We start from the raw sequence: 57,671 nt of genomic DNA, 5'->3' as shown, positions 1-57,671 counted from the left end.
AAGGCGGTCACACCTGAGCCATCGTAATCCGTGTGATAGTTGTTATCCAATGGCAAGTTGCGTTGATCGATTCTGTCTATGCCCCAGGTCGGACTCGGTTGGTCCGCATTGGCTTCCATCATGGGCGTTACCGACATCACTTGATCTTGTTCTACGTACTTCACGTTTGGATCTTTAAGCAGTGCTTTAACTTGTTGGGCACTGGCATTGACGAGTACACCGTTGAGCACATTGCCAAAGTTTTTCATCACTCTGACATCATATTGATTGACTAAACTCTCGGCTTGTTGAACCGCGAATTCAGCTATGGTGTTGTTATTACTTAGATTAAGAACACTTGGGGTATTGAATACAACGATGTAAGTATCTTTGATGGCTTTAGATTGCGGCACATTGACCATAGTGGCTTGGTATTCATTAGCGTTAACAGGGAAGTAAGCAAGTCCAGTTGCGACTGCGACTGCTATTAAATGTTTCTTATGCATGTTGAACTCCATTTTCTTTTTATGTCTCCACGGACTTCGAGACATAATCCAATGTAGAAGGTATTTTCAACCTGCCCAGTTTAATGCTTAAGGCTTAGCTCATTCATAAAATTAAAATGTAACACTTGATTTACAATTGAGGCGTGAATGAGTTTGTACAGGAATGATGATTGAGTCGTACAAATAAGCGTCAAAATAATAACTCTCAATCCATTAAAGTGACACAGCTTGCAAAAATGGTGATTTATCAAGCGACATTATGTCTTGAACTATAAATTGTGAAGAAGGGATAAATACCGTCTGTTAGTTTTTTGACAGACAGAACTAAACCAGTGTCAGTCTAAAGTAGTGTTTTTATCAAGCTGTAATTAAATGCTCGGGTTTATGCGCTTAAATGGTTTTACATACTGTTTATATGCATGTCTGTTGCATTGTTTTAGGCGGGGATGAGGGCGGATTTGACCGAGAGGTTAGATTACCACTCGGTCTGGGATGTGATTAAGCTTTTTGCGTTAGCACGGCAAATTTCACTAACAGCTCGTCGTTGGATTCGACGCGGTTTGGATCTGGGTCGATGCAATCAATTGGGCAGACAGACACGCAAGTCGGTTTGTCGTAATGCCCCACGCATTCGGTGCAGCGGTCGGGATCGATTTCATAGATCTCTTCGCCCATAGTGATGGCCTGATTAGGACACTCAGGCTCACACATGTCGCAGTTGATGCAGCTATCGTCGATCAGTAATGCCATGACCTTAACCTAGTTCATGTGGGTTGCGCGTATCCTGACCTTGGGGCAGGTTACGCAGCAAAATACCGTGGCTCAAATCGACCTCTTTCGGCACGGGCAGATACACAGTGTGCCCAGAACCTAAGCCCGCTGCAACCGCTTCAGCCTTTCGATTTTCAAGTTGTTCAATCGTCAGACTGATATTGCCCTGCGGTGTCATCAGCTCGACACTGTCGCCAACGGAAAACTTGTTCTTCACTTCGATTTCAGCCAATCCCGCAAGGTTACGTTTACCCGTTAGTTCACCCACAAATTGTTGGGTGTCACTGACTGAGTAGCCATAGTCATAATTTTGATATTCATCATGCACATGGCGACGCAAAAAGCCTTCGGTATAACCACGGTGGGCTAGGCCTTCTAATTGATTCATTAGGCTGCGGTCGAAATCTTTACCCGATGAAGCATCTTCAATCGCGCGGCGATACAACTGTGCTGTGCGGGCGACGTAATAGAAAGACTTAGTGCGGCCTTCAATTTTAAGTGAGTCTATACCCATTTGGGTCAGGCGCTCAACGTGTTGAATCGCACGTAAGTCCTTAGAGTTCATGATATAAGTACCATGCTCATCTTCAAAGGCTGGCATGTATTCGCCGGGACGATTGGCTTCCTGCAGTAGGTAGATTTGATCCGTGGGCGCACCCGCACCTAAAGTCGTCGGAGTTTCGATTTGTACTGCATTAGGCATAGCAATGATGTCGCCGCTGTCGTTTTGCTGCGCTTCGTGTACATCGTATTTCCAGCGACAAGCATTAGTACAAGTGCCTTGGTTTGGATCGCGTTTGTTGATATAACCCGAGAGCAAACAACGGCCTGAATACGCCATGCAGAGGGCGCCATGCACAAAGACTTCGAGTTCAATATCTGGGCAGCGTTGACGAATTTCTTCGATTTCATCTAAGGACAGTTCGCGCGACAGGATCACACGTTTAATCCCTTGGGTTTGCCAAAACTTGACCGAGGCCCAGTTGATGGCATTGGCTTGTACCGATAAATGCACTACCTGATCGGGAAAGGCCTCACGCACCATCATGATTAAACCCGGATCGGACATGATCAGCGCGTCTGGCTTCATCGCCACTACGGGTTCCATGTCCTTGATATAGGTTTTTAGCTTGGCATTGTGAGGTGCTATGTTGCTCACAACATACAGTTTTTTACCCAACGCATGGGCTTCTTGTATGCCTGTGGCAAGGTTTTCCATTTTGAAGTCATTGTTACGTACCCTTAGGCTATATCTCGGCTGACCGGCATACACAGCATCTGCGCCATAGGCAAAGGCGTAGCGCATGTTTTTCAGCGTCCCTGCGGGAGATAATAGCTCTGGTTTAAACATAATCACTCTCAAATTGGTTAATTAATCGATGAATAAATGGCGCGGTGCGCGGGGGCGGGATTTTACACAATGAAAGTAGGGTTATGCAAATTGCCTTCACTAACTTTAGTGGTACTTCACATTTTGCGAATATAGGGCGTTTAGCGTGAGCGAGCAGCGAGGAACATTTCAGCTCTGGTGATAATTACTGTAGAAGATTAAAGCCGATAATTAAGGCAAAATTGATAACGCAATCATACAATTTATTAACGTCCGTTGCTTTTTTCTACGTATCTAATGACAGCCAGCTGATATACTCCAACTATCCAATGTTCATGTTTACAGATTGATGGGAGCTAAGATGTCTACCGAACATCTACTGTTAGTCAGTTTATTAAAAAAACTAAAAGATGATGCCTTAGTGCTACCGACGTTGCCGGAAGTGGCGATGCGGGTGCAAGAAGTGGTCGGACGCTCCGATGCTAGCCTTAAACAAGTGGCTGAAGTGATCGGCCAAGATGCGGCGATTTCTGCCCGTATCATTAAGGTGGCCAATAGCGCCTTATACAGTCGAGGCGTACCCGCTGAAAGTATTAACAGTGCGGTCTCACGCATTGGTTTAATCCAAATTAAAAGCATCGCAACTTCGGTGGCTATGGAGCAATTATTCATTTCCACCAATGAAATGGTGTGGGAAGTCATGGATGAAGTGTGGCGTACCTCAATCGATGTGACCGCAGCCGCCTGTGCCATGTTGCAGATGTATAATAAACGCCATTCAACCAGTCGATTAAATTTTGATACCTTAACCTTAGCCGGACTCGTACATAACATCGGCGCTTTACCTGTGTTGACCGAAGCTGAGGCGCAGCCGCATTTATTTACGAGCATTGATCAATTACGCGCGCTCGTTCGTAAAATGCAGGGGCCCTTAGGTCGTGCTGTGTTAAAGAGTTGGGATTTTTCTACCGAAGTGATGGAAGTGGTTGAGCGCTGGGCCGATTTACCTTATCTGCCTGATCACGTTACCTATCTCGACTTTATCCGTGCAGCGGCCTTCTATACCGGTGAGCTACGGGCAGGTACAGAGTTAGAACAACGTCTTGGTGTATTTGTTGCCCGTGGTTTACCCGTGACAACCGATGATTTAGCCAGTGATGAATTTATGGAAAAATTCCATTCAATTAGAGAAAGTTACCAATAATCGTTAGGCCTAAATGGAACTCAAATGGCGCTTAGGCACTCAACTGCAGTGCCATTTGATAATAAGCTTACGCGGTAAAGCAGAGGCCAAGGTATGTTCGAAATCGGGTTAGTCGTTGCTTCGCTCATTTTATTGATATTTTCATTGTATATATTGCAGGCAAAATATAGGTCGCTACGGTCACAGCAAAAGTTTTTAGCACAACTTTGTACCCAATTAGAGCAACAAAAGATTGAGCGCCAAGCTTTAGACATTGGCATTGTTCCCCAAGAGTTTGCACCTCTGTACCATACCTTAGATGAGTTATTAAAGGCCTTACCCGCAAGTGTGGGGAAGGATAAGCTAACAGGGCTGGTGAATCGCGTTGGCTTGAAACGTACGCTGGCCTCTATGATGCCGCTGACTCAAGGGACGCTAGTGCTGATTGATATTTATCGATTTCGCTATGTAAATGATCTTTTTGGGTTTGTATTTGGCGATATCCTATTAAAGCAATTTGCAGAACGGTTAAACAGCTTAAGTTTATCTCCAAGATTAATCGCACGGCTCAATGGCGATGAGTTCTGCCTATATTACGAGCAAGCGTTGACTGAGGAGCAACTCATTCATTTAAGAGGCCGTTTGCAGGTGCCTTTTAGCATTAAGAACACGCCTGTCAGCGTTAAACTTCAAATCGGTTGTGTGCATTTACATGAACACCACGCCGACACGAGCCAGATGTTACGTCGCGTCGATTTGGCGCTGAAGAAAGCCCGTCACTCTCGTAGCGCGATTGCTTACTATGCCGCGAATGATGATATTCAACAGTTAAGAGAACTGAGAATTATCGATAGCTTGCCCAAAGGCTTACAACGCAATCAAGTGTATATGGTGTATCAAGCGAAACAGGATATTGCGACGGGACGGTGTTTTCAGGTTGAAGCCTTGATGCGCTGGGAGCACGACGAGCTTGGGGTTATTTCTCCTGGCGAGTTTATCCCCTTAGCCGAATATGCTGGCATGATTGATTTAGTGAGCCAATGGGCACTCGACCAAGTGTTAGCGCAGCAGGCAAAATGGCGCGCTGCAGGGATACAATTGTGCGTTGCAGTCAACCTATCAACACGGGATCTTGACAGTGAAACCTTGCCCCAAGAAATTGCGGCGAGATTGGCGCATTACAAACTTCCGCCCGAATCCTTAATGATTGAAATTACCGAGAGTACCTTAATGGCGGATTTAACTAAGGCGGTCGAAACCTTAGATAAAATTCGTGCGTTAGGGGTTAGGCTCGCAATTGATGATTTTGGTACCGGTCATTCTTCACTGGCTTACTTGAAGCATCTACCCGTCAATGAAGTCAAAATCGATAAAGCCTTTTTAAAGGATCTCGAGCAGGATAAACCGTCGGAATATATCCTCGAAGCCAGTATTAATATTGCTAAAAAACTCGGTTATGAGGTGACTGTCGAAGGGATTGAAACCCCTGAAATCAGAGAGATACTCGTCGCTATGGGCGTCGATACCCTTCAAGGCATGTATTATGCTAAGCCCATGCGTGCCGCCGAACTTGAAATGAATTGGGCTAAGCTGCATCACATTTAAATCAGCCATTCATTAAACCAACTCTGAGTAATGTTAGACCCAGTAAATCCGACATCAATTAACGTTAGGGCAGCTTTAATGAGTCGTTGCTCGCCCCATTCCTACGGGGCTCTAACGATATTCATTATCACTTTAGTCAAATCGCCCGTATTAGTTTTGCACCTTTGAGGCAAAACCTTGGCTTAAAACGGCGATTAACTCCGCTGGCATAGGCGCTAATTGGCGAGCTTGATTCATACACACCATTTCAATGGTGGCGGTGACGGCAGGCTTTTTACCTTGTGGACGCCAAATCTCCTGCTGCCACACAGTGCGGTACTTACTTTCGAAGTAAAACTGAGTGCGCACATCGATAATATCGGCAAACTCCACCCCTTCATGGCACAGCATATCGCTACGATACACAGCAAAACCCAGCTGGTTTTGTTGCCACAAGGCACTTAAACGCTCCGCACCAATTACATGCTCACGGGCACGCTCGAAGTATTTCAAAAAGTTGGGGTGATACACCACGCCAGAAAAATCAGTATCTTCATAGTAGATTTGCACTGGAAAGGAAAAGGTCGGGCTAAATTGCGGCATGGGTTACGGCTATTTTAGATAGTTTTATTGCGCATTAGTTTAGCGGCTTATCTCTTTAAACAAAAGTAAGCCCGTGATCAATCTGTGATCAACTCATATTCAAGAAATATCACGCTAATCAGGCAGTAAAATCGCACTATCGTGCCTAACTCATTAATCCCTTCCTATACTGATAGCTGGAATACCTTTCTTATGTTGATTTGCTAGGTTGAGAGCTTCATATGAGCGAAATAAAAAAATCAGAAATATTGACCGAAAGTGGCACAAATGAACTCGAGATTATTGAGTTTCATCTGCATAAGATTCTCCCTAACGGCGGCCATAAAGTCTGTCATTACGGGATCAATGTCGCCAAAGTGCGGGAAGTGATTCGGGTGCCAGAAACCTCCGACTATCCCAATGCACAACCGCATATGGTGGGGGTGTTCTCTTTGCGAGAAAAGCTGATCCCTTTAGTCGATCTTGCTGGTTGGCTAGGCATATCGACACCGGAAGATTTAACCCATAAGGTCGTTATCGTCACTGATTTTAATAAGATGATTAATGGCTTCTTAATTGATAGTGTTCGTAGTATTCATCGGGTGTCGTGGGAGCAAGTTGAATCGCCGAGTCAGTTTTTAGAAGCGGGTGAAAATGATTGTGTCGTTGCCGTGGTTCGCCGTGATGGCATGCTGATTATGATATTGGATTTTGAGAAAATCATTGCCGATATCAATCCCGAGCTGAGTATGGATAAGTACGATGTCACCCTCGATAGGAGCGTGCTGATCAATGATAAAATGCTGGCGAAACGAGAAGCGAAAACCATTTTGGTCGTCGATGACTCCGCTTTTATTCGCAAAATGATTGAAAATACGCTCCGCAGTGCAGGTTATAACATTATTACAGCTAAAGATGGTGGTGATGCGCTTGAAATGCTAATGGAATTTGAGAGTCTGGCTGAACAAGATAATGCTTCTATTTCAGACTTTGTCAGTGCTGTAATCACGGACGTTGAAATGCCTCGCATGGATGGCATGCATCTGGTTAAACGCTTAAGAGAATCCAAGGCATATCAACACATGCCGATTGTGATGTTTTCTTCCCTAATGAGCGAGGATAACCGTATAAAGGCAATAGCATTGGGGGCGAATGACACTATTACTAAACCCGAAATTGGCCGTATGGTCGGTATGATAGATAAATACGTATTTGAAGAGTAATGCCATTTCATTACGCTGCGATCTTTGAGTATCAAATACTTAGTACTAGATATATCAATCCAGCTACCAGCGTCTTGAGAGATTCTTCAATGACAAACGATATAAAAGTAAAAAGCCATATTCACCGAAGCGAATATGGCTTTTTTGTAGGGTAAACTTCGCGACTAGCGGATGATCATTTGATCGCGCTCAGGCCCAACAGAAACCATGCTAACGCGCACACCCATTAGGGCTTCAATACGTTCAACATAGTGTTGCGCGGCCACTGGCAGGCTCTCAAAGGTGCGACAACCGGTAATATCTTCGCTCCAGCTTGGCATTTGCTCATACACTGGGCTCAACGCGGCAGTTTGTGGCCAAATTGGGTTCTCAGTGTGCTCACCTTCATAGGCAACACAGATTTTCAGATCTTTCATCCCTGAAAGGCAATCAATCTTAGTTAGGGCAATTTCAGTTGCCGCTTGCAGCTCAACACCATTACGGGTGGCAACAGCATCGAAGTAACCCATGTCACGTGGACGGCCTGTGGTTGCACCAAATTCATTGGCGTTTTCACGGAACGCGTCTTGCTCTTCCATTGCCGTCACTAACGTGCCTGTACCTACTGATGAGCTAAAGGCTTTCGCTACCGCAATTACGCGCTCTGGGCGTAGCGCAGGTAAACCACTACCGATACCTGCGTAAGCCGCAGTCACGTTTGATGAGGTGGTGTAAGGGTATTCGCCGTACACTAAGTCGCGGCCAGCACCTAATTGCGCTTCAAACAGTAAGCTTGCATCTTGTTTTTGTAATGCTTTTAATGGCTCAGTCACATTGCAAATAAATGGACGCCATGGCGCAGTCACTTCTAATAACCATGCAGTCATTTCAGCGGCAGTTTGATTAAAATCACAGCTTGGATAAAGTGCCTTTAATTGTGGCATTTTCCAGTCGAGCATAAATTGAATACGTTCTTGCAGCACTTCAGGTTGGTTTAACCAACCGACTAAAATGCCTTTTTTCATCACGCGATCACCATAGGCAGGTGCAATCCCTTGACGGGTTGAACCATAGGCTAAATCGCCAAGACGTTGTTCTTCTAAGGTATCTTCTAATGCATGCAAAGGTAAGCACAGGGTCGCACGGTCAGAAATGCATAATTTGACTTCAACACCTGTTGCTTGTACTTCAGCAATTTCAACGCTGAGCTTTTCTGGGCTGATCACCATGCCAGGGCCCAATACTGCAATGCAGTTAGGGTTGAAAATGCCACTCGGTAATTGGTGTAATTTAAAGGTGCCATAGTCGTTGACTACGGTATGTCCGGCGTTGTTACCGCCTTGAAAGCGAATACTGGCAGCGGCATCCGCGGCTAAATAATCTACGATGCGGCCTTTGCCTTCATCACCCCAATTTGCACCCACAACCACGATAGACGGCATAACATCATCTCCACATTGATTAAGACGCTATGCTAGACCCGTCATTTGAATAAGAGAAATTAATTATGGTTATCATCTCAATAAGGATTTCATATATCATTGGTGATAATTAACGCTAATACTCTGCAATAGGGGGTTTTATGCTCGATATAAATTGGTTAAAGACTTTTGTGACTTTGGCTGAACATAAGCATTTTGGCAAAGCGGCCACGGCGCTGCACATGACGCAGCCCAATGTTAGCTTGCATATTAAGCAGTTAGAGCAAAGCACTCGGGTCAAGTTGATTGATCGTAATCCCTTTCGATTAACGCAGGCAGGGTTTCGTCTGTTGGAGACGAGTCAAAAGACTTTGATGGAGCTACAAATCTGTCAGGCGGATCTCAATGCGATTAACGACCTTAGTCAGGGTACCTTGACCATCGCCGCCAGCGACATTATCTCGCGGTTATTGTTGATCCAGCCGTTTCAGCTCTTTAAGGCGGAGTTCCCTGGGATTGATTTCTCGCTGCTCAATACTACCTCATCCCAAGCTTCTGAGTTAGTGACCAATGCCGAGGCGGATTTAGGGTTTGTGATCGCGCAAAAGGAGAGTCAGCCACTGCATTTTACTGAACTACAACAGATTAAATGGTGTGCAATCGGGGACAATTTACAACAATGGCAACAGGCAACGCCTTCTGTGGATACGCCCTTAGCCGAGCAACCGACGTTAATTCTACTGGGTCACGATACGCGAACTCGCGAATTGCTCGATCCCGCACTGCCGTCGCTGAACTTATCGAATTACAGAATTATGGAGGTGGGCAGTGTTGACGCGCAAATCGATTGGGCCGAGGCGGGATTTGGGGTCGCTATCGTGCCGGAGTTTTCGGTTTATACTAAGGCGAATTTGACCACTAAAGTCACTCCGCTGCCACAATTTCCCACAACCAGTTTGGGCTATATTGTGCGCCAGAATCAGATCCTGTCTAAGGCCATCAAGCAGCTATTATATTGGGTGAATCAAGAGATTATTCGCTCGCAGCGATAGGGAATTAGTCAGCGACTAAGAGTAATTTTTCGTATTGGCCTGTGGCTTTTAGCAGTGATAAGCCCGCGTCGAGTTGGGTCGCTAAGGTCTGCGCCTGTGGGTTTTCCTTCGAGAATGCCAAAAAAATATCGCTGCTATGGTTAGCAAATACAGGAATGACGTCATCATCTACGCCCATTTTTTTCAGGTTTTCTTTCGCGACTAAATCGAACATTAAGGCGGCATCTATGCGTCCAATCAACAATAAATTAATTAATTGCTGCTGATTAGCGACGGTGACGATATTGAGCTGTTGCTGTTTGACTAATTTGGGAAACTCATCGCCATATTCATAGCTTTTAATTACTCCAATAACCGCGCCTTTTGGTAGTGCCCATTTGTTGTCAGCCAATATAGGTTTTTGTTTTTTTTGATAAAATGATGCGGTTGCAACAAGCAGTGGGGTTTTGCCAAAGATAAAACGTTGCTCGGTGCTGATCTCGCGGGTGACATTAAATACCCCGTCTACTGCGCCTTTTTCTGCCATCATCAAGGCACGAGAATAGGGCACGACTAAGCTATTTACTTCAATATGCGACTGCTTAAAGGCGGCTTGAATTAAACGGTGGGAAATACCTTGGCCAAACTGATTGGCAAAGGGCGGCCAACTGTCTTCTGCAGCTAAAGTTATCGTTTGAGGTTGGGATTCTGCGGGCACAGCATTGCTTTCTTGGGCGAGTGCCATGTTGTAAACCATAGATGCGAGTAATAAAACGACGCTAAGTATTAATGCTGAGGGCAAATTTAATGCCTGCTGCATCCTGAGCTTCACTCTGTTCCCTACACGCATTTTGCTTCCATCTCCCTGCTTAATATATGGCTTTTATAGCATAAAGAATTATATCTAGACTAATGATTTGAATATTAATTATTGATAGCGAGTACTTTTGTGATGTTCATAGGATATTTCAACAACCTCAGTTTGCTGTGTGCGGGTCTATTACTTTCGTTTACTGTGTTTACCATATTTAAGTGGGATTTTGCGCTGGGCAACGAATGAACAGGCTTAGCATTTTTGCTAAGTAGAAGAAATTGAAATGGATAGGTTTCAAAACGGCCATCAAACGAACCGCTAAAGTGCTTAGTGAGGTTCGTTTGATGGTGTGTTGTGTTGATGTTGATGTTGGCTGGGCTATTTGACCTTGGTGGCTTGCATCGTAAACCAAGTCTTATAGGGCTGATACTTGTCATAGCACCAATGGAATAGGGTGCTGTAGAAGAAGAAAAAGATCAAAAAAGCCGCTTCTAAGCCCATGGCTGCCAACCAGCCTATCTGTAAAAACCAAGCGATGGTCGGTATGCTAATGAAAATAAGTCCCCCTTCAAATCCAAAGGTATGCAGTATTCGGTTTTTTAAAGTGCGTCGCTCTCGATTTGCCCCAAATACCCTGTCGAATCCTAGGTTGTAGAAGTAGTTCCACACCACGGTATAAAGACTCAAAGCGATACCGACTATGACAAGCTCACTGGTTCCCTTGCCTGATATGAGGGCAGAAACCGGGATAATAATCGCGAGTGCAATCGCTTCAAAGAGTAAGGCGTTAAAGATACGTTCTGTCGTTTTCATGGCTATTTCCCATTCATTCAATGTGACTATGGCCATAATTTTATCTAGTATAGGGATAAGTAATAGTTAGATAGTATCGGTAAAAGCGATATGTTTAGTCTCGAACAGCTCGAAGCCTTTATAGAAACCGTAGAATCTGGTTCATTTTCGAATGCCGCAAGGCAATTGAAGAAAGCACAATCCGTGATTAGCCAGCATGTGATGAATCTTGAAATTGATTGTGGGGTTGAGTTATTTGACCGTTCGGGTCGTTATCCGGTATTAACGGCCGAAGGCAGTAAATTATTGCCCTACGCAAGAGCGACGATTCTTCAACATAGAAGGCTCAAACATACCGCCTTATCGCTTTTTAGTCGTCAATCTTCAGAAGTGTGCCTTGCGATGGATGAAGGCATTCCTATACAGAGAATATCTGAAATCATTCAGTTGTTAGAAAGTGATTTCCCTAATATCGAACTCGAGTTTCTCAGTGCCTCAAGCATAGATATTATCGACATGGTGCATTCGGGAAGAGCATCTACAGGACTAATTTTTAGCGAATTATCTATGCCAAGTAGTATCGATTTTGAGAGTATTGGTGTGATTCAATTTGATCTGTATGTGGCGAGTTCGCATCCCTTAGCGAAATCAGTTGCACCGAACATAGACTCATTGCGACTGTATCGACAATTATGCATCCGCTCACGTAATACTAAAACCAGCAGTTTTCAGCAGGCGTTCAGTCCTGATGTTTGGTATGCCGATAACTATTACGTGTTATTGGAGCTCGCATTACAGGGCCATGGTTGGTGTCTGTTGCCAGAGCATATGGCATCCAGCTCAGTTTTATCGGGTAACTTGACTCGCGTTCCCATAGAATTTGAGCAGATAGGCTGGTATGCAAACGTCGATGTGATCCAGCATCAAGATAAAAGCAACTTGCCATTATTGAAACGACTCAGGCAACAGTTTAGAGAACTCTTGGTTGTGCAGAAGTAAATGGTTGGACAGAAATAAAGCAAAGCATAAATTAAACCCCAGTTAAGTGAGAACTCAACTGGGGTTTATTGTTTGTGCGCATTAGGATTTGTGCATTAGAATTTATGGATCAGGACTCATCATTGCGCGGAAAGTTAGCGAGCACTAGCTCGGCGACTTTGCGTAATTCATTCGGGCAAATCCCACTGGTCGCTTGTACGGCCATGCCTTGCAATACTGTGCCGACATAACGGGCAAGCAGTAACGGCTCGGCATCTGCGGGCAAATCCCCTTCATCTTTAGCGCGTTGCAATCTTTCGCACAGGGCGATTTCACCGTCGCGGCGACGATTAATCAAAGTGTCTTTAATCGCTTGCCCTGCTTCACTGCAGGTTAATGCCCCTTGAACAATCAAACATCCCTGCGGATGGCTTTTATCCACCAAGGAGCTCGCGGCCCCGAGCAGCATTGACTCGACCACTAGATAGGCGGTTTTCTGCTCCAGCGCGGGATAGAAAAACGCACAGGGGCGTTGTTCATATAATTCTATCGCTTTGAGAAATAACTGTTCTTTATTGCCGAAGGCGGCATAAAGGCTTGGCTTATTAATGCCCATAGCTTGGGTTAAATCGGTTAACGACGTACCTTCAAAACCTTTGCGCCAAAAGACTTCTAAGGCTTTGGCTAATGCATCGTCAGTGTCGAAGGCACGTGGGCGACCTACACAGGGCGTCGGGGTGACGGTTGACATCATTAGGCTCCTCAATTCTCAATTGCCCCTAGGATAGACATGGGTTTAGTCCGTGTCCAGCCACACTTGCTGACTGATGACTGACTAAGGGGATCTGTCTACTTAGTCATTCAAGCTGTCACCTAAGTTCAGCATTCAATCCGTGTCAGTCAGCGTTCGCCTCAATATTCATAAAAATGCGTTGAAGATCAAACTTGTGGCTTACCGCCTAAGGGCGCATTGCAAAGTGAAGGTTAGTGCGCGCCTTTAATTTAATACCAATCGGTACATAAATTTGTTGACAGAGTCATTTTACGCTATATATTACCGTCCAGTACAGAATATTTTTTACCAGTCGGTATTTAAATGTGTGTGGTTCGAACAGCGTGACATGCCCGCCACTTTGAGGATAGTAATATGAAGAGCAATAAACCCTTACGAATAATGATGTTAACGGCTGTGGCCGCTTTCGTTCTTTCTGCTTGTGGTGAGCAAACAGCGCAGCAGGGGCCAGCATCTAGTGCGCCTATGGTGGATGTCGCTCAAGTATTGCATGAGCGAGTGACCGAATGGGACGAGTTTACCGGCCGTTTACAGGCGCCAGAAAGTGTCACCCTTATCCCACGTGTATCTGGATATATTGACTCAGTGAATTTTAAAGAAGGCGCCTTAGTGAAAAAAGGCGAGGTGTTATTCCGCATCGATCCCAGTGTTTTTGAAGCGGAAGTGGCCCGGTTAAAAGCAGATCTTGCTAGCGCACTCTCTGCTGAGCAACTGGCCACCAATGACTTCGAACGAGCCCATAAATTGTTTGACCAAAAAGCGGTATCCGCCGAGTTACTCGATACCCGTGAGTCGAACAAACGTCAGACCGCGGCAGCAGTGGCTTCGGTGAAAGCGGCGCTGATGCGCGCCGAGCTTGATTTAGCTTATACCCAAGTACAAGCGCCGATTGATGGCCGCGTGTCCTATGCCAACGTCACTGCGGGTAACTATGTCACCGCAGGGCAGAGTGTGCTGACCAGCTTAGTCTCTACCGCCAGCATGTATGCCTATTTTGATGTGGATGAGCAAACCTACCTTAAATACGTGAAATTAACGGCCGAGAAGAAACGCAACGATCCCCGCGCAGGCGACAATCCTGTGTACATGGCCTTAGCCAATGAGCGTGATTATCAGCATATCGGCATGGTGGACTTTGTGGATAATGCGATGGATAAGCAAACCGGCACCATTCGCGTGAGAGCCACCTTTGACAATGAAGACAATAGCTTATTGCCTGGCTTATTTGCCCGCCTTCGCACCGCAGGCAGCGGCGCTTATGAAGGTATCTTGATTGACGATAAAGCCGTTGGCACAGATCTGAACAATAAGTTTGTGTTGGTCGTCGGTGCCGATGGTTTAGTCGAATATCGCGGCGTGACCTTAGGCGAGAAAGTCCAAGGGCTGCGTATAGTCACTCAAGGTTTAGAAGCCGAAGACAAGATTGTCGTCAACGGTATGCAGCGTGTGCGGCCTAAGATGCAAATTGATCCGCATATGGTTGAAATGGTTGACAGCGACAAGCTTGAAGCATTACGCCAAGCCCAGTTATTGCTCGATAAAAACCAAGATACTTTGACGGCGCAAGCGGTCGAAACGGCTAGCCGCGGTTAAGGAATAGAACACCATGTTGTCGCAGTTTTTCATTAAAAGACCAATATTTGCAGCCGTACTCTCACTGCTGTTTTTTATCACAGGGGCGATTGCCGTTTGGCAGTTGCCGATCACTGAATACCCTGAAGTTGTGCCGCCCACAGTCGTGGTGACCGCTAACTACCCAGGCGCTAATCCTAAAGTGATTGCCGAAACCGTGGCCTCGCCGCTGGAGCAGGAAATTAACGGCGTCGAAGACATGCTGTATATGTCATCGCAGGCGACATCTGATGGGCGCATGACCTTGACCATCACCTTTGCGATTGGCACAGATGTAGACAGGGCGCAAAACCAAGTACAGAGCCGTGTCGATCGCGCTATGCCACGTTTGCCACAGGAGGTTCAACGCCTCGGGATTGTGACCGAGAAATCATCGCCAGACTTAACCATGGTGGTGCATTTGCTGTCGCCAGATAACCGTTATGACATGCTGTATTTGTCTAACTATGCGGCGCTCAACGTAAAAGATGAGTTAGCACGTATCAAGGGTGTGGGCGCGGTACGCTTGTTTGGCGCGGGGGAATACAGCCTGCGTATTTGGCTTGACCCGAATAAAGTCTCGGCGCTGGGTTTATCGCCAGCGGACATTATTGCCGCCGTGCGCGAGCAAAACCAACAGGCGGCAGCGGGCAGTTTAGGTGCTCAGCCCAGTGGTAGTGCTGACTTCCAACTCTTAATTAACGTGAAAGGCCGTTTAACTGAACTGTCTGAATTTGAAGATATTATTGTCAAAGTTGGCCAAAACGGTGAAGTGAATCGTTTGAAGGATGTGGCTCGTATCGAGCTGGGTGCGACAAGCTATGCGCTGCGCTCACTTCTGGATAACAAAGATGCAGTGGCGATTCCTGTGTTCCAAGCATCGGGTTCAAATGCGATTCAGATTTCCGATGACGTGCGCGCCAAAATGGCTGAATTGTCTAAAGGATTCCCCGAAGGATTAACGTACGAAATCGTTTACGACCCAACCGTGTTCGTGCGCGGCTCGATTGAGGCGGTGATGAAAACCTTGCTTGAAGCCGTGTTGCTGGTGGTGTTAGTGGTAGTGCTGTTCTTGCAAACGTGGCGCGCCTCAATTATTCCGCTGGTGGCTGTGCCTGTATCGTTAGTTGGTACCTTTGCCTTTATGCATTTGCTCGGCTTCTCACTTAACGCACTGTCGCTGTTTGGACTCGTGCTCGCCATCGGGATTGTGGTGGACGATGCAATTGTGGTGGTCGAAAACGTCGAGCGTAATATTGCCGCTGGTTTAAGCCCAGTTGCGGCAACGCAAAAGGCGATGAAAGAAGTGACCGGCCCGATTGTGGCAACCACCTTAGTGCTGGCGGCGGTGTTTATTCCTACGGCGTTTATGAGTGGTTTAACCGGGCAGTTTTATAAACAGTTTGCGTTGACTATCACTATTTCGACCTTTATCTCGGCGATTAACTCACTCACTTTGAGTCCAGCATTGTCCGCGTTATTGCTCAAGAGCCATGATGCGCCGAAGGATGGTTTAACCCGTCTAATGGACAAGTTGCTCGGTGGTTGGTTGTTCGCGCCTTTTAACCGCTTATTTAGCCGTGCATCCGATGGCTATGGTTGGTTAGTGCGTAAAGTGATCCGTTTTGGCGGCATTATCGGCCTAGTGTACTTAGGCATGGTAGCGCTAACAGGCGTGCAATTTGCTCATACACCAACGGGTTATGTACCGGGTCAAGATAAACAGTATTTAGTGGCGTTTGCTCAGTTGCCCGATGCGGCATCCCTTGAACGTACTGATACCGTTATCAAAAAGATGTCTGAGATTGCCCTTAATCACCCAGGTGTGGCGCACTCTATTGCCTTCCCAGGCCTTAGCATCAACGGTTTTACTAATAGTCCTAACTCAGGCGTTGTGTTTGTCGCGCTTGATGATTTTGAATTGCGTAAGAGTCCAGAGCTGTCGGCGAATGCCATTGCTGGGCAATTGAATAAAGAGTTTGCTGGTATTCAAGACGCATTTATTGCCATCTTCCCGCCGCCACCTGTGCAAGGCCTCGGTACTATAGGAGGGTTCCGTCTGCAAATTCAAGACAGAGCCAACCTTGGTTATGAGGCCTTGTATCAGGTGACCCAACAAGTGATGTACAAGGCGTGGGCCGATCCTCAATTAGCCGGAATTTTCTCTAGCTATCAGGTGAACGTGCCACAACTTGAACTGGATATTGATCGAACTAAAGCGAAACAGCAGGCAGTGTCGCTCGATCAAATCTTCCAGACATTACAAACCTATATGGGCTCGACCTATGTCAACGATTTCAATCGTTTCGGTCGAACCTATCAGGTGAATATGCAAGCCGATGAGGCATTCCGTCAAAGCCCGCAGCAGATAAGTCAGCTGAAGGTGCCGAATCTGAATGGTGATATGATCCCGCTAGGGTCGTTCATCAACGTCAGCCAAAGCTCAGGCCCAGACAGAGTGATGCACTATAACGGCTTTACGACCGCTGAAATCAACGGTGGCCCAGCAGCAGGTGTGAGTACCGGCCAAGCGCAGGCAGCGATTGAGAAAATCCTCGCCGAGACGCTGCCAAATGGTATGACCTACGAGTGGACTGAGTTGACCTATCAGCAAATCTTAGCAGGCAATACGGGCTTGTTAGTCTTCCCGCTGGTGATCTTACTGGTGTTCATGGTGCTCGCAGCCCAGTACGAGAGCTTAAGCTTGCCATTGGCGATTATCTTAATCATTCCAATGACCTTGCTCTCAGCCCTCAGTGGAGTGTTAATTTACGGTGGTGACAACAATATCTTCACCCAAATTGGCCTCATAGTGCTGGTAGGACTTGCGACTAAGAACGCTATCTTGATTGTCGAGTTCGCAAAAGAGAAACAAGATCACGGTATGGCACCTATGGATGCAATATTAGAGGCCGCAAGATTACGTTTACGTCCTATCTTGATGACATCTATCGCCTTTATTATGGGAGTAGTGCCTATGGTATTCTCCACTGGCGCTGGCGCCGAGATGCGTCAAGCCATGGGCGTAGCAGTATTCGCCGGCATGATTGGGGTGACTGTGTTTGGTCTAATCCTAACCCCATTGTTCTACTACGCACTGGCAAAGCGAGGCAGTAAAAAAGTCGAAGAGCATAAAGAGCTAACCGTCAGTTAAGCTTGTTTCTCTCGATGGATAAATGCGTAAAAAAGGCCTACATCAAGTAGGCCTTTTTTGTTTGTTCGCGGCGAAAAATATGAAACCTGACTATCTTTAGTTGGGATAAGTTGAGATTAGATTGCCGGCAAAGTTACAGTCAAAGATGGATAGATTGAGGCGTATATGGGCTTGCTTTAATTGCCTATGAACAACAAAAAGTCATTTGCCAGATCAGTGTGTTAGTTATATTGCTTATTGTTCATGGCAGGCCTATGTTGGCTAGATTCAACTGTTTTATTCAGCCAATGAGCTCGCAGTGATATTTGATCTCAGTTAAGCGCCATAGTCGATTTAAACGCTTGTGGTTATCCGTGCTTTAAATGTGTGTATGATGTTGTTTATCCATTATTTGTGGTCACTTTCATGCGTAATGGCAGTTGGACGATTAGAATGATTACTGTTTTGGCGCTCTTCTATAGGTTCCAATGGAATATTCGATATATTAGTGATGTACAATGCCAGACGAATAAAAATAGTTTGTTTTACGCCGTACTCAGCTAAGGTACTTGTTGACCTTGCATCATTATGCCCGAGGTAACTGATGATCTTAAATCGCGCTTTATTTGCTCTAGTTCTGAGTGTTTCTGCCTCTCTGACGCCTCAAGTCATGGCCGCTGAGCTCAATATTAAGCTGGTGGATTTACAGCAGCAGGCGATTGCCGATACTGTTGTGGAGTTGATCCCGGCAGTGATGCCCGATAAGGCTATGCCTGTTGTACATTATGAAATGCCACAAAAAAATCGAACCTTTATCCCTTTTGTGTTGGCGGTCCCTAAGGGCGCCAAGGTAGATTTTCCTAACCTAGATCGCACTCGTCACCATGTGTATTCCTTTTCCGAGGCGAAACCTTTCGAACTTAAATTGTATGTGGGTCAAGCCGAAGCGCCGATCCTGTTCGATAAACCCGGCTTAGTCGCACTTGGCTGCAATATTCACGATTATATGCAGGCATTTATCTATGTGGCGGATAGCCCCATTGTCGCGGTGACGGACGAAAAAGGTGAGATCCAGTTTAAGGAGCTTGCGGCCGGTCGATATAAAGTCAAACTCTGGCATCCATGGCAGAAGGCGGCCTCCGAGCCGACTGAGCTAATGTTAACCACTGGCGCGAATCAACTCAGTTTGTCCTTAGACATTGAGCGCCAAGCTAAACCGTCAGCCCCGCCATCGGGATTTGGCCACTACGATGCTCAAGGCAAGCCATTACATGCTAAATAGTTTTCGCGCACGGCTGATTTTAGTTTTCTTTATTGTGCTGACTCTAGTGCAGTTTGCCACGGCATTTTCTGTATTGACGGCGACCGAAAGGGACAACTTTTTACAGCAACAAAAAAGTTTAGATATTGGTGCCAATGTGTTTCTCGAAGTCCTTTCGAATCGCGGTATTCAGCTCAGCCAAAGTTTGTCCGTGCTCAGTGCCGATTTTGGTTTTAAGCGCGCGATTGCCACCGGCGAGCAAGAAACCATTGAGTCAGTGTTATCCAATCACGGCTCTCGTATCGGCGCCGACGCTGCAGTATTGTTGTCTCCAAAAGGAGAGCTCTTGACCTCGAGTCTACCCGGACTCACTCAGGATGACATTCAATCCTTATTCGATATGACCACCAGCAATAACAATGCTTTAGCTATCCTCAATTTTGATCATGCCAGCTATCAGTTTGTGTTGCAGCCCGTGAAGGCGCCGACTTTGATAGCTTGGGTCGGAATGGGATTCCTATTGGATGAGAAAGTCGCTCAACAAGCTAAAGCCATTACCGGTATCGATGTGAGCTTTGTCAATCAAGCCACGGGTCGTACCGAAATCGCGTCAACCTTATCCGACGATGAAAAACGCAGTGTGGTAGAGCAAGCGAGCCTATTCCCCAGCCTACTGAAAATGCCCAGTGAGAACATTCCCGTAGACTATCTGTCCATGGCGATCAAACTTTATGATCATAACGGCAGCCAATTAGCCCTACTGCATCAGTCAAACCTTAAGTGGCAGCAAAGTTATCAGCATCTACGCAATAATATGTTGCTGATTTTTGCCTTGACCTTAGCGCTGGCGATTGTGATTGCGATTTGGTTGTCGGGCAGTTTGACTGAGCCCGTGCATCAATTGGTAACCTATGCCCGTAAAATTGGTCAAGGTAAGCAGCCTGGCAGTATTCAAGGTGCGCCAGCAGAACTGCGGGTGTTGGCCAAAAGTTTGTCCTTGATGCGCGACGATATTGAGGCGCGGGAAAAGGATTTAGTCTATCAATCCCGCCACGACAGTTTGACGGGATTGCTCAATCGTTTTGCGGCAAAACAGCATTTAGCGGATCTTAAACATGAGCTAGCCGGCGCTATGGTATTGCTGGATATTAAACATTTTCGCCATATCAACGACATTATCGGTTTTGCCAACGCAGATACCTTGTTGGTGCTTTTTGCCCGCCGTTTAGAGCAATTAGCCCCCACACCGGATTTACTCGCGCGATTAGATGGCGACTCTTTTTTACTCCTATATAGCCAAGGTATTCGTCCCGAGCACTTGTTGAAATCATTGGATATGTTGGAGTCGCCATTTCCAATCCAAGGCTCAAATATCTCTCTTACCGTGCGGGCGGGATTACTGGAAATCGATGGCAATGGTGCCGATATCGATGTGTTAGTGCGCCGCGCCGAAATTGCCCTCAATCAAGCCTGTCTCGAGGAGCAACGCATCGTCAGTTATCGTCAGGGTGCCGATGAGAAATACCAGCGTGAGCTGACTATTATCCGCGATTTACCCATAGGTTTGGCGCAAAACCAACTCTATCTCGTGTTTCAACCTAAGGTGGATTTACACTTAAATCAGTGTACTGGCGCCGAGGCACTGATCCGCTGGCAGCATCCAACCTTAGGGTTTATTCCGCCCGATGAGTTTATTCAACTCGCTGAAAATTCAGGCAACATTGATATCGTCAGCCAATGGGTGTTGAAGCAGGCGATTAAACAATTAGTCGCATGGCAGCAGCGAGGTATGCAGCTAAAACTGGCCATTAACCTGTCGGCCCATGATTTAGTCGATACCCGTTTGCCGAATCAAATTGCTAGTTTATTAAAAGATAATAATCTGCCAAGCGGCGCACTCTGCATCGAAGTTACCGAAGGCGCTGTGATGAAAGATGCACAAACTGTGGTGAGCGTATTGCAGCGATTCCGTGACATGGGTGTATCCGTCGCCATCGATGACTTTGGCACGGGGCATTCATCCTTAGCTTATTTGAAAATTTTGCCCGTCAATGAAGTGAAGATTGATCGTAGTTTTATCAAAGACATGCTCACGAATAGCCAAGATGTGATGATAGTAAACACGAGCATTCAGTTGATCCACGGTCTAGGTTTTACCGTCGTGGCCGAAGGGGTTGAGGAACCAGAAGGCGTTGAAATCCTGCGTAACCTCAATTGCGACATCATCCAAGGCTATGTGTTTTCAAAACCCTTAAAAGCGGCTGAATTTGATCTGTGGTTTGAAGCGTTTAACCATAAAAATCCCTCTGACACATAAGTTAATTTGCCTAAGAAAGCGCACAAAAGGCGTTAAAATTAGACGTCTTCGAAAGAATAAAGCGGAGTAGCGAGTGAACATTGCCATGAATGCATTGAAGTTGAATTCATTAGCTTGGAATTATGTGAAGGCTTTGCCTTGCCTGTGTTTACTGTTGGGCACAGTTCCTGCTCCTGCGTTTGCCGAAGGTAGCCGCGTGGTTGCGACTGGCGGCGGGACGACGATTGAGGGCAGTGCTGGCGGTGGCATAGTGCCGTGGGCGGTGATCAACGGTTATGGCAGTAGCGATGAATGGTCCGCTACGGCGATGGCGACAGGCGTTTATGTCGATGACTTTACGCTGAAAGTGATTGGCGCTTCATTGAGTTTTGATAATCGATTCGAGCTCAGCGTTGCACGGCAAACCTTTGATTTAGATACTATGGGCGGCGAGTTAGGCCAAGATATCTTTGGGGTAAAATACAAGCTTGCCGGCGAGTTACTTTATACGGCTATGCCGCAAATTACCTTAGGTGCCCAGTATAAAAGAGTCGATGACTTTGCGATTCCTCAGGCGGTTGGGGCGCGGGATGATTGGGGGTTAGATGTGTATATTGCGGCCAGCAAAGTATTTTTCGATGCGGTGGCGGGGCGCAATTTATTACTTAATGGTACCGTGCGCGCGACCAAGGCGAATCAAACGGGTTTATTGGGTTTTGGTACCCAAGCCAGTAATGATTACCAGTTTGTGCTCGAAGCGTCTGCGGCGGTATTGCTGACGGATAATGTGGCGCTGGGTATTGAATATCGCCAGAAACCCAATGAGTTAGCTTTTGCCCGTGAAGATGATTGGCAAGATGTGTTTTTAGCTTGGTTTATCAATAAGCATCTTTCCGTGGTCACGGCTTATGCGAATTTAGGCAGTATTGCGGGTTTTGCCGATCAGCAAGGTTGGTATGTGTCGGTGGAGGGAACACTATGAGTCGTTTATTGCTGAAGTTATTACCTGTCGCCGCTTTGCTTTTTTTCACTGGCTGTGCAGTGCAAACGGCTGAAACATCGGCGCCACAGGTTAACTCAAATAATGACACCTCAAGCCCGCAAACCTTATACCAAGAGCTAGGTGGTGAAGCCGGTTTATCGGCGATTGTCGATGGCTTACTTGCCCGCATAGCAACCGATCCACGCATAGTGCATCACTTCCAAGAGACGGATATCGTGTTATTTCGTGAGCGCGCCATTGAGCATTTTTGTCTGATTGCTGATGGCGGTTGCGTGTATCACGGTGAAAATATGGCACTGAGTCATCAAGGGTTGAATATTACTCAGGCGGATTTTGATGCCTTAGTGGGCCATTTAATTGAATCGATGAAGGAGCAACACATACCATTATCGACCCGCAATGCCCTCCTAAAACGTCTCGCACCTATGTATTCGGACATTACCTATCATTAGATGTGTTGTAACTTTGATGGCTAAAATAGTGAACTTCAGATGCTGCTGTCGTGATGGATAGCAGCATTTTTTATTTGCGCTAGAGCAAGAGCACTTCATCGATGGGGTGAAATTGAGACGCAGCATCCCTTAAGGATTTAGCCGTCAGGGTAGGGACGCCATAGACTTGGGTTTCAACGCCATATTTTTGATGGATTTTTTGCAGCAATAAATCGAAATCGCCATCACCAGACAATAAGATAACAGTATCGACTTCACTCGCCGCTTCCATAATATCGATAGTGATCCCCACATCCCAGTCGCCTTTGGCCGAGCCATCGCTGCGCTGAATGAAAGGTTTTAACTTCACTTCAAAGCCTATGTGCTTTAACGCGTCCTGGAATTTTAACTGCCCATCGTCCCCCTTGTGGATGGCATAAGCCACGGCCAACGCTATGTCGCCTTCGTAACCTAAGTGTTGCCATAATTTACGGTAATTAAATTGGCGGCCATAGGCTTCACGGCAGGTGTAATAGATGTTTTGTACATCCACAAATAAAGCGATTTTTTTCAAGGGATTCGTATATTGCGATCTGGGAAAAGACTTCCGCACTATAACACAGCAAGTCGCCAACGGGCGCTAAATGGAAAGTACCGCTTTCGGTTGAGCGGGGAAATTGCCTCACCTGAGTTGTACTCGAAGGATTGGATATTTGGCTAAATGCTAGGGGATTTAAAATATTGCGCCGGAGTGGTACCGGTATATTGCTTAAAAAAGCTGATAAAGGCACTGTCACTGGAAAATTTTAAATTAAAGCCCACCTGCGCTACCGATACCCCCGCCGCCAACTGTTCAATGGCTGAGAGTAAACGCCATTGCTGGCGCCATGCTTGATAAGCCATTCCCGTCTGTGCGCTAAAAATGCGGCTAATTGTGCGTTCACTGGCTCCGATTTCTACTGCCATATCCTTAAGATTAGCTGGCGGTTTTTGGTGTTGCTGCTGTTGCGCAAGCCAGATTTTTAAACGTTTATCCTGTGGGAGGGGTAAAGCCAGATTTTCTTCCGCGGCATGGCCCAATTCTTCGCAGAGCAGCAAAAAGGCATTGTGCTGAGTGCTTCTTGGTTTGTCCCAAGGCCAAAACGACATAGTGTCGATTAACGCTTTGAGTAGCGGGTTTACATGGAAAATAGTGACTTTATCGGGCAATGAAGTGACGGTTTCTGGTTCAAAGTAGAGTGAGCGATAGGCAACCACATTACGCATGGTAACGCTGTGCTTAACGCCAGCTGGCAACCAAGCCGCACGCGTTGGCGGTAACACCATTTGAGTATCGGCTAGGGTGAATCTCATCACGCCTGTGGGAGCGTACAGCAGTTGTGCTTTTCTGTGGTAATGCACTCCCGAGTCGTGTTCGCCCATATCTGCGGCAATGCCAATGACCAGATTATCCAGCTGGTCTGGATTAAATTGCTGTTCAGGTAGAATAAAGGCCATTTTGTCCTATTTTTGATGTTTTTTGTCTAAGTGTTGCTAATGGACACATTTGGATTTTATCTATACTGCGCCATCTTTGACAAGTATGGAGCGACATTTCGGTAAACCAACTCATTTGGATGACTGAAATGGACTAAAAATCATGAATATAAAACCACCATTAGGGCTCGTTGTGCTGCTAATGATGTTTCCGCAAATTATGGAAACCATCTATAGCCCAGCTTTGCCTAATATTGCAGAAAACTTTGCGGTGTCGGTTGCTGGCGCATCGCAAACCTTATCTGTGTACTTTATGGCCTTTGCTATCGGCGTATTTTGCTGGGGCCGCTTAGCCGACATTATTGGTCGCCGTAAAGCTATGCTCGCAGGATTAGTCTGTTATGCCATTGGCTCAGCATTAGCCTTGATGGTTAGCGACTTTAGCCTGTTGTTGATGGTCCGCGTATTGTCGGCCTTTGGCGCGGCAGTGGGGTCTGTGATTACCCAAACTATGATGCGTGACAGTTATAGCGGAGAGGAATTAGCGAAAGTATTTTCTGTAATGGGTATGTCACTTGGAATAAGCCCAGTTATCGGATTGCTATTGGGCAGTGTTCTCAGTGCGTATTGGGGATATCAAGGTGTGTTTGTCGCACTCATGGTCTCTGCAATCGTGTTGTTATTTTTGTCGGTAAAATCTTTACCTGAAACCAAACCCGCACACACCCAGAAAATCGCGATAGGCGAGTTAGCGATTAAGATGCTTAGTGACAGCGGGATTATTAAGAACACCTTGTTGGTGGTGGCGTTTAATCTGATGTGGTTTAGCTACTTTTCACTGGCGCCATTTATGTTTGAGGCGCAAGGGTTATCGACGCTTGCCTTTGGTACCAGTGGCTTACTGTTAGGCTTTGGTACATTCCTTGGCAGTTATGTTAATAAAATAATGCTGGGTCGAGGCCACACTGGTGCACGACTGGTTCGCTTAGCCAGTGCTATCGCACTTGTTGGTGGTCTGGGTATTTGGCTATTCCAATCGACTGTTTTAGGGCTGAATAATGTTTACTTTTTAGCGCCTATGCTCTTGATTGTGATTGCTTACGGTATCGCGATTCCGAACATACTCAGCTCGGCTCTGGCAAACTACCGCACCTATGCGGGATCTGCTGGTGCACTTTTCGGACTGTTTTATTACATTCTGTTGGGACTGGGTTTAGGCTGCGCGGGAATCATTCACCATTTAGGTATGGTGATTACGTTAAGTGCACTGCTTTGTGTTGGCTTAGGTTTACATTTTGGCTTAGCCAATAAAGTAAAAAATGCTTAAGACGTAAATGAGAAAAAGCCAAGGCACTGAGTGCCTTGGCTTTTTTATATGATTATTTACATTGATGAGTAGGCGTGAAGCACTAGGCTTTAGGCGCAAGCTCCTGCTGCTTTGCCGCCTCTTGTGCCGCTAACTCTTGTGCTTTAATTGCCGCTTCGAGCTTAGCTTCAACATATCCCGGTGAATGGGTCGCTGCCGAGATTAATCGATACATGGCGGGGATGACGAGTAGTGTCACAAAGGTGGCGAATGCCATACCGAAGAACACTACAGTACCCACAGCGATACGACTTTCTGAGCCTGCGCCCGTCGAGAAAATTAACGGTACAGCGCCAACTAAAGTGGTGAAGGCTGTCATTAGGATTGGCCGCAAACGACGGGATGAAGCGTCGATAATGGCTTTATCGAGTTCAAAGCCGCGGTCACGCAATTGGTTAGCAAACTCAACGATAAGGATACCGTTTTTGGTCACCATACCAATCAACATGATCATGCCTATCTGGCTGTAGATGTTGATCCCTTGACTGGTGAGCAATAGACCTAAGAAACCACCAAACACGCCCATAGGCACAGTAAACATAACCACTAACGGGTTGATAAAACTTTCGAACTGCGCGGCTAAGACTAAGTAAGCGACCAGTAAGGCCAAACCAAATACGATGAAGATACTGCTTTGGTTTTCCTTAAAGTCTTTGGATTCGCCGGTGTAACCAATGGAAATATCTTTAGGTAATAATTCAATGGCTTTAGCATCAAGAAACTTTAAGCCTTCACCTAAGGTGTAACCTTCACTGACGTTAGCCTTGAGGGTGATCGATTTTTGCTTATTGGTGTGACTTAATCTTTGTGCCGAGGCAATTTCTTCGATATGGGTAACAGTATCAAGCGTCACTAATTCGCCTTTACCGGAACGCATGTAGATTTGGCTAAGATCGCCAACGTTGTTAAAACTGTTTTCATCACCGCGCAAGTACACATCGTACTCTTCGCCGCGATCCACATAGGTGGTTTCGGTTCGACCGCCGAGCATCACTTCTAAGGTTTGCGAGACGTCATCGACACTGATCCCAAGCTCCGCTGCGCGTTCTTTATCAACAGTCACGATAAGCTCAGGCGTGGTTTCGGCGTAATCTAAGTCGGCGCCTTCCATCATAGGGCTGGCGTTGGCTTCTTCTTTGAGCACCTGCGCCCACTTAAACAGTTCGGCATAGTCCGAACCACCAAGCACAAATTGCACCGGTTCGCTCGATTGACCCCTAAAGCCTGGCATCATAGGGCGAACCATCACATCGGGAATGTCTTTCAATGCTTTGCTAATAATCCCAAGCGCTTGCTGTGCGGATTCGGTGCGTGTGCCCCAATCTTCAAGCTGCATGATCACAAAGCCCGTTTGATCGCCCGCACGGCCACCAAACGCGGGGGCTTGCACGCTGAAGGAGCGCAGCACACCTTGACCCAGCAAGGGCATGAGTCTGTCTTCGACTATGTCCATGTTAGCTGTCATACGGTTATAACTGGTGCCTTCGGCGCCTTTAATAAAGGCGAACAATACACCGCGATCTTCCTGCGGCGCGAGCTGTGACGGCACTAGTTGCATTAACCAAGCGCTGCCGCCGATACAGGCGATGATAACTAAGGGCGCGAGTAGACGAAGTTTAATCGCCCGAGTAACGGCGACGCGATAGACACTTTCCATGCGGGCAAAACCGCGATCGACCCAACGATTAAAGCGATTCGGTTTGACGTTGGCTTTAAGTAATTTGCTGCTCAGCACGGGCGTAAGTGTCAGTGCCACTAAGGAGGAAAACAGTACCGACACCGCCAACATCACGGAGAACTCGGTAAACAAGAGTCCAACCATGCCCTCCATAAAGGAAATAGGCAGGAATACCATGACTAATACCGCCGTGGTGGCGACAACGGCAAAGCCGACTTCGCGGGTGCCTTTATAGGCGGCGAGTAAGGGCTCTTCGCCTTTTTCGATATGGTGGAAAATGTTCTCGACCACCACAATCGCATCATCGACCACTAGACCGATGGAGAGGATTAACGCCATTAATGTCAGTAGGTTAATCGAATAACCTAGCATGTTAGCGGCGATAAATGCCGAGATTAACGATACCGGAACCGTTACCGCAGGGATGAGTGTCGCCCGCGCTTGTCCGATAAAGATATACAGCACGAGTACCACTAAGGCGCCGGTGACATAAAGGGTGCTATACACCTCGTTAATAGAGCGGTCTATAAATACGGTTGAGTCGAAGTCGACCACTAGGCTAGTGCCTTCGGGCAGGAAGTCTTGTACGCGATCGACTTCTTTGTGCACTTCTTTGGCAACGAGCAATGGGTTAGCATCGGACTGGGCAATAATGCCTAAACTGATGTTAACGATACCGTCGCTTTTGAAGGTCGAGTTTTCGTTTTGTGCGCCGACAGCCACATCGGCCACATCTTTTAAGTAGATAGGCGTGCCATCGCTGGCGGTACGCACCACAAGGTAGTCAAAATCCTTTGGCGTGTAGTACAAGCGTTTGGTACGCACCGACATCACTGTGGTGTCGTTTCGCACTTGGCCGCCGGGTGTTTCGATGTTTTCTTTACGCAGCGCGTTAGTTATGTCGGTGACTGTGACATTGCGGCCCGCCATTTGCTCGGGTCTGAGCTTGACGTACATGACCTTGTACAAACCGCCGGAAATACTGATGGAGCTCACGCCACTGATAAGGCTAAATCTGTCCTCTAACACGCGCTGGGCGTAATCCGTTAACTGAGTGCGGTCCATCACACTCGAGCTTAAATTCACATAGACGGAGGGCTCGCCCGAACCGTTGTCTTTGGAGACGACAGGATCTTTCGCATCTTCAGGCAGCCTGCGCTGGGCGCGGGCCACAGCGTCACGCACATCACTTACGCCTTCGGTTAAGTTCCACCCGAGGAGGAATTTCACTGTGATACGCGAGCTACCATTACGGGTGGTCGACGTGATTTCGTCGATACCACTGATCCCCGTCAGTTCATCTTCTAGGGTCTTAGTGATCTGGCTTTCCATAATGGCCGCCGACGCACCCGAGTAACTGGTGCTAATGGTGACCACAGGGCTTTCGACGTCGGGCATTTCTCGTATCGACAATTTAGAGAAGGAGACTATGCCGAATACGCACAGCAGTAAGCTTAAAACGATGGCAACGACGGGGCGTTTAACCGAAACATCGGACAACCACATTATTTAGTCTCCGTAGCTTTTGGGCTTGAAAGCTCAGCCGCACGGGTAGATACCTTGGCATCGAGCGTCACTTCATTGATTTGCAGGCCATCGCGCATATTCACTAAGCCCTGCACCACGACTTTGTCACCTATGCTCAAACCGTTTTCAATCAAGACTTGGTTATCGATACGGGCACCTAACTGCACTTCGGTGCGGTTGGCGATGTGATCGGCGTTAACTACGTATACGTAACGTTTAGTGCCTGAATATTCAAGGGCTTGTACTGGCACCATAGGTGCTGAAATAGCAGGGAAAGTGATAGTGGATGACATCATCATGCCGGGTTTTAAGCGATTTTTTGGGTTGTCAAATTGCACCCGCACTTTAAGGTTTAAGGTCTCTTCGTTGACGCGCGGATCGATAGCGACAACTTTGCCAGTAAAGGTTTCATCTGGCCAAGCGCGGCTGGTAGCCGCCACTTTCATGCCTATGCTTAATTGCGACAGGAAATGCTCTGGCACTTGTAAGTCGAGGCGCATGCTAGATAAGTCATCCAGCGACATTAACTCTGTGCCTATGCTGACCATTTTGCCTTCGCTGAAATTAATCAGGCCAGTATTACCCGCAAACGGCGCAATCAGCGAGTGGTAATGTAAATCCGCTTGTGCTGAAGCTAAGCGTGCTTGGGCGATATCCACACTGGCTTTTTGTGCGTCAATTTCGGTTTGGGTGATGGCGTTGCGGCTGATCAGCTTTTCAAACTCTTTGAGTTTACGTTTTTCATCGTTGAGAAAGGCATTAGCCTCAGCGACGGCGGCTTGGGCTTTCATATCATCGAGTTCGATAAGCAACTGACCTTTTTTCACCGCTTGGTTTGAGGTCACGGCGACTTGTTTAATCTTACCTGTGACTTGCGGCGCGATCACCACAGCGCGTTCGGCAGCGAGCTTGCCGATAAGTGAAATAGATTGTGCTAATGGATATTCAACGACTTCCCCCGTGACCACTGGAACGGTTCGCATAAGATGAGGTGCGCTTTCGGGTTTAGCCGCTTGAAGGACATCACTAAAACTTACCGCTGTGGCGATAACCGCAAGCAGGGCAATGGCAATAATGGTTTTTTTCATTGTAATTATTATCTCGCGCAAAGGCAGTTGAAAAAGGTAATCGCTCTAATGGCGCTATTCTAGTGAATAACCTACCTGAGTTGGGTAAAAGTTTGTAAAGGTAAGCAAACGAAAATGAAAGAAATTGTGTTTTTTTAGCCTTGAACACAATTCAACACGGCTTTTGCGGTTTTTTTGTGCAAAGGGCCAGTGCGAGAAGACCCAAGTGCGCTAGGGATGGACCTCAGTACGCGTTTTTTCGACTGCGGCTTGAGTCGTTTCAACCTGAGGATATTGGCTCAAAATGGAAGCCAATCGACCATCGCTGCGCATACTTTCTAAGCCTTGATTAAAATCCGTTACTAACTGCTGATGATCCGTCATGGCCAAAGACACCCCTAAGTGAAATACCTCAGTCGCTATGGGTTGACCGACTTGTTCAAAGGCATCGTCATATTCAGCGGGGCCTTTTTTAATTAAATACCTCGCTAAGTTATGGCCAATCAAGACTAAATCGATACGCTTTAAAAATAGCTTCTTGAGGTTCATTTCATCCGAATTACCTTCTTCGGTGGTGAGCCCTGCGGCGAAGATTTCGGGCGGATTAGCGTAACCGCGACCTATGCCAATCGTGTAGGGCTTGAGCTCAGAGAGCTGACTAAAGCTCAGCGGCGCATCTTTACGTTTATAAAACACGATTTGTACGGGTTGGATTGGCGCAGAATATTGGGCCCATTGCTCACGCTCTTTACGATACCAGAGTCCAATAATGCCATCGGCTTGGCCTGTTTTAACGAGTAGGGCTGCGCGAGCGAAGGGATAAAACTTGAGGCTGGCATTGTAGCCTTGGCGTTTAAAGGCTTCTTTGACGACTTGGGCGACGCCGCCCTGTTCGGGTAAAGCATCGGCATAAAAAGGAGGATAGTTTGTGGCGACTAAATGGAGTTCTCGACCCGCAAATGCGGGGTGGATAAAGCCGAGCATAAACAAGCAAAAGCCAGATAATGTGAGTAATTGCTTCCCCATTTCTACTCCAGCACTTAGGTGAGTCGCACTTGGCTTGAGTATAGTCAGAGTTAATAAAAACTGGCGAACTTATGAATACTAAGATGCGTGCATGTTTGCCCTTACTCATTTATACATTCGCGCCCTAGCTTATTCATGCATTAGGGCGCTAGGGCATTCACATATTATGCTGAAGAGATTAGCGAGGTGTCTTATGTCTTATAGCGAAACCTGCTCACCCTGATACAGACCGCGGCTGAGTTTGCCTGCGTCGATAAGCAAGAGTTCACCGGATTGACCATTCTTAATACTGCTGTCTATCGCAATGATTTTATTGTGATAGAGGCCAAGCACTTGCTCCTGCGATGTGTGTCCAACGACAATATGCTCTACCTTGAAATAGTTCAGTATGCTATCGATATCCGACTCTTTCAGTTCATCTTTAAAGTATCCGCGATACCAAGTCGGGCCATTGGTAAAAAACAGAAAGTTGAGTAAATCATCCTTTTTCAAATCGGCTTTTTTATCATCTAAATGCTGACGAAAGAGTTGGTTAGCCTCGCCGATATGTAATTTACGCTCGATCCATTCAGGGCTGATGCCGCCGTGCATAAACAAGATATTATTGATTTTGACTAAGGTATGTTTGCTGCGAAGCCATTGGCCGATTTCGGTGTCTTTGTTGTAGAGCGCATCGTAGCTGCGTTTGAGTAAATCGGCCGCGACTTGATAGCGTTCGTTGACATAGCGTAAGTCGCCGCGAAACACCATTTGCTCGTGGTTGCCCATGAGTAGATGTAAGCGCCCGCCCGCAGCTTGAGCTTCTTGATCTAAGGCATATAAAAACCACAATACTTCATTGACTTGATGGCCACGGTCAAACATGTCGCCCGTCATCACCATATGACCGTCATCAAAGGCCCAGTGGTTATCTTTGTCGATAATCCTATGGGCTTTTAGTAAGTTAATCATCACATCAAATTGGCCGTGCACATCGCTAAGGGCGACAATTTTGCTGACATGAGTAAAGGTATCGGGCTCAACGGTGGCAGCTAGTGTGTGAAGATGGGGCTCTGGTAATTCACCGCAACTGGCAGGGCGAGTTAACTGCGCCTTCGCAATCGGCGTTTGTTTAAGCTCACTCTGGCAAATCCAATAGGCAGTGTCTTTTTGAGCATTGTCCAAAAACACATAAGGGCCATCTGTGACGCTGCTTTCTTGAATCTTTAGCTCTGGCTCGGCCTCACTGGTATTGGCCGCGAATGAGTTAACGGAGAGTGAGACAAAGGGAAGCGCGGTAACAAACCATAACAGGGGCGTGAATTTTCTATGTTGCTTCATTATCCATTGGCTGGTTTGGCTCAGTCGGGTATTAGAGAGTGTGATGGGGTGGGCCCCGACTGGCATCGAATTGATTCGCATTAGACCGCATCCTTGTTCTTGTTTTAGTTATTCATTCTGTCATTTTAGACACTTGAGTTGATGAGTCTTCGAATGTGTAGTTTTACGAAGTTAATCTCAAATGCTCAATTTCAAACGTTCAGTCCCAAGGGCTTAATCTTAAGCGCTCAAGATATTCAAAACACTAAATCATACGGATAAGGCTTAACATCGGCAAGTCGTGAGACGGGCTAAAGTAATCTTGCCCGCCTCATTATTCAGTTATTGCATCATGGCATTTCTATCGTGCATAACTGTTGTTATGGGTATTGGCAATTACATGGCATTGACTACGGAATGACTATCGACAAACTGCTCAAAACTGACGATTTTACCGCTGTGTATCTTCCATAAGTGGGCGACTCTGGCGCTAAAATGCTTGCCTGTTTTGACATAGGTTCCTGAATAAGTGCCGAAGGCAAAAACCTTATCGCTTTGGGCGACATAGTCTTCGATATCGACCCGATAGTTATCCCATTCAATTTCGAGGCGGGCGAACACTTTGGCGGCTATCGCGCTAAAGCCTACGTAAGTGCCCGCATAGGGAAAACCTGCCGCCTCTGTCCAGCGTGCGTCACTCGCTAAGGCATGCTGAAGATTTTTGGCGTTCTCGGCTGAGCTACTTCCCTCATAGGTGCTTTTAACCAGAGCAAGATTCGCATCAGCCTGCCTTGCTGTTTCGATAAGACTTAACTGAGCAGGCTCTCTCACTAATGAAGCTGTTGAAACACCATTAAGCGTTGGCATGATTATGACTCAAACTGTGCTTCAAGATGGCTTAACCACTGGGCGGGTTGGCCGTAGAAGCGATTGATATTAATGGCGGTGATGTTGCCATCATTATCCTCTATAGCCATCGAAGGGAAACCTTGGGCGCCTATCAAATTCAATAATGCTCTGGATTCAACAATATGCTCATACAGCTTGTCGTCACCTTGGGCATAATGCTGTGCAAAGCTTATAGGGTCGAGCCCAAGTTCAGCGGCTAAGCTTGCGAGATTACCTTCATCACTGGCGCTGTGACCATCGCGGTAATGGGCCAGTTGTAATGAGTGTAGATAAGCCAAACTGTCGCCGCCCATGGCCTCGACTGCGAGCATGGCTTTAATGGGGGGCGCTGAGTCGAGTACGACTGTGGTATCGCGCAGCAGACCATCAAAGTAGTTTTCACCAAAAGGCTGTCCGGTTAAATCGGCAATGCGCAGATCGTGGGGCATAACATAGTCGCGCCAGTTGGCATCGATTTGTTTGCGTCTTGGGCCTGTGAGCATACCGCCGCCGTGGAGCTTAATGGTAAAGCCAGCTTTGGCTGCAGCATCGAGTAACGGCGCTGCGGCATAACACCAACCACATAAAGGGTCGATAATCGCGTGCAGAGTACGCACTTTGGCCGCTGGTATGCTGTTGGCCGTGCTAGCAGAATGAGTTGTTGGGGTAGTCATAGTGTTAAACCTTTTGGCTTAAGTTCGTCGTTACATTAGCGACTTAAGCCCTTTGAAATCATCGATTAAAATAGTTAATTGGGTACCGTTATTTAGGTGCAGTCATTTAGCTAAAAAATGGCACGCAATCGCTCACGTGCCTGTCTTTAACTATTTGCACTTAAATGCCTGTACCAAATCACCTGTATATTAAGTGCCGAGATGTGAGTGCCGGGCTTACATAGGCCAGGTCATTTCGCCCATGTAAACTTTGGCGCTGATTTCAAGCCCTGCATCGGCTGGCATTTGTGGGTATAGCGCCAGCATCTTTTGGATTAATTCGGCTGAATCTTTCGAGGCTTTTGCTGCGATTTCAAAGGCCTTTACATACTCACGGGTAAAACCGATGGCGCGGGTATCAAATCGCGCTTCGCTTAAATAGTGTCCTGGAATCACTGTGGTCGGCAGCAGTTTTTCCATCGCATCTAAATGAGTTAACCATTCCTGACGCTCTGCGGCAGTTTGAGTGTCTGCCATCCAAACATGCGTGTTATCAAATACTTCTACGCCACCTGTAATGGTTTTTGCCGATGGTACCCACAGGAAAGTGTGTTTAGGATGTTTATCATTAAAACCTTCGATAATCACTTGCTCACCGTCGATGGTGAAAGTGTCGCTATGAATCGCCTTAGGTAACACTAATTCACTTGGTGCATTGTCCTTTAAAATCGGACCCCAGTAGGCGAGCTTGCCTTCCATTGAGGCTTTAATAGCATCGACAGTGGTTTGAGTCGCGACAATTTGTGCATCGGGGAAATTCTTTTTAATCACGGCTAAGCCGAAATAAAAGTCAGGGTCACTATGGCTGATATATACCTGAGTCAGCTTTTTACCGCTGGCCTTAATCGTATCAACCAAGGTTTGGGCATCGTTATTTTGAAATTGCGCATCGACTAGCATCATTTCGTGTTCGCCGCTGATAAAGCTCGATGACACGGCAAAGATGCTGTTTTCGCCCGGATTAAAATGGCTCACTTGCAATGGTGCGGCCTTGACCGCGCCGAGTCCCGCTAGCAGTAAGGTAGCGGCTAGGCTGATTTTAGACGAGGCCTTCAATGTGGCGTTAACTGTGTTGCGTATAGCATAGGTCGATGTGTTCATTTTTGGCTCACTTATAGTCACAGGATGAAAGAGTAAAAAGGTTCGATTTAGCATTCATTGATTTGCAGCTGCTGCAAAAAGTGAGTTAAGTATAGGTTGCAATAATCAATAGATAAATGCGAGTATCTGCCCATATTTGTTGCATTAATCGGACGAATGGCCGGATGTACTCTTAGTTATTATTCATGTGGGGCGCGAGTATGTGAGTGAGCCTTCGAGTGATTGAAAGTGAGTGATTAAACGTTATTGATTGAACGTGAGTGGAGATAAATCATGGATAGACTCGAAGCGGCTAAAGTGTTTGTCACTATTGTCGAGCGCGGCAGCATGATCAGCGCAGCTAATGCTTTAGATATGTCGCGTTCTATGGTGACCCGTTACTTGAGCGAAATGGAAGAATGGTCCGGTGCTAGATTGTTGCATCGTTCGACGCGTAGCCTCAGCTTAACGCCAGCGGGTGAGCAAGTGCTGGATTATTGCCATCGACTGCTCGAACTGGCGAACGAAGTGCCAGCGGTGAGTCATGCTTCGGTGGCGATTCCGCGCGGATTATTGCGCATTAGCTGCTCCCAGTTTTTGGCGCATCAGATTTTAGCGCCCGTGGTGCACCAATACTTAGCCAGTTATCCGCAGGCGAGTGTGAATATCCACGTGAGTAGCCAAACCGTCGATCTGGTCGCCGAGCGGATTGATCTGGCGATTCGCATCACCAATGAACTCGATCCCAATCTTATCGCAAGGCGCTTGGGGGAATGTGAATCTGTGGTGTGCGCTGCACCGAGTTATCTTGCCGCGCGTGCCGCCGTGCTGCATCCCGAAGATTTGACCCAGCATAATTGCTTAACCTATTCCTACTTTGGCGATGTGATGTGGCGGTTTTATCAAGCCGATGTGGCTGCGAAACAGGCTCAGGCGCTGAACTCCGATCCTAAGTTAAACCAAGGGCAGGCGTTTAATGTGCCTGTGAATGGTAATTTTAGCGCCAATGATTCTATGGTGGTACTTAATGCCACGCTGGCAGGTGAGGGGATTGCAATGCAGCCACTATGGGCGGCGAAACCCTATTTAGATTCGGGTCAGTTAGTGCCTTTGTTAACTGAGTTCATGCCGCAGTCACTGGGAGTGTATGGCGTGTATCAATCCCGCAAACATATGCAGCCTGCACTCAGGGTGATGATGGACATGCTGGTGGCTTATTTTGCCAGTTTGAAAAGCTGAGTCGTTTTATCGGAACTATTCGACAGCATCCAATAAAAACGAGTCGATAAAGCGAGTACAGAAAACTATTCATAAAAACTATTCATAAAAACTTCCCCATAAAAAGCATCCAATAAAAAGGAGCGCAGATCCTTCGACCTGAGCTCCTTTTTGGCTTAATTAATTATGCGTTTGACTACTTAATCATGCGCTTGTATTTCAAGCGGTGTGGCTCAACCACATCGGCGCCATAGGTGTTTTTCAACCATGCCGAGTATTCTGTGTAGTTACCTTCGTAGAAGTTCACTTGGCCTTCGTCACGGTAATCCAGAATGTGGGTCGCGATACGGTCGAGGAACCAACGGTCATGCGAAATCACCATAGCGCAACCTGGGAATTCCAGAATCGCTTCTTCCAGTGCGCGCAGGGTTTCAACGTCTAAGTCGTTGGTGGGTTCGTCGAGGAGTAAGACGTTACCGCCTGCTTGCAGCAGTTTGGCTAAATGCACTCGGTTACGTTCACCACCAGATAAAGTACCGATGACTTTTTGCTGATCGCCACCACGGAAGTTAAAGCGGCCCACATAGGCGCGGCTCGGGATTTCCATGTTGTTGATACGCATGATGTCTTGACCACCGGAGATTTCTTCCCAAATGGTGTTCTTATCATTCATCGAATCGCGGAACTGCTCAACCGATGCCAGTTGCACAGTTTCACCCAGCTCAATACTGCCGCTGTCTGGTTTTTCTGCGCCGGATAACATGCGGAACAGGGTCGATTTACCCGCGCCGTTGGCACCGATAATACCGACGATCGCGCCCTTAGGCACAGAGAACGACAGGTTGTCGATGAGTACGCGGTCACCGTAAGACTTGGTCAGGTTATTCACTTCAATAACCTTGTCACCTAAACGTGGTCCGGGCGGAATAAATAGCTCGTTAGTTTCGTTACGTTTTTGGTAATCGTTAGTGTTCAGCTCTTCAAAGCGCGCCATACGGGCCTTGCCCTTAGATTGACGGCCTTTCGCACCTTGGCGTACCCATTCCAATTCCTTGGCAATGGTCTTTTGGCGAGCACTTTCGGTGGCAGATTCTTGCTTCAGACGGGCGTCTTTCTGTTCAAGCCATGAAGAATAGTTACCTTCCCACGGAATACCTTCACCGCGGTCGAGTTCTAAAATCCAGCCAGCGGCATTGTCGAGGAAGTATCTGTCATGGGTAATCGCGACCACAGTACCGGCATATTCCTGCAAGAAGTGCTCAAGCCACGCCACAGATTCAGCATCCAAGTGGTTGGTTGGTTCGTCCAGTAACAGCATTTCTGGCTTTTCAAGCAGCAATCGGCATATCGCTACGCGGCGACGTTCACCACCGGATAACACTTCGATTTTTTCATCCCAATCCGGCAGACGTAGGGCGTTGGCGGCGCGCTCAAGGACGTACTCTAAGTTATGGGCATCTTGGGCTTGGATAATCGCTTCGAGTTCGCCTTGCTCTTTCGCAAGGGCGTCGAAATCGGCATCCGGCTCGGCGTAGGCAGCATAAACGGCATCGAGGCGAGTCAGGGCATTTTTTGCCTCTGCAACCGCTTCTTCAATCGCTTCACGCACGGTTTGATTCGGATCGAGTTTAGGTTCCTGCGGCAGGTAACCGATTTTCAATCCCGGCATTGGGCGCGCTTCACCTTCAATTTCGGTGTCGATACCCGCCATAATGCGCAGTAGTGTCGACTTACCTGAACCGTTGAGGCCGAGTACGCCAATTTTGGCGCCGGGGAAAAAGCTTAAAGAAATATCTTTAAGGATCTGCTTCTTAGGCGGAACAATTTTACCCACCCGCAGCATGCTGTAAACAAACTGAGCCATTTTTCTCTATCTTAAGTGACTAATGATGCGGCTAATTCTACTCGATTGCGCGCCGAACTCAACTCGACAATGAGCCAAGTTCAAGCACTATCCACAGGAATTTCATGTTTCAAATACTGGGATTGTGGTCGCGTTCCGAGTAGAATACCGCGCAACCCTACCTATAAGAATTGGCAGCTGGAGTAAGCAATGCTGAAAAAAGATATGAATATCGCAGATTATGATCCGGAACTGTTTAAGGCAATTCAGAATGAAACTCTGCGTCAAGAAGAGCATATTGAGCTGATTGCTTCTGAAAACTACACCAGTCCACGCGTGATGGAAGCGCAAGGTTCACAGTTAACCAATAAGTACGCTGAAGGCTATCCAGGCAAGCGTTACTACGGTGGTTGTGAGTATGTGGACGTAGTTGAAACCTTAGCGATTGAACGTGCTAAAGAATTGTTTGGCGCAACTTACGCTAACGTACAACCTCATTCAGGTTCACAGGCAAACAGCGCTGTTTACATGGCATTGTTAAAACCTGGCGATACCGTACTGGGCATGAACTTAGCCCACGGTGGTCACTTGACCCACGGTTCACCCGTTAACTTCTCTGGCAAACTGTACAATATCATTCCTTACGGTATCGACGAGTCAGGTAAAATTGACTACGACGAAATGGAACGTCTGGCCGTAGAACATAAGCCTAAGATGATGATCGGCGGTTTCTCTGCCTATTCAGGTATCGTTGACTGGGCAAAAATGCGTGAAATCGCAGACAAAATAGGTGCTTACCTATTTGTCGATATGGCGCACGTTGCCGGTCTTATCGCTGCGGGTGTTTATCCAAACCCAGTACCACACGCACACGTTGTGACGTCAACGACCCACAAAACTTTAGCCGGTCCTCGTGGTGGCGTGATCCTGTCTGCTGCTGACGATGAAGACTTGTACAAGAAGTTGAATTCAGCGGTATTCCCAGGCGGTCAAGGTGGCCCATTAATGCACGTTATCGCTGGTAAAGCGGTTGCGTTCAAAGAAGCACTAGAGCCAGAATTTAAAGTGTACCAACAGCAAGTGGTTAACAACGCTAAAGCTATGGTTGAAGTGTTCCTTGAGCGCGGTTACAAAATCGTCTCTGGCGGAACCAGCAACCACTTGATGCTAGTTGATCTGATTGGTCGTGACTTAACCGGTAAAGAAGCCGATGCCGCCTTAGGTAGCGCTAACATTACCGTGAACAAAAACTCAGTACCAAACGATCCACGTTCACCTTTTGTGACTTCAGGTGTGCGTATCGGTACGCCAGCGATTACGCGTCGCGGCTTTAAAGAAGCGGAATCGAAAGAGCTGACTGGCTGGATCTGTGACATCCTTGATGATGCTAACAATCCTGCAGTGATTGAGCGTGTTAAAGGCCAAGTATTGGCACTGTGCGCACGTTTCCCTGTTTACGGTTAATCTGTAAATAGTCTCCTTTTTGTGGTGCTGAGCCTAACAAGCATCAGGTGGTTAACCTCAGCCCATAAATAGGATAAAATCCCATGGCCGCATTAAGCGGCCATTTTTATTGCTAAAATCTTAGACTTAAACCAAACAGGCTAACCTTAGATAACATAGTAAAGCCAACGGCTTTACGTCATTCACTGGCAGGAGGCTCAATGCATTGTCCATTTTGCAGCGCGACAGATACTAAAGTCATCGATTCTCGATTAGTGGCGGAAGGCCACCAAGTGCGCCGTCGCCGAGAATGCACCGAATGCCATGAAAGATTTACCACCTTCGAAGGCGCCGAGTTAGTCATGCCTAGGGTGATTAAACGCGATGGTTCACGCCAACCCTTCGATGAAGAAAAACTCCAAGGTGGCATGCTGCGCGCCGTTGAAAAACGCCCCGTGTCTATGGATGAAATTGAGCAAGCGCTTAGCAAAATCAAATCGACCCTGCGCGCCACTGGCGAGCGGGAAGTGCCGTCAGAAATGGTCGGTAACTTGATGATGGAGCAATTGATGAGTCTAGATAAAGTCGCCTACATACGTTTTGCTTCTGTGTACCGCGCCTTTGAAGACGTGTCTGAATTTGGTGAGGCCATCGCTAAACTGCAAAAGTAGTTATTCAATTTTTGTGGCCTGTCGTTCAGGCTTCTGGTTGCGCTAGCTTTAAAAGAGGCTTTTGATTAATTGCTTCTGTAAGACAGGTTTTAAACACAGATTTACAAGACTGGTGAAAGCCGAAACCTTTAACAACAGGGTTGAACATGAGCTTGAACATAAGTTGGTCCGTACTCGATACCCAAATGATGAGCCGCGCGATTCAATTGGCGCGCAAAGGCTTTTACACCACGAGGCCCAATCCCAGTGTGGGCTGCGTTATCGTTAAAGATAATCAGATTGTCGGCGAAGGTTATCATCAAAAAGCGGGTGAGCCCCACGCCGAAGTGCATGCGTTACGTATGGCTGGCGAACACGCCCGCGGCGCAACGGCCTATGTCACCTTAGAGCCCTGTAGCCATTATGGCCGCACGCCACCCTGTGCCTTGGCGCTGATCAATATTGGCGTTAAACGCGTGGTGGTGGCGGTTGAAGATCCTAATCCGCAAGTAGGTGGTCGTGGCATTCAAATGCTGCGCGATGCCGGTATTGAAGTGGATGTGGGATTACATCGCGATGAAGCCTATGCCTTGAATTTAGGCTTTATGAAGCGCATGGAATCGGGTTTACCCAGAGTTACAGTCAAATTGGCTGCGAGTCTCGATGGTAAAACTGCGCTGTCTAACGGTGTGTCTAAATGGATAACTGGTCCAGAATCTCGCCGCGACGTGCAGCGATTACGCTTACGTTCCTGCGCGCTAGTTACGGGGATCGAAACCATACTGGCAGACGCTCCTTTACTTAATGTGCGTTATCAGGAACTTGGCAGCTTAAAAGACAGTGTAACCGAGGCGCAATTACTGCAGCCATTAAGAGTGATACTCGACAGTCGCGCCCGTTTGCCGTTATCGGCCACCTGCTTGGCTATCGTATCGCCCATACTCTTGGTCTCGACCGTGGCTTATCCCACAGAGTTTCAAGCACAATTGCCCTCCCATGTGAGTTGCCTCGTGTTACCTGCAATTGCAGGTCGCGTCTCATTGCCTGAACTATTAAGCTATTTAGGCCAAAGCTGTAATCACGTGCTGGTGGAAGCGGGTGCAACCTTAGCGGGCGCATTTTTAGCAGAGGGGCTGGCCGATGAGTTAGTGCTATACCAAGCGATGAAAATCCTCGGTGGGCATGGGCGTAATTTGCTGCAATTGCCCGATTATCAAACCATGGCACACATTCCTGCACTCACTTTGGTCGATGAGCGCAAATTAGGGCCAGATACCCGTTTAACCTTGAGCGTTAAGCTTGATACCTCTTTATTTAAATCGAATTGGAGCAAGATAACCGTTTAACCTTGAGTCTTATGCCTTATTACTTCTTTATTTAATTAAGTGAGTTAACCATGTTTACTGGGATTATTGAAGCTGTTGGCACCCTGCGCAAACTGGAGCGTAAAGGCGATGATATTCGTCTTACCGTGGCGAGCGGCAAACTGGATTTAAACGATGTGCGTTTAGGCGACAGCATTGCCACTAACGGTGTGTGCTTAACGGTTGTGCAGCAATTAGCCGACGGTTATGTGGCTGATGTCTCTGCCGAAACTGTGAGTCTAACTGGCTTTGCAAACTACAAAGTGGGCACTAAGGTGAATCTTGAAAAAGCCGTCACCCCAACTACACGCTTAGGCGGCCATATGGTCAGCGGCCATGTTGACGGTATTGCAACGGTTGAGCAACGCTTAGTGCGTGGTCAAGCCATTGAATTTTGGTTAGCCGCACCCGCAGAGCTTGGGCGTTACATTGCCCATAAAGGTTCCATCACCATTGATGGCGTGAGTCTGACAGTTAACGAGGTGGACGGTAGTCGATTCCGCTTGACCATAGTGCCGCATACTGCAGGTGAAACCACGTTAATCGACCTGCAAGCAGGCGATAAGGTGAATATCGAAGTGGATTTAATCGCCCGTTATCTTGAACGCTTGATGAATTATGATGGCAAAGACAGCAAGAGCGGTGGCGTCACCATGGAAATGTTAGCCCGTGCCGGCTTTGTGCGTTAGTGCACAGGAGCAGATTATTTAACTTAAGCTTATCGGCAGCTTAGGTTATTTAGGTATAGAATTTCATAATAACAGCAAAATCATAAGGTCCTACAATGGCGCTGCACAGTATAGAAGAGATCATCGAAGATATTCGTCAAGGCAAAATGGTTATTTTGATGGATGACGAAGACAGAGAAAACGAAGGTGATTTGATCATGGCGGCCGAAATGGTAACGCCAGAAGCGATTAACTTTATGGCGAAATATGGCCGTGGACTCATTTGCCAGACCATGACCAAAGCCCGTTGCCAGCAGTTAAATCTGCCCTTAATGGTCACGAATAACAACGCCCAGTTCTCGACTAACTTTACGGTTTCTATTGAAGCAGCCGAAGGCGTGACTACCGGTATTTCGGCCCACGACCGCGCGGTAACGGTAAAAGCGGCCGTGGCTAAAGAGGCTAAAGCGTCTGATTTAGTGCAACCTGGGCATATCTTCCCGTTAATGGCACAGGACGGCGGCGTATTAACCCGCGCAGGCCACACTGAAGCCGGTTGTGATTTAGCCCGTCTTGCGGGACTTGAGCCATCGGGCGTTATCGTTGAGATTTTGAACGAAGACGGCACTATGGCACGCCGCCCAGATTTAGAGGTTTTCTCTGAGTTGCACGGTATTAAAATCGGCACCATCGCGGCATTAATCGAGTATCGCAACACTAAAGAAACCACGGTTGTGCGTGAAGCTAAATGCAAACTACCGACCCGTTTCGGCGAGTTCGATATGGTGACCTTTAGAGACACTATCGACAATCAACTGCATTTTGCCTTAGTCAAAGGTGAGGTGAAGAGCGATTGTTTGGTGCGCGTGCATCTGCAAAACACCTTCAACGATTTACTCCATTCAGAGCGCGATCAGCAACGTAGCTGGCCACTCGAAAAGGCGATGGAGCGTATTTCTGCAGAAGGTGGCGTATTGGTTTTATTAGGGAATCAAGAACATCCCTGTGAAATCCTCTCTAAGGTGAAAGCCTTTGAAGCCGAAGATCAAGGCCAAGCGCCTGCTTCTGCAAAATGGCAGGGGACGTCGCGCCGTGTGGGTGTGGGTTCGCAAATCCTCGCCAGCCTTGGCGTGACTAAGATGCGTCTGCTCAGTTCGCCTAAACGTTACCATTCACTTTCGGGCTTTGGCCTTGAAGTGACTGAGTATGTGGCGGACTAAAACCCAAAGTTACACTGAAGTAAAATTAACAATTTCTGATAATTTGCATAGGGCTCTGGGCAATTGGCTGTGATATCATGTCGCCACTTTTCGCCCCGAGCTGGGTGCTTTAGCTAAATTAGGTAAGATAATGAACGTAGTTCAAGGTAATATCGAAGCGAAAAATGCCAAAGTTGCGATTGTAATTTCGCGTTTCAACAGCTTTTTAGTTGAGAGCTTGCTTGAAGGTGCACTTGACACGCTGAAACGTTTTGGCCAAGTCAGCGACGACAATATCACTGTTGTCCGTGTACCAGGTGCGGTTGAGTTGCCGCTAGCTGCGCGTCGCGTAGCTGCCAGTGGTAAATTCGACGGTATTATCGCATTAGGTGCGGTGATCCGTGGTGGTACTCCTCATTTTGATTTTGTTGCAGGCGAATGTAATAAAGGTCTAGCTCAAGTTGCTTTAGAATTTGATCTGCCTGTTGCTTTCGGTGTTTTGACCACAGATACCATTGAACAAGCTATTGAACGTTCAGGTACCAAAGCGGGTAACAAAGGCGGCGAAGCTGCTTTAAGTCTGCTTGAAATGGTCAATGTTCTGCAAGAACTTGAACAACAGTTGTTATAGTAGGAAAAATAATGAAGCCTTCTGAGCGCCGCAAGGCCCGCCGTTTAGCCGTTCAAGCCATCTATTCATGGCAACTAAGCGGGAATAATATTGCCGATGTCGAGCATGAGTTTTTAACTGAACAAAGTCTCGACGGTGTTGATGTAGCTTATTTTCGTGAGCTATTTTCAGGCGTTGCAACGAAGAAAACCCAATTGGATGAGCTGATCATCCCGCATCTGGAACGCCCGATTGATGAGGTGTCTCCAGTTGAGAAAGCCATAGTTCGTTTAGCGACCTATGAGCTGACTTTCCGTAAAGATGTGCCCTACAAGGTCGCGATTAACGAAGCGATTGAGTTGGCAAAAGCTTTCGGTGCGGACGAGAGTCATAAGTTTGTTAACGGACTGCTCGACAAACTGGTTGCACGCAAGTAATAAAGACAAACGGTATCTTAGGATACCGTTTTTCATTGCTAACAAAGGTGGCCGATGTAAGTCGTGCCAAACTGTACAGTGAAAGAATTCCAATTAATTGAATGTTATTTTAGCAACCGCGGCCCCACTCGCCGTGATGTGAAGCTTGGCATTGGTGACGATTGCGCTTTAGTGCAACCCGCAGAAAACAAGTCGATTGCTATCTCCTGTGACACCTTAGTCGAAAATGTCCACTTCTTCCCCGATATGCCTCCCGCTGCCTTAGGTTACAAAGCCTTAGCGGTAAATTTATCTGATCTGGCTGCCATGGGTGCTGAACCTGCGTGGATGACGCTTGCCTTGACGTTACCCGCAGTCGATGAAACTTGGCTCAGTGGTTTTAGCGAAGGTTTATTTGAAGCGGCCGATTACTATGGCATTGCCTTAATTGGTGGCGATACGACCCGTGGCCCACGGGCGATTAATATCACTGTGCACGGCCAAGTCCCACAGGGGAAGGCCCTCACGCGTCATGGGGCTAAAGCCGGTGATTGGATTTATGTCACGGGCACGCTCGGAGATTCGGCCTTAGGTCTGGATATCATTCGCGGTGCGCAGCAAGCCAGAGCCGAACATAAAGAATTCCTGATTAATCGCCATTATCGTCCAACACCAAGAGTCTTAGCCGGCCAAGCTTTGCGCTCGCTTGCCTCCAGTGCAATCGATCTTTCCGACGGGTTTATCTCGGATATCGGTCATGTGCTTAAGGCTTCGGCAGTCGGTGCGGTTGTCGATGTTAATTGCATCCCGCTGTCACGCGCGATGAAAGATACCGTCAGCGAGGAAAGTGCTTTAGGTTATGCGCTGACGGGCGGCGAAGATTACGAACTGCTGTTCACCGTTCCTGAGGCGCAAAAAGGCGCACTGGAAACTGCCTTGAGCCATGCGGGAGCAAAGTTTGTTCGTGTTGGACAAATTTGTGCGGGCAGTAAGCTCAAGTTGCAACTCAATGGCGAGCCGTTTACACCGCCTTATCACGGTTTCGAGCACTTTTAAGCGAAGAGCATGTTAATGAAATGGTTGTCAAAGGATCAGGTGCTAACGCGCCTGTCATTAAAAAATCCTGTCCACTTTTTGGCACTTGGATTTGGTAGCGGACTCGCCGCTAAAGCGCCCGGAACCTTTGGTACCTTAGCTGCTATTCCCCTCTATTTATTGATGGCGCCCTTACCACTTACTTGGTATATCGGCTTAACCTTAGTGGGTGTATTCGCAGGATTTTATATCTGTGGTAAAGCGGCGCAAGACATGGGGGTTCACGATCACGGTGCTATTGTGTGGGATGAAGTGGTTGGGCTACTGATCACTATGCTAGCGGCACCAAGTGGTTGGGGTTGGTTGTTAGTGGGCTTTGGTTTATTTCGCTTTTTCGACATCATCAAACCTTGGCCTATTCGATGGCTTGATGCCAAAGTTCATGGTGGCTTTGGCATTATGATTGACGATGTGTTAGCGGGCGTGTTTTCGTTTATTTGTCTGCAAGGGCTAGTCTGGTGTGTTAGCTAACATTTTCGCTAGTCTGACATGATAGCTAATCTAACTTGTTAGTTAACATGGGCAACAACTAACCCTTACTCTTGATTTTGCATTTTTCTGATTGAAGCTTGATTGAAGGGATTCGCTGCTTATCCCTTTTCTGTTTGATTCTACTATTGCAGCAGTTCCCTTGCGTTCGCTAGGGTATTGCTAGTGATAGTATCGCCACCTAACAGCCTTGCCAGCTCTTGAATACGTTGTTCACGATCGAGCGACTTCATCGTGGTTTCAGTACTGCCCGCCTTATTAAATTTATCGACGAACATGTGTTGATGACCATTGCCTGCAACTTGCGGCAAGTGAGTCACGCACAGTACTTGGGTCGATTCCCCTAAGCTGCGTAACATGCGGCCCACCACTGCGGCGGTGGGGCCGGAAATCCCGACATCCACCTCATCGAAAATTAATGTCGGCGTGGCAACTTTCTTCGCGGTAATCACTTGGATACCTAGCCCTATCCGTGAAAGTTCACCGCCAGATGCGACTTTCGAAATCGGTTGCAAGGGTTGTCCAGGGTTAGTGGTGACCATAAATTCGATATTATCACTGCCGTTGGCTGACATTTGCTCTGGGTGGAAATTGACTTCGATAGTAAATTTCCCCTTAGGCATATTCAGCTCGTGGATTGACTGAGTAACCAGTTTGTCGAGTTCTTTGGCATATCGAGCGCGGCTTTGACTGAGCTTTTGTGCGTTGCTAAGGTAAGCGGCTCTGCTGGCATCGACCTGCAATTGAATTTCTTCGAGCTTGCTTTCGTCACTGTCTAAGGTGCTCAGTTCTGCCTTTAATGCTAAATGATGTTCGGCCAGTTTATTCGGGCTAACATGGTGTTTACGGGCCAGTTGCATGGCTTTTGATAGCCGCTCTTCTAAATAGGCAAAATGAGCTGGATCGAGTTCAAGCTTACTCAAATAGTGCTGTAATTCGCCTGCGCTTTCTTGCACTTGGATTAATGCATCATTGAGCATAGTGTTGATATTGCTTAATGCAGGATCGTAGCTTTGCAGGTCTTCGGCGAGGGAAACCACTCGGTTGAGCAGTGACTCTATGTTGTTTTCTTCGCCCTCAGTGAGTATATCTAGACTCGCTTGACAGGTATCAATCAACTCAGTGCCATTGGCCAAACGTTTGTGCTCTTGCTCAATTTCATCGAACTCATCAACTTTAAGATCAAACTCATCGAGTTCTTCTACTTGATACTGCACTAATTGCTTACGGGCAATACGTTCATGCTGGGAGGCTTCAAGCTGTTTTAGATCGGCCTCAATTTGTTTGCAGCGTTGAAAACTGGCGGCAACCGTATCGATAAGCAATCTGTGGTTGGCATAACTGTCGAGCAAGGTGAGTTGGTGTTCACTCTTCAACATTGCATGGTGCGCATGTTGGCCGTGAATACCGATGAGCAACTGACCCAGTAATTTGAGTTGCGTAAGCGGCACTGGATTCCCATTGATATAGGCGCGTGAACGGCCATCGCTACCAATAGTTCGACGTAGGATACACTCATCATCGAGTTCAAGATCGTTATCTTCTAACCAACGTTTTGCCAGTGGAATATCATCCAAGGAAAAGCGGGCGCTGACCTCGGTTTTATTGGCTCCTGGGCGAACACTGCTGGCATCGGCGCGATTGCCTAGGCACAGGCCTAACGCATCGATGGCGATCGATTTACCTGCACCGGTTTCACCTGTGATACTGGTCATACCGGGGCGAAAATCCAGTTCTAAAAAACGGACGATAGCGAAGTTATTAATGCTGAGTTGGCAAAGCATAGTGAATTCCTGTCGAAAAATATACCAAACCACTGTATTGATAAACAGTATATACTGATTTTATATACAGTAAAGTGGCTTGGGTAAGTAATCGGCATTATTGGCAGTAAATATTTTTAATTAACTGATTATGCATGGGTTCTTACTAAGCTTTCTAAGATAGGTAAACTAAAGAAAGTAACTAAGGTGCCAAATAGAATGCCCTGAGCACTGGTTGAAGCCTGAGTATTATAACGCTGGGCGAGTAAGTACACGCTAGCGGCTGTGGGCAGTGCGCTCAAGATCACGCCCATGATCAGGTAGTCGCCGCTCACGCCAAAACGGTTAAGCATAAAGTAGACGAGTGCCGGTTGGATAGCCAGCTTGAAGAGGTTGATAAGGCTCAGTTCGATAAAATTCTTGGGGCTAAATACGCTGCTATCTTTCTGGTAGCGCATCGCTTTGGCGAGTACCATGCCGATAGCAAATAGTGCGCAGGGGCTTGAGGTATTTCCAATTTGCTGGATCATTAGCGCCAGCCCAGAAGGTAGTTTTATCTCTAGCGCCGAAATGCCGACACCAATTAAGCTGCCAATAACGATAGGGTTTTTACCGACCGCCATTGCCATTATGACTAAGGCGTGGTGTTGTCTTTGGGTGTTTGTGGCCAGTTCCATCGAGACTAAGGCGACGGCAAACATCAGCACGGATAATAAGCTGGCAATCGCAGGGGCGACTAAGGCGCTTTGCTGCTGCGGAAAGAGGATGATGAGTAGTGGAATACCAATAAATGCGGTATTACCAAAGGTAGCATTGAGGGCTCGAATAGCGGCAACCGCATGCTGTTTAGGGTTAGCAAGCAGCGAGAGCCCAAGGCAGACAAGATAAGTGATCACCATAGCCGTGCTGTAGCCCGCAATAAATCCCCATTGCAAAATCTCGTCAATCGGCTGCTGGGCGAGGGCGATAAGCATGATTGCAGGGAACGCAATATAGTAGACATATTGGTTTAGCACTTGAGCCGTATCGACGGGCAAGAGTTTTAGTTTTTGCACTAGTGTACCGAGCAACATGATCCCGAAGACGGCAAACAGAGGGGTTAAAATGGTCATTTCCCTCACTCATCCTTACGATTAAATTTGAATAAACTCAGCCATTACTGTCATTTCTGCTATCGCTATGACTTTGGGGCGCTTGCCTTTTTTATGTCACTTTAGAGCCAGAACTAGCGCCAGCGCAGTAAAACTCGCCACAAAATAACATATCATTTCAGTCTAAGGCTATTGCGCTATGGTCGTATAAGTGGATTAATTGATGTTTAAAACACAATGACTTAGCGTACGCTGTGATTGTTGATGACTTTATATAGTGCCTAAAGTGGGCTGCTAGAACAGAATTAGGATATGCAATGAGTGATGATTTAGGCGCTGAACTACAACTTGTCTATCTTTTTGTGCATTTAGTCAATGCGGGCAGTTTTTCGCAGGCGGCGAAGGAGCTTGATATGCCCATTGCCACAGTGAGCCGCAAGTTAGCTAAGTTGGAAGAGAAGCTCGATAAACAGCTCTTTATGCGCAGCACCCGCAAGTTACGATTGACAGAGGAAGGGCTGGCACTCTTCCAACGCTACCAGAGTGTGGTTGCCCAATTTGATGAACTGAGTGGTGCGGGCAGCGATAAACCCGAGGGTACCCTGCGCATCGCCGCGCCGATTTCGATTATTTCCATCGTGTTTATTCAAGCATTGAATGAATTTGGCCGTCTGTATCCCGATATCCGTTTGCACATTTCCCAGAGCAATGAGTTAGTGGATTTGATCGACAAGGGCATAGATGTGGCGATTGTCGGCGGGGCTCAGCCTGATTCTTCGTGGGTGTCGAGTACCTTAGGCGAGCTGGATTATTGCCTGTTTGCCACGCCAGAATATTTGGCTCAGGCACCTAAACTTGAGCATCCCGACGATCTCGAAGCCCATCAATTGATAAAAGTCTGGCCGCTGTTCAATTGGCATTTAAAGCATCCGAGTGGTGAGTCTTTCTATTTTAATGGTCCGACTAAGCTCACCCTCACTGACTTACACGGTGCGATTCAGGCGACCTTAGGCCATGGCGGGATCTTGTATGGTCCTGAACTATTTGTAAAACAGCAGATTAAAGAAGGGAAACTTAAAGTGTTATTGCCAGAATGGATTGGCGAGCAGAGGCGGATTTCGATTTTATATCATCAGCGCAGCCAGCAGCCGCTAAAGGTCAGAGTCTTTATTGAGTTTATGCAGTCAAAGGCGCCGGAGTTATTCTCTATGCGTTGATTTAACGAGGGGAACGAATGCTTAACGTCTTTTAGGTTTTACCGTGTTTTTGCTCATGGTATTTTGCGTTTGTTTCGCGTCTTGCAGGCTGGAGCGTGTCGCGGGTAATATGCCGAGTTCTAAGAAGTATCCCACTAAACGCCGCAGTTCGAATAAAGAACCGATACGCTGTTGATCTTTGATGGTCAGTTTCCAACTGTCGGTTCGTCCTTCGCTATTGGTTAAGACAAATCCTTGATAAACAATCTTTCTCATTGGAATAACTCAATATTGGCTGATGGAACTTGCTAGCTTTGGTCTTACTCGTTTTGGGCTTGCTTGAACGTGATTGCAGTCGAGACTAGAGGCTTATTGTTTAGAAACATTGTTTAGAAACATTGTTTAGACATATTGTTTAGAAACATTGTTTAGACGTACTGTTTAGGAAGAATAAGGGTGCTTGAGTTGCCCCAAGCACCCATCAATTAAGCGACGCTGATGCCGATATTTGATACGCCAGCTTCGATAATGTCTTTGCGTAAACCTTTAACCAGTTCCGCAGTGATCTTGGGATTTTCTTCGATAATTTCCAGCAGAGAATTTTGTAACTCTTTTTCTTCTTCCATAACTTCATGGGCAAAAACGAAATCATCTAATGCTTCATCGACTAAATCGACATCGCTGATGGCTTCGATATAGTTAGCCACAGTGCTCGATGACAGTTTGCTGATATTGACTATATCTTCTTCAATCTTGCCTTGAATCGCACCCAATAAGGTTGATATGGCCACCACAGCATCCATGGCTGGATAGACGCCATAAGCTTCAAAATCAGCGGGTTCTGGGGTGTTATCTTCAAGACGTTGCAAATGCACATCGATATTGAATTTAAGCTTAGGATCGTACAGGGATTGCCACAGTAGCTCTAATGCAGTGCTCAATACAGCAGGGTCACCAAACTCACAGACTTCGGAAAATAGTTGATAGTTGGGCAACATGCGTTGGCAAAGTGCAGTGGCGAAGAGTTGTTTTTGTGGCAGTGTTAACGCCTTAAGACGTTTAAAGAAGCCCGTTTTTTTGGTCATCTGTTATTTCCGCTGATAGCTGTGATATCACTTGATTTGCCGCAGATTCTACCTTAGTTAACTCATCAAGTAACTCTAGTATTTCGGGTTCGAGATCTTCGACCGCTGTTTCACGTTTTAGCGCCGATTCAATTTCTTGGCATAGTCTTTGGGTTGTAGGCACGCCGCAGTAGCAGCTCGCACCATGTAGTTTATGGATTGTACTGAGCATGACGGGATGATCGTTTTGACTCAGCGCGGTCTGAATCGTCGAAACGGTTTGTGGCAAGGAGTCGAGCAACATTCTCAGCATATCTAAGGCGAGGTCTGCCTTGTGATTAGCTTGGGTTAAGCATAAATCCCAGTTCAGCGTATGCAGGTCAAAATGGGTGAATTTAGGCCGAGTGATCCAGCGATGGATAACGTCTTTGAGCGCCGCTTCATCAATAGGTTTCGGTAAATATCCATCCATGCCACTGCCTAAAATCAGCTCGCGTTCTTCAGCAATCGCATGGGCCGTCACGGCAATAATTGGCGTGTTACGGTTCATCGAGCCTTGGCGAATTTGCTTAGTGGCGCTGATACCATCTGTGCCTGGCATCTGAATATCCATAAAAATCAAATCGAAGGTGCGAGTCTTCGCCTGTTTAACCGCTTCATCGCCACTGTTGACCGCAACTACCGTGGTCACTAACTCGCTGAGCAAGGTGTCGATTAGCTTTAAGTTGGCAAAGTTATCATCCACCGCCAGTACAGTTAATGATTGGCGCGCCGCCGGCGTGGCTATGGTCACTGGGGCTATGATGTCGTACTCCATCGGTGGATAGAGTAAGTTGCGGGCAAGCTGGTGCTCACTCACGGGCAGAGACAACACCACATCGGCATTCGGGCGGATAAACTGGGTTAAGGCGTCTTGTTCTTGGCAATCGTATAGCACCACAAGGCAATCGGTTTTGGTCTTCGCCAAGTTAAGTGTGCTTACCAGTTGTCCTGCATCGCTAAACCCATGGCAACTCAATAGAACATAGTCGTATGGCGCTTCGGCCGTGTTGAGTGTGGTCAGCAAGCTTGGGATGTGCTGATGGTGAGTCACTTTGGTATCCCATTGATTCAATTGGCGGCTCAAGACAGCATGAGTCAGCACTCGAGGCTCATAAAACAGTATGGTTTTGTCTTTGAGTTTTTCGAGTGGCAGTGAGTCACCGATTTGGAACTGACCTAACCCGAGCGGCAAACTGAACCAGAAGTTTGAGCCTTTCTCTGGAGATGAGGTAAAACCGATTTGGCCGCCCATTTGATTCACTAAACGCTTAGTGATCACTAAACCTAAGCCTGTGCCACCAAAGCGGCGGGAAATCGACGAATCGGCTTGGCCAAAGGCTTGGAATAAAAAGTCCTGCTGGCTTTCATCGATACCAATACCGGTATCGACCACATCGCAACGCAGTACTACTTGTTCTTCCGACTGGCTTTGCAGTTCGATTTTGACCATCACGCTGCCAGAGTCGGTGAATTTAATCGCGTTACCGACCAAGTTATTGATGATTTGGCACACGCGCATGGCATCGCCATTCACATTGTCGGGTACGTTAGGAGCTATATCGACGACGAGTTCTAGGCCTTTGGCCTGAGCGCTGCCCGAGATTAGCGTGATGGTATCGCCTATGGTTTCCCTTAGACCGAAGGGCATGTTTTCCAACACCATTTTACCGGCTTCGAGTTTAGAAAAATCGAGAATATCGTTGATGATACCCAGCAGGTTAGTGGCGCTACGCTCAATGGTTTTGATGTAATCCACTTGGCTCGAATGTAAGGGGGTTTTCACCAATTGCCGCGCAAAACCAATAACCCCATTAAGCGGCGTACGTAACTCGTGGGACATGTTGGCTAAGAATTCTGATTTAATCCGGCTGGCTTCTAGGGCGCGTTTTTTCGCTAAATCTAACTCGACGTTTTGGATTTCAATCTGTTCTAAGGTTTCCCGCAGATCCGAAGTCGCTTGGTCGATATTTTGCTGCATCTCATCATGGTATTCCGACAACGACCCCGCCATGGCATTGATACCGCGTTTGAGTAAGTCGAGCTCACCAATCAAGTTGCCATCTAAGCGGGCGTCCAATTTACCTTCACGGATTTTAGCAACGACGCGCACCATTTCAGTAATGGGCTGAGTGACGTTTTTCACCAGCCGGAAAGTGAACAGCAAGTTCAATTGCACCCCGATCAACACGATAATAAAGGCGGCGACCGCGGCTCTATGTTGCTCGAGCAAGGCGCGTTCTTTATTGATGATGATGGAGATATAACCTAATAGCTGACCATCGTCGGTTTGGATATCGTAATTGGCGGGAGCGGCGCTGGGGCCGGTGGAGAAAATCGGTGTCCGTAAAATCAGGCTGTCGCCCACATGCTCAATTTCGGTTTTATGCAGTGTGTTAAGCGCTTCTTTGTAGCGCATAATTTCAAAGTCTTTGTGGTAGTGCGAGGTCACAAAGAGTTGATTATTGGCGTCGAAAATCGCGATGGATTTCACTAAGGTGGATTTGTTGAGCTGCGCCGCGGCGAGTAAGCGTTTGGTCGCCTCGCGATCATTGGCCACTAAACCGATTTCACTGGCAATCGACAGCGGCTCGATAATATTGCTGCCCTGTTCGACGAGCGTATCTTCGAGCTCATAAAAACGGTTTATGGTAAAGTAGCTGCCCAGAAGGATACCGACCAAGATTGTTGGCGCGAGCGCCAGTACAAGAACCCAAGAACGTAGGCTGTATTTGGTCATGTTGTTGACTGGGTTCATAGCAGCGGCGGTGTTTCCTGTAACAGAGACTAAGATAATTTTATAAGACTGCCAGAAAGAGGGCGGTCTTTGCCAGTATTTTATTGATTTAGAGGCCGAAATGGCGCAATTTTTTAAAGCAAAACCAAATAGTTCCAAACAGTTGTCGGCTAAGTTATCGCTGAGTGTCAATCAGCTCGATCACTTAGGGGCAGGTATAGCACAACATCAAGGTAAAGTCGTGTTTATCCCCGGCGCACTGCCCGATGAAACCGTTACTGTACAGCTCACCGAGCAAAAGAAAAATTATGCCCGCGCCAAGTTAATTAAAGTCGATACACCTAGCTCTGAGCGCGTCGAGCCCGAGTGTCCACATTATCACACCTGTGGCGGCTGCGACTTACAGCATATGTCATTATCGGGCCAGCGTGAGCATAAAGAAGCGGCGCTGCTGGATATTATGGCTAAGTTTGCCGGCGCCGAAGGCGGCGCGTTATCGCCCGCATTAACGGGTGAAGGTTGGCATTATCGTCGCCGCGCCCGTCTTGCGACCTTATTTGATAAAAATACCAAGCACTTAAGCTTAGGTTTTCGTGCTGCCAGTAGCAGCAATGTAGTGCCTATCAGCCAGTGTCAGGTGTTAGCTAAGCCGTTATCTGACTTGATCGTCCCCTTTGCTAAGTTGTTGAACCAATTGTCGGCTAAAGCGAGCTTAGGCCATCTTGAGTTAATTGCAGCCGATAATGGTCATTTCGCCGTGCTGCGTATCACTAAGGCGCTAAACGATAAAGATCTGGCTAAGTTGTCAGCCTTTGCCGAGCAGCATCAGATCCATATTTGTTTGCAGGACAACGAAGGCCAATTCCAAGGCGTTGGTGCCGAGTTAGTGTTACCGGTTTATCAGCTGTTAGATGACAAAGCTGAGTCGGGTGCGGTGAGTTTAAGCTTTACACCCGGTAACTTTGTGCAAGTGAACGGGCAGATTAACAAGGCCATGGTCGCTCAAGCGATGGATTGGCTAGCACCCGCGCCAGGTGAGCGCATTTTAGATTTGTTCTGCGGCATGGGGAATTTCAGTTTGCCCTTAGCGAAAATGGGCGCGGATGTGATTGGCGTCGAAGGGGTTGCCGAAATGGTGATTCAGGCTCGGGTGAACGCTAAAGCCAACAATCTTGATAAACTGACCTTTTACCATGGCGACTTAAGCGCGGATTTATCCCTTGAGCCTTGGATGGGTAAAATTGATAAATTACTGCTCGATCCTGCCCGTGCGGGTGCGTTTGAAAGCTTGCAATGGTTGAAGAAAATGAAGCCACGCAAAGTCGTGTATGTTTCGTGTAATCCTGCGAGCTTGGCTCGCGATAGCGCTGTACTGTTAGAGCGCGGTTACCGCTTACAGCAGTTGGGACTTATCGACATGTTCCCACAAACACACCATATCGAAGCCATGGCACTGTTTGAATTAACCAAGTAATTTGCGCTGGCAAAGTAAGCAAAGCGTTTGAATAACGTAAAAAATGTGATTATTACGTCGGTTGGGTTTGACAAGTTCGCGCCAATGCTGAAGATAGGAGAGCTGAAGTGGTGCCCACTTTCTCTCTGAGCACGGATAAGGAAATAAATTAGATGGTCTCTGTTCGCGAAGCGCACTTTAATGATCCCGATTTTCAGTTAGAAGATTGGGTGGCTCGCTATGTCGGTCATGCCGATGAAGCGCAGATGCTGCTCTCCTTGATAGGGCAGATTGACGCCTTACCCGCCAAGAGTCCTGCGGCGAAGAGAGAACTGCTCGAACGTGCTCGAGAGATGATTGAAATCCTCGCACCGCTGAACATGGACATTGAAACCCTGCAAGCGGCGATTCTGTTTGTGGTATTCGATGCTGGGTTACTGACCGAAGAAGCCATCAAAGAAAAATTTGGTGAGCCGCTGGCGCGTTTAGTGGCGAGCGTTGTGACCATGAATGCGATTGGCGCCTTAAAAATCAATCCCAATAGTCGCTCCACCGAGCCGCAAATCGACAATATCCGCCGTATGTTATTGGCTATGGTTGAAGATGTGCGCGCTGTGGTGATCAAACTGGCCGAGCGTGTGTGTTTGCTGCGGGCGGTGAAAAATGCCGATGAAGAAACTCGCGTACTACTGGCCCGTGAAATTGCCGATATTTACGCGCCGCTGGCCAACCGTTTGGGTATTGGTCAACTAAAGTGGGAGCTGGAAGATATTTCTTTTCGCTACTTGCATCCTGATACCTACAAAGACATCGCTAAGCAATTAGATGGCAAACGACTGGACCGTGAAGTCTTTATCGACAAGTTTGTTAGTCAATTGCAACAAAGATTAGATGAAGATCAAATTCGCGCTAAGGTCTACGGCCGGCCGAAACATATCTACAGTATCTGGCGCAAGATGAAGGGCAAGCACCTCAAATTTGATGAGTTGTTTGACGTGCGCGCCGTGCGTATCGTGACTGAGCGTTTGCAGGATTGTTATGGTGCATTAGGTGTTGTGCATACGCTTTGGCACCATATTCCGCGGGAATTTGACGACTATGTCGCTAACCCTAAACCTAACGGTTATCAATCGATTCATACCGTAGTGGTGGGGCCTGAGGGCAAAACCGTTGAAATTCAAATTCGTACCCAAGATATGCATGAAGATGCAGAGCTGGGTGTGGCTGCGCATTGGAAATACAAAGAAGGTAATAATCATTCCGGTAAGCAAAGCGGCTACGAAGAAAAAATTAACTGGCTACGTAAAATTCTGCAATGGCAGGAAGACGTGGTCGAAAGTGGCAACTTGGTCGAAGAAGTGCGCAGCCAAGTGTTTGAAGACAGAGTCTATGTGTTCACCCCAAGCGGTGAAGTCGTCGACTTGCCACTGGGCTCAACCGTGCTCGACTTTGCCTATTACATTCACTCCCAAGTGGGACATAAATGTATTGGTGCTAAGGTCGATGGCCGTATTGTGCCGTTCACCTATCAGGTTGAAACGGGCGAGCGAATCGAAATAATTACCTCGAAACAGCCCAACCCCAAGCGTGACTGGCTTAACCCTAACTTAGGTTATATCCGCACCTCGCGGGCACGTTCGAAAATCCAGCATTGGTTTAAGCAGCAGGACAGAGACAAGAATATTGTCGCCGGCAAAGAAATGCTTGAATCCGAACTCGCGCGGGTGAGCCTTAAAATTAAAGACGCGGCCATCGCGGTCGAGCGCTTTAATATGGCGAGCATGGATGACTTACTGGCGGCGATTGGCGGCGGTGATGTGCGTCTGCATCAAGTGGTTAACCATATTCAGAGTCGTCTGCGACTCGACGAAGTGTCAGAAGAAGATGCCGTCGAAGAATTAGTTAAGAAAGGCCAGCATAAGCCGACCTCCAGTGGCCGTGGTCAGGTTGAAGTCAACGGTGTGGGTAACTTGCTTAACCATATCGCCCGTTGTTGTCAGCCAGTTCCCGGTGATGAAATCTTAGGTTTTATTACTAAAGGCCGTGGCATTTCTGTGCATCGCGCTGATTGTGAACAAGTTAAAGAGTTAATGCGGGTTCACCCAGAGCGCGGTGTCGATGTGGTCTGGGGCGAAAATTACTCCGGCGGTTATCGCATGCGTCTGCGGGTATTAGCCCACGATCGCAGCGGTTTATTACGTGACTTAACCTCAGTGCTAGCTGCCGAAAAGTCCAATGTACTGGCCATGAGCTCGTCATCGGATACTAAAAACCAGACAGCCGCGATTGAGTTGGAACTGGAGCTTTATAACCTCGATGGTTTATCGCGGGTGTTATCGAAACTGACCCAGGTCGATAGCGTGATCGAGGCAAGACGGCTTTAGGGTTCGCAATGCTTTTCGAAGCGATTAGCCTCGAAATTACTAGCAATATAAAAGATATAGAGAAGTCATCTAGAGGCTAGAAATAAAGTCATCAAGGATTAGGGCGGCAGGATGAATTTCACCTGCCG

Annotated in this window: 48 protein-coding genes (1 of these 48 running past the window's edge); 25 read left to right on the top strand and 23 right to left on the bottom strand. The window is 47.2% G+C overall.

Going from position 1 to position 57,671, the window contains the following annotated elements; genetic code table 11:
• The 3 genes from Q4Q57_RS16225 to yegQ all read right to left on the bottom strand — a co-directional run.
• Window positions 1-485, bottom strand: partial view of a S8 family peptidase gene (locus Q4Q57_RS16225; protein ID WP_311891382.1) — the start only. 1,405 nt of this gene lie to the left of the window's left edge; the window shows 485 of its 1,890 coding nt (coding positions 1-485); its start codon is at window positions 483-485; its stop codon lies off the left edge, out of view.
• 498 nt (window positions 486-983) lie between these two features.
• Window positions 984-1,235, bottom strand: a complete 252-nt coding sequence (locus Q4Q57_RS16220; RefSeq protein ID WP_006082676.1) for a YfhL family 4Fe-4S dicluster ferredoxin — start codon at window positions 1,233-1,235, stop codon at window positions 984-986.
• A gap of 4 nt (window positions 1,236-1,239) precedes the next feature.
• The gene (yegQ, locus tag Q4Q57_RS16215; RefSeq protein ID WP_311891381.1) at window positions 1,240-2,607 is read right to left on the bottom strand and encodes a tRNA 5-hydroxyuridine modification protein YegQ; all 1,368 of its coding nucleotides are present in this window, start codon (window positions 2,605-2,607) and stop codon (window positions 1,240-1,242) included.
• Between the two features lie 340 nt (window positions 2,608-2,947).
• On the opposite strand from yegQ, the gene Q4Q57_RS16210 reads away from it, so the two are divergent.
• The gene (locus Q4Q57_RS16210) at window positions 2,948-3,790 is read left to right on the top strand and encodes an HDOD domain-containing protein (protein ID WP_006082674.1); all 843 of its coding nucleotides are present in this window, start codon (window positions 2,948-2,950) and stop codon (window positions 3,788-3,790) included.
• Window positions 3,791-3,883: 93 nt separating this feature from the next.
• The gene (locus Q4Q57_RS16205) at window positions 3,884-5,374 is read left to right on the top strand and encodes a bifunctional diguanylate cyclase/phosphodiesterase (RefSeq protein WP_311891380.1); all 1,491 of its coding nucleotides are present in this window, start codon (window positions 3,884-3,886) and stop codon (window positions 5,372-5,374) included.
• A gap of 150 nt (window positions 5,375-5,524) precedes the next feature.
• Here the strand turns inward: Q4Q57_RS16205 and Q4Q57_RS16200 are convergent, their stop codons facing one another.
• Window positions 5,525-5,956 carry a thioesterase family protein gene (locus Q4Q57_RS16200; protein ID WP_106651272.1) on the bottom strand — a complete coding sequence of 144 codons (432 nt, stop codon included), beginning with the start codon at window positions 5,954-5,956 and terminating at the stop codon, window positions 5,525-5,527.
• A gap of 221 nt (window positions 5,957-6,177) precedes the next feature.
• Here Q4Q57_RS16200 and Q4Q57_RS16195 point away from each other — a divergent pair, with 221 nt between their 5' ends.
• Complete coding sequence (locus tag Q4Q57_RS16195) at window positions 6,178-7,158, top strand: chemotaxis protein (RefSeq protein ID WP_106651271.1); 981 nt, start codon at window positions 6,178-6,180, stop codon at window positions 7,156-7,158.
• Between the two features lie 164 nt (window positions 7,159-7,322).
• Here the strand turns inward: Q4Q57_RS16195 and Q4Q57_RS16190 are convergent, their stop codons facing one another.
• Window positions 7,323-8,579, bottom strand: a complete 1,257-nt coding sequence (locus Q4Q57_RS16190) for an adenylosuccinate synthase (RefSeq protein ID WP_106651270.1) — start codon at window positions 8,577-8,579, stop codon at window positions 7,323-7,325.
• 140 nt (window positions 8,580-8,719) lie between these two features.
• Here Q4Q57_RS16190 and Q4Q57_RS16185 point away from each other — a divergent pair, with 140 nt between their 5' ends.
• Window positions 8,720-9,610: a LysR family transcriptional regulator gene (locus Q4Q57_RS16185; protein ID WP_311891379.1), complete on the top strand. Its 891-nt coding sequence runs from the start codon at window positions 8,720-8,722 to the stop codon at window positions 9,608-9,610.
• Between the two features lie 4 nt (window positions 9,611-9,614).
• On the opposite strand, the gene Q4Q57_RS16180 is transcribed toward Q4Q57_RS16185, so the two are convergent.
• Window positions 9,615-10,439 carry a transporter substrate-binding domain-containing protein gene (locus Q4Q57_RS16180; protein WP_311891378.1) on the bottom strand — a complete coding sequence of 275 codons (825 nt, stop codon included), beginning with the start codon at window positions 10,437-10,439 and terminating at the stop codon, window positions 9,615-9,617.
• Between the two features lie 342 nt (window positions 10,440-10,781).
• The gene (locus Q4Q57_RS16175; protein WP_311891377.1) at window positions 10,782-11,216 is read right to left on the bottom strand and encodes a PACE efflux transporter; all 435 of its coding nucleotides are present in this window, start codon (window positions 11,214-11,216) and stop codon (window positions 10,782-10,784) included.
• 90 nt (window positions 11,217-11,306) lie between these two features.
• Between Q4Q57_RS16175 and Q4Q57_RS16170 the strand changes: the two genes are divergently transcribed.
• Window positions 11,307-12,194, top strand: a complete 888-nt coding sequence (locus tag Q4Q57_RS16170; RefSeq protein WP_311891376.1) for a LysR family transcriptional regulator — start codon at window positions 11,307-11,309, stop codon at window positions 12,192-12,194.
• Window positions 12,195-12,303: 109 nt separating this feature from the next.
• Here Q4Q57_RS16170 and Q4Q57_RS16165 read toward each other — a convergent pair whose 3' ends face one another.
• Window positions 12,304-12,927: a TetR/AcrR family transcriptional regulator gene (locus tag Q4Q57_RS16165; protein WP_115334105.1), complete on the bottom strand. Its 624-nt coding sequence runs from the start codon at window positions 12,925-12,927 to the stop codon at window positions 12,304-12,306.
• Window positions 12,928-13,320: 393 nt separating this feature from the next.
• Here Q4Q57_RS16165 and Q4Q57_RS16160 point away from each other — a divergent pair, with 393 nt between their 5' ends.
• The 6 genes from Q4Q57_RS16160 (at window position 13,321) to Q4Q57_RS16135 (ending at window position 22,722) form a co-directional block, all read left to right on the top strand.
• A complete protein-coding gene (locus Q4Q57_RS16160) occupies window positions 13,321-14,559 on the top strand; it encodes an efflux RND transporter periplasmic adaptor subunit (protein ID WP_311891375.1) in 1,239 nt (412 codons plus the stop codon).
• 13 nt (window positions 14,560-14,572) lie between these two features.
• A complete protein-coding gene (locus Q4Q57_RS16155; protein ID WP_311891374.1) occupies window positions 14,573-17,731 on the top strand; it encodes a multidrug efflux RND transporter permease subunit in 3,159 nt (1,052 codons plus the stop codon).
• Window positions 17,732-18,314: 583 nt separating this feature from the next.
• Entirely contained in the window at window positions 18,315-18,992 is a 678-nt protein-coding gene (locus Q4Q57_RS16150) for a methylamine utilization protein (RefSeq protein WP_311891373.1), read from the top strand.
• Window positions 18,982-21,288 (top strand): EAL domain-containing protein, encoded by a 2,307-nt coding sequence (locus Q4Q57_RS16145; protein ID WP_311891372.1) that lies wholly within the window; start codon window positions 18,982-18,984, stop codon window positions 21,286-21,288. Before Q4Q57_RS16150 ends, Q4Q57_RS16145 begins: the two co-directional genes overlap by 11 nt.
• Window positions 21,289-21,373: 85 nt before the next feature.
• Complete coding sequence (locus Q4Q57_RS16140) at window positions 21,374-22,249, top strand: DUF3034 family protein (RefSeq protein WP_311891387.1); 876 nt, start codon at window positions 21,374-21,376, stop codon at window positions 22,247-22,249.
• Window positions 22,246-22,722, top strand: coding sequence for a group 1 truncated hemoglobin (locus Q4Q57_RS16135; protein ID WP_311891371.1), 477 nt, complete (start codon window positions 22,246-22,248; stop codon window positions 22,720-22,722). The genes Q4Q57_RS16140 and Q4Q57_RS16135 overlap by 4 nt, the downstream gene beginning before the upstream one ends.
• Window positions 22,723-22,801: 79 nt before the next feature.
• Here Q4Q57_RS16135 and Q4Q57_RS16130 read toward each other — a convergent pair whose 3' ends face one another.
• The gene (locus tag Q4Q57_RS16130) at window positions 22,802-23,275 is read right to left on the bottom strand and encodes an NYN domain-containing protein (protein ID WP_259562263.1); all 474 of its coding nucleotides are present in this window, start codon (window positions 23,273-23,275) and stop codon (window positions 22,802-22,804) included.
• 143 nt (window positions 23,276-23,418) lie between these two features.
• Window positions 23,419-24,198, bottom strand: coding sequence for a helix-turn-helix transcriptional regulator (locus Q4Q57_RS16125; protein ID WP_311891370.1), 780 nt, complete (start codon window positions 24,196-24,198; stop codon window positions 23,419-23,421).
• Between the two features lie 142 nt (window positions 24,199-24,340).
• Between Q4Q57_RS16125 and Q4Q57_RS16120 the strand changes: the two genes are divergently transcribed.
• Entirely contained in the window at window positions 24,341-25,504 is a 1,164-nt protein-coding gene (locus Q4Q57_RS16120) for a multidrug effflux MFS transporter (RefSeq protein WP_311891369.1), read from the top strand.
• An 82-nt stretch (window positions 25,505-25,586) separates the two neighbouring features.
• Here the strand turns inward: Q4Q57_RS16120 and Q4Q57_RS16115 are convergent, their stop codons facing one another.
• The 7 genes from Q4Q57_RS16115 to Q4Q57_RS16085 all read right to left on the bottom strand — a co-directional run bounded on the left by Q4Q57_RS16115 (window position 25,587) and on the right by Q4Q57_RS16085 (window position 34,842).
• Complete coding sequence (locus tag Q4Q57_RS16115; protein WP_311891368.1) at window positions 25,587-28,727, bottom strand: multidrug efflux RND transporter permease subunit; 3,141 nt, start codon at window positions 28,725-28,727, stop codon at window positions 25,587-25,589.
• Window positions 28,727-29,836, bottom strand: a complete 1,110-nt coding sequence (locus Q4Q57_RS16110; protein ID WP_311891367.1) for an efflux RND transporter periplasmic adaptor subunit — start codon at window positions 29,834-29,836, stop codon at window positions 28,727-28,729. Before Q4Q57_RS16110 ends, Q4Q57_RS16115 begins: the two co-directional genes overlap by 1 nt.
• Window positions 29,837-30,046: 210 nt before the next feature.
• Window positions 30,047-30,841: a transporter substrate-binding domain-containing protein gene (locus tag Q4Q57_RS16105; RefSeq protein ID WP_311891366.1), complete on the bottom strand. Its 795-nt coding sequence runs from the start codon at window positions 30,839-30,841 to the stop codon at window positions 30,047-30,049.
• Window positions 30,842-31,039: 198 nt separating this feature from the next.
• On the bottom strand, window positions 31,040-32,242 hold the full coding sequence (locus Q4Q57_RS16100; RefSeq protein ID WP_311891365.1) for a metallophosphoesterase: 1,203 nt from the start codon (window positions 32,240-32,242) through the stop codon (window positions 31,040-31,042).
• A gap of 294 nt (window positions 32,243-32,536) precedes the next feature.
• Window positions 32,537-33,007 (bottom strand): nuclear transport factor 2 family protein, encoded by a 471-nt coding sequence (locus Q4Q57_RS16095; RefSeq protein WP_311891364.1) that lies wholly within the window; start codon window positions 33,005-33,007, stop codon window positions 32,537-32,539.
• 2 nt (window positions 33,008-33,009) lie between these two features.
• Entirely contained in the window at window positions 33,010-33,702 is a 693-nt protein-coding gene (locus Q4Q57_RS16090) for a DsbA family protein (RefSeq protein ID WP_311891363.1), read from the bottom strand.
• A gap of 216 nt (window positions 33,703-33,918) precedes the next feature.
• Window positions 33,919-34,842, bottom strand: coding sequence for an MBL fold metallo-hydrolase (locus tag Q4Q57_RS16085; RefSeq protein WP_311891362.1), 924 nt, complete (start codon window positions 34,840-34,842; stop codon window positions 33,919-33,921).
• A 273-nt stretch (window positions 34,843-35,115) separates the two neighbouring features.
• Between Q4Q57_RS16085 and Q4Q57_RS16080 the strand changes: the two genes are divergently transcribed.
• Window positions 35,116-36,060: a LysR family transcriptional regulator gene (locus tag Q4Q57_RS16080; RefSeq protein WP_126492531.1), complete on the top strand. Its 945-nt coding sequence runs from the start codon at window positions 35,116-35,118 to the stop codon at window positions 36,058-36,060.
• A gap of 175 nt (window positions 36,061-36,235) precedes the next feature.
• Here Q4Q57_RS16080 and ettA read toward each other — a convergent pair whose 3' ends face one another.
• Window positions 36,236-37,903, bottom strand: coding sequence for an energy-dependent translational throttle protein EttA (ettA, locus tag Q4Q57_RS16075; protein WP_311891361.1), 1,668 nt, complete (start codon window positions 37,901-37,903; stop codon window positions 36,236-36,238).
• A 189-nt stretch (window positions 37,904-38,092) separates the two neighbouring features.
• Here ettA and glyA point away from each other — a divergent pair, with 189 nt between their 5' ends.
• From glyA to Q4Q57_RS16030, 9 genes are all read left to right on the top strand, one after another.
• The gene (gene glyA / locus Q4Q57_RS16070; protein ID WP_063882560.1) at window positions 38,093-39,346 is read left to right on the top strand and encodes a serine hydroxymethyltransferase; all 1,254 of its coding nucleotides are present in this window, start codon (window positions 38,093-38,095) and stop codon (window positions 39,344-39,346) included.
• Between the two features lie 200 nt (window positions 39,347-39,546).
• Window positions 39,547-39,996, top strand: a complete 450-nt coding sequence (gene nrdR, locus Q4Q57_RS16065; RefSeq protein WP_006082643.1) for a transcriptional regulator NrdR — start codon at window positions 39,547-39,549, stop codon at window positions 39,994-39,996.
• 146 nt (window positions 39,997-40,142) lie between these two features.
• Complete coding sequence (gene ribD, locus Q4Q57_RS16060; RefSeq protein ID WP_311891360.1) at window positions 40,143-41,321, top strand: bifunctional diaminohydroxyphosphoribosylaminopyrimidine deaminase/5-amino-6-(5-phosphoribosylamino)uracil reductase RibD; 1,179 nt, start codon at window positions 40,143-40,145, stop codon at window positions 41,319-41,321.
• A gap of 50 nt (window positions 41,322-41,371) precedes the next feature.
• Complete coding sequence (locus tag Q4Q57_RS16055; protein WP_113939349.1) at window positions 41,372-42,028, top strand: riboflavin synthase; 657 nt, start codon at window positions 41,372-41,374, stop codon at window positions 42,026-42,028.
• A gap of 95 nt (window positions 42,029-42,123) precedes the next feature.
• The gene (ribBA, locus tag Q4Q57_RS16050) at window positions 42,124-43,227 is read left to right on the top strand and encodes a bifunctional 3,4-dihydroxy-2-butanone-4-phosphate synthase/GTP cyclohydrolase II (RefSeq protein WP_063882553.1); all 1,104 of its coding nucleotides are present in this window, start codon (window positions 42,124-42,126) and stop codon (window positions 43,225-43,227) included.
• A 130-nt stretch (window positions 43,228-43,357) separates the two neighbouring features.
• The gene (gene ribE, locus Q4Q57_RS16045; protein ID WP_006082639.1) at window positions 43,358-43,837 is read left to right on the top strand and encodes a 6,7-dimethyl-8-ribityllumazine synthase; all 480 of its coding nucleotides are present in this window, start codon (window positions 43,358-43,360) and stop codon (window positions 43,835-43,837) included.
• Between the two features lie 11 nt (window positions 43,838-43,848).
• Window positions 43,849-44,253, top strand: a complete 405-nt coding sequence (gene nusB, locus Q4Q57_RS16040; protein ID WP_006082638.1) for a transcription antitermination factor NusB — start codon at window positions 43,849-43,851, stop codon at window positions 44,251-44,253.
• Window positions 44,254-44,331: 78 nt separating this feature from the next.
• A complete protein-coding gene (gene thiL, locus Q4Q57_RS16035; protein ID WP_311891386.1) occupies window positions 44,332-45,288 on the top strand; it encodes a thiamine-phosphate kinase in 957 nt (318 codons plus the stop codon).
• A 15-nt stretch (window positions 45,289-45,303) separates the two neighbouring features.
• Window positions 45,304-45,798, top strand: a complete 495-nt coding sequence (locus tag Q4Q57_RS16030; protein WP_106651242.1) for a phosphatidylglycerophosphatase A — start codon at window positions 45,304-45,306, stop codon at window positions 45,796-45,798.
• Window positions 45,799-45,941: 143 nt separating this feature from the next.
• Here Q4Q57_RS16030 and recN read toward each other — a convergent pair whose 3' ends face one another.
• Window positions 45,942-47,600, bottom strand: a complete 1,659-nt coding sequence (gene recN, locus Q4Q57_RS16025) for a DNA repair protein RecN (protein WP_311891359.1) — start codon at window positions 47,598-47,600, stop codon at window positions 45,942-45,944.
• Between the two features lie 128 nt (window positions 47,601-47,728).
• Window positions 47,729-48,691 carry an AEC family transporter gene (locus Q4Q57_RS16020; protein ID WP_311891358.1) on the bottom strand — a complete coding sequence of 321 codons (963 nt, stop codon included), beginning with the start codon at window positions 48,689-48,691 and terminating at the stop codon, window positions 47,729-47,731.
• 296 nt (window positions 48,692-48,987) lie between these two features.
• Between Q4Q57_RS16020 and lldR the strand changes: the two genes are divergently transcribed.
• The gene (gene lldR / locus Q4Q57_RS16015) at window positions 48,988-49,887 is read left to right on the top strand and encodes a LysR family transcriptional regulator LldR (protein WP_006082633.1); all 900 of its coding nucleotides are present in this window, start codon (window positions 48,988-48,990) and stop codon (window positions 49,885-49,887) included.
• 21 nt (window positions 49,888-49,908) lie between these two features.
• On the opposite strand, the gene Q4Q57_RS16010 is transcribed toward lldR, so the two are convergent.
• The 3 genes from Q4Q57_RS16010 to barA all read right to left on the bottom strand — a co-directional run bounded on the left by Q4Q57_RS16010 (window position 49,909) and on the right by barA (window position 53,727).
• Entirely contained in the window at window positions 49,909-50,142 is a 234-nt protein-coding gene (locus Q4Q57_RS16010) for a DUF3319 domain-containing protein (protein WP_106651239.1), read from the bottom strand.
• Between the two features lie 209 nt (window positions 50,143-50,351).
• Entirely contained in the window at window positions 50,352-50,951 is a 600-nt protein-coding gene (locus Q4Q57_RS16005; RefSeq protein WP_006082631.1) for a YjaG family protein, read from the bottom strand.
• Window positions 50,926-53,727, bottom strand: a complete 2,802-nt coding sequence (gene barA / locus Q4Q57_RS16000) for a two-component sensor histidine kinase BarA (protein WP_311891357.1) — start codon at window positions 53,725-53,727, stop codon at window positions 50,926-50,928. The genes Q4Q57_RS16005 and barA overlap by 26 nt, the downstream gene beginning before the upstream one ends.
• A 100-nt stretch (window positions 53,728-53,827) precedes the next feature.
• Here barA and rlmD point away from each other — a divergent pair, with 100 nt between their 5' ends.
• Together rlmD and relA are read left to right on the top strand one after the other, a co-directional pair.
• A complete protein-coding gene (gene rlmD / locus Q4Q57_RS15995; RefSeq protein ID WP_311891356.1) occupies window positions 53,828-55,180 on the top strand; it encodes a 23S rRNA (uracil(1939)-C(5))-methyltransferase RlmD in 1,353 nt (450 codons plus the stop codon).
• Between the two features lie 152 nt (window positions 55,181-55,332).
• Window positions 55,333-57,543: a GTP diphosphokinase gene (relA, locus tag Q4Q57_RS15990; RefSeq protein ID WP_259561085.1), complete on the top strand. Its 2,211-nt coding sequence runs from the start codon at window positions 55,333-55,335 to the stop codon at window positions 57,541-57,543.
• The last annotated feature ends 128 nt before the right edge of the window (window positions 57,544-57,671 follow it).

This window comes from Shewanella sp. SP2S2-6, from assembly GCF_031931965.1.
GTDB classification, from domain to species: domain Bacteria; phylum Pseudomonadota; class Gammaproteobacteria; order Enterobacterales; family Shewanellaceae; genus Shewanella; species Shewanella baltica.
This window is presented reverse-complemented; position numbering and strand designations above follow the sequence as displayed.

Coding starts and splice junctions, on each gene's coding strand:
- Q4Q57_RS16220 (WP_006082676.1), bottom strand. CDS start 1,235: ATGGCATTACTGATCGACGATAGCTGCATCAACTGCGACATGTGTGAG.
- yegQ (WP_311891381.1), bottom strand. CDS start 2,607: ATGTTTAAACCAGAGCTATTATCTCCCGCAGGGACGCTGAAAAACATG.
- Q4Q57_RS16210 (WP_006082674.1), top strand. CDS start 2,948: ATGTCTACCGAACATCTACTGTTAGTCAGTTTATTAAAAAAACTAAAA.
- Q4Q57_RS16205 (WP_311891380.1), top strand. CDS start 3,884: ATGTTCGAAATCGGGTTAGTCGTTGCTTCGCTCATTTTATTGATATTT.
- Q4Q57_RS16200 (WP_106651272.1), bottom strand. CDS start 5,956: ATGCCGCAATTTAGCCCGACCTTTTCCTTTCCAGTGCAAATCTACTAT.
- Q4Q57_RS16195 (WP_106651271.1), top strand. CDS start 6,178: ATGAGCGAAATAAAAAAATCAGAAATATTGACCGAAAGTGGCACAAAT.
- Q4Q57_RS16190 (WP_106651270.1), bottom strand. CDS start 8,579: ATGCCGTCTATCGTGGTTGTGGGTGCAAATTGGGGTGATGAAGGCAAA.
- Q4Q57_RS16185 (WP_311891379.1), top strand. CDS start 8,720: ATGCTCGATATAAATTGGTTAAAGACTTTTGTGACTTTGGCTGAACAT.
- Q4Q57_RS16180 (WP_311891378.1), bottom strand. CDS start 10,439: ATGCGTGTAGGGAACAGAGTGAAGCTCAGGATGCAGCAGGCATTAAAT.
- Q4Q57_RS16175 (WP_311891377.1), bottom strand. CDS start 11,216: ATGAAAACGACAGAACGTATCTTTAACGCCTTACTCTTTGAAGCGATT.
- Q4Q57_RS16170 (WP_311891376.1), top strand. CDS start 11,307: ATGTTTAGTCTCGAACAGCTCGAAGCCTTTATAGAAACCGTAGAATCT.
- Q4Q57_RS16165 (WP_115334105.1), bottom strand. CDS start 12,927: ATGATGTCAACCGTCACCCCGACGCCCTGTGTAGGTCGCCCACGTGCC.
- Q4Q57_RS16160 (WP_311891375.1), top strand. CDS start 13,321: ATGAAGAGCAATAAACCCTTACGAATAATGATGTTAACGGCTGTGGCC.
- Q4Q57_RS16155 (WP_311891374.1), top strand. CDS start 14,573: ATGTTGTCGCAGTTTTTCATTAAAAGACCAATATTTGCAGCCGTACTC.
- Q4Q57_RS16150 (WP_311891373.1), top strand. CDS start 18,315: ATGATCTTAAATCGCGCTTTATTTGCTCTAGTTCTGAGTGTTTCTGCC.
- Q4Q57_RS16145 (WP_311891372.1), top strand. CDS start 18,982: ATGCTAAATAGTTTTCGCGCACGGCTGATTTTAGTTTTCTTTATTGTG.
- Q4Q57_RS16140 (WP_311891387.1), top strand. CDS start 21,374: ATGAATGCATTGAAGTTGAATTCATTAGCTTGGAATTATGTGAAGGCT.
- Q4Q57_RS16135 (WP_311891371.1), top strand. CDS start 22,246: ATGAGTCGTTTATTGCTGAAGTTATTACCTGTCGCCGCTTTGCTTTTT.
- Q4Q57_RS16125 (WP_311891370.1), bottom strand. CDS start 24,198: ATGGCCTTTATTCTACCTGAACAGCAATTTAATCCAGACCAGCTGGAT.
- Q4Q57_RS16120 (WP_311891369.1), top strand. CDS start 24,341: ATGAATATAAAACCACCATTAGGGCTCGTTGTGCTGCTAATGATGTTT.
- Q4Q57_RS16115 (WP_311891368.1), bottom strand. CDS start 28,727: ATGTGGTTGTCCGATGTTTCGGTTAAACGCCCCGTCGTTGCCATCGTT.
- Q4Q57_RS16110 (WP_311891367.1), bottom strand. CDS start 29,836: ATGAAAAAAACCATTATTGCCATTGCCCTGCTTGCGGTTATCGCCACA.
- Q4Q57_RS16105 (WP_311891366.1), bottom strand. CDS start 30,841: ATGGGGAAGCAATTACTCACATTATCTGGCTTTTGCTTGTTTATGCTC.
- Q4Q57_RS16100 (WP_311891365.1), bottom strand. CDS start 32,242: ATGCGAATCAATTCGATGCCAGTCGGGGCCCACCCCATCACACTCTCT.
- Q4Q57_RS16095 (WP_311891364.1), bottom strand. CDS start 33,007: ATGCCAACGCTTAATGGTGTTTCAACAGCTTCATTAGTGAGAGAGCCT.
- Q4Q57_RS16090 (WP_311891363.1), bottom strand. CDS start 33,702: ATGACTACCCCAACAACTCATTCTGCTAGCACGGCCAACAGCATACCA.
- Q4Q57_RS16085 (WP_311891362.1), bottom strand. CDS start 34,842: ATGAACACATCGACCTATGCTATACGCAACACAGTTAACGCCACATTG.
- Q4Q57_RS16080 (WP_126492531.1), top strand. CDS start 35,116: ATGGATAGACTCGAAGCGGCTAAAGTGTTTGTCACTATTGTCGAGCGC.
- ettA (WP_311891361.1), bottom strand. CDS start 37,903: ATGGCTCAGTTTGTTTACAGCATGCTGCGGGTGGGTAAAATTGTTCCG.
- glyA (WP_063882560.1), top strand. CDS start 38,093: ATGCTGAAAAAAGATATGAATATCGCAGATTATGATCCGGAACTGTTT.
- nrdR (WP_006082643.1), top strand. CDS start 39,547: ATGCATTGTCCATTTTGCAGCGCGACAGATACTAAAGTCATCGATTCT.
- ribD (WP_311891360.1), top strand. CDS start 40,143: ATGAGCTTGAACATAAGTTGGTCCGTACTCGATACCCAAATGATGAGC.
- Q4Q57_RS16055 (WP_113939349.1), top strand. CDS start 41,372: ATGTTTACTGGGATTATTGAAGCTGTTGGCACCCTGCGCAAACTGGAG.
- ribBA (WP_063882553.1), top strand. CDS start 42,124: ATGGCGCTGCACAGTATAGAAGAGATCATCGAAGATATTCGTCAAGGC.
- ribE (WP_006082639.1), top strand. CDS start 43,358: ATGAACGTAGTTCAAGGTAATATCGAAGCGAAAAATGCCAAAGTTGCG.
- nusB (WP_006082638.1), top strand. CDS start 43,849: ATGAAGCCTTCTGAGCGCCGCAAGGCCCGCCGTTTAGCCGTTCAAGCC.
- Q4Q57_RS16030 (WP_106651242.1), top strand. CDS start 45,304: ATGAAATGGTTGTCAAAGGATCAGGTGCTAACGCGCCTGTCATTAAAA.
- recN (WP_311891359.1), bottom strand. CDS start 47,600: ATGCTTTGCCAACTCAGCATTAATAACTTCGCTATCGTCCGTTTTTTA.
- Q4Q57_RS16020 (WP_311891358.1), bottom strand. CDS start 48,691: ATGACCATTTTAACCCCTCTGTTTGCCGTCTTCGGGATCATGTTGCTC.
- lldR (WP_006082633.1), top strand. CDS start 48,988: ATGAGTGATGATTTAGGCGCTGAACTACAACTTGTCTATCTTTTTGTG.
- Q4Q57_RS16010 (WP_106651239.1), bottom strand. CDS start 50,142: ATGAGAAAGATTGTTTATCAAGGATTTGTCTTAACCAATAGCGAAGGA.
- Q4Q57_RS16005 (WP_006082631.1), bottom strand. CDS start 50,951: ATGACCAAAAAAACGGGCTTCTTTAAACGTCTTAAGGCGTTAACACTG.
- barA (WP_311891357.1), bottom strand. CDS start 53,727: ATGAACCCAGTCAACAACATGACCAAATACAGCCTACGTTCTTGGGTT.
- rlmD (WP_311891356.1), top strand. CDS start 53,828: ATGGCGCAATTTTTTAAAGCAAAACCAAATAGTTCCAAACAGTTGTCG.
- relA (WP_259561085.1), top strand. CDS start 55,333: ATGGTCTCTGTTCGCGAAGCGCACTTTAATGATCCCGATTTTCAGTTA.